Origin of the sequence: Nitrospirillum amazonense (assembly GCF_007828045.1) — a bacterium.
GTDB lineage: Bacteria > Pseudomonadota > Alphaproteobacteria > Azospirillales > Azospirillaceae > Nitrospirillum > Nitrospirillum amazonense_C.
The window spans coordinates 115,344-173,014 of the sequence record NZ_VITN01000007.1 but is presented as its reverse complement, the minus strand read 5'-3'; the positions used below and the strand labels follow the sequence as shown (position 1 = coordinate 173,014).

The window sequence follows — 57,671 nt, the reverse complement described above, 5'->3', positions numbered from 1 at the left end:
CCTCGTCGATGGCGCAGTGGAAGGTCAGGCTGTTGTCCGGGTTCACCTTCTGGATGGCGCGGACGTGGTACTGGCCGCCCACCCGCACCACCACGGGGTGGGCGGCGAAAATCTTGGGCGTCAGCGGCTCGTTCGACAGGCCCACCAGGCGGGCATATTCCAGGGCCGCCGGCTCGGCGTTGATCTCGAACACCCGGCGGCTCTCAAGGTCGGCGCCGGTCACCACCATCTTGTGTTCCGTAGGCACGAAATGCTCCGTCTTGAAGACGGAGAAGCGCCGGCGGGTGGTGACCAGCAGCAGGATGGCGGCGTCGCTGACGCAGCGGCCCTCATGCAGGACGACGGTGGATTTGAAATCCAGCCCGTCGCCGGCCGACCCGCCGATCAGCGGCAGGCCCGCCAGCGCGTTGCCGATGGCGCTGACCAGCTGTTCCTCGCGCGTCGACAGGCCATCGACCAGCAGCAGGCCGAAGCCGGGCCGCCCCTGGGCCTGGGCATGACGTTGGGACACCAGTTGATGCGTCCGCTCGATGGTGTTGGCGATCTGGAATTGGCTCAACCCCTCGAACAGGGCGGAATGGACCATGAAGTCCGCCGCCGGGAAGCTGATGCCGGTGAGGCCGTTGCTGATGTAGCCGAAGGGCGTGATCTCCCCCGCCGTGGTGCAGCCGAAGACGGGCGTGGAACCGAACGCCTTCTTCAGTGCCGACAGCATCTCCTCCCGGTCATAGGCGGGGGAGAAGAAGACCAGGATGCCGGCCGCGTCGCCGCCGTTCCCGATCTGTTGACGCAGCTCCGCCACCGCCGCATGGGCGTCCGTCTTGTCGGACCCGCCGCGGCGCAAGGGTACGGTGGGCCCGCCATCGCCGCGGGCGCGCGTCCGCGCAGGCGCCACGGGGAAGGGGGGCAGGGGCGGCAGGGAAGCGGCCGGGGGCACGGGGGCGGTACCGTTCATCCGCGGCGGGGTGCTGCGGGACCGCGCCGCGACCTTGGGCTTGGTTGGGGATGTGGCGCCGGGCCCGTCAACGGGGCGGGTCTTGGCACCGGGGGGCTGTCCACTATGGGATTGGCCGCTGTCGCCAGGCTTGGTTTTCATGGGTCCATCCGGGTGCGGTGCGGCGGCCGAAGGGCCGCATGCGAACCGCCCCCATGATTTCATAGGCTTGTCCCAGCGTGCGCAACCGGCCGGCAACCCGCAACGGTTCTTTAGTTCTATTGCGCGGACAAGGCAAACGACTTCAAGTTTCAAATTAAGGTGGGGCCCAGAAAGACCCCGCCAAACAGCAGGGAAATGATCGGCGCGCGGAAACTTCCGCCGAATGGCGTTTTATTGCCATGGCCACCGGGCCGACACCCTGCAAATATAAGCCGGGAGGAAACAAGAATGAAATCCAAGCGGATGGCATTGTTTCTGGGCGTGACCGCGATCAGCGGCCTGGCATGTCTGCCGGGATCCATGGCGAAAGCCGACACCACCGACGATCTTCTGGCCAAATTGTTGGCCAAAGGCATCCTGTCCCAGCAGGAATACGACCAACTGAAACAGCGCAAGGCGGTCGAGACGCCGCCACCCCCGCCGCCGGCCGCCGTGGCCAGCGCCAGCGCCGCGGCGGTGGCCGCCGCCCCGCCGCCCGATCCTTTCGCCGTGCGCATGACGGAAAAGGGCATCGGCGTGCATGTCGGCCCCGTCGACGTCACCCTGTCGGGCGAGATCAACGGCTATTATGTCCATGACAGCCCGGACAGCGTGGCGCCCAACCATGTGGTGGCGGGCGGCCTGGCGGCAGTGGGCAGCAGCGAGAACTCCTCCATCCGCAACGGCCTGCTGCCGGGCAACTTCGCCGTGGAGCTGAAGACCCAGCAGGAAGGCTTCGACATCGTCGCCCATTTCGGCCTGTACCCCGGCTTGAACAGCGTGTCGGGCGCGGGCGGTGCCAACTCCGCCGGTGCCGCGCATGCCCTGGCGACGTCGGGCATCGACTTCCGCCAGCAGTACCTGACGGTGGGCACGCCCAGCATGGGCACGGTCAAGGTGGGCCGCGACATCGGCCTGTTCGGCCAGCAGGCCATCCTGAACGACTTCACCCTGTTCGGCGTGGGGTCCACCGGCGGCAATGTGGCGCCGTCCAACACCTCGCTGGGGCGCATCGGCATCGGTTACGTCTATACCGACTTCATGCCCCAGATCACCTACACCACGCCCAAGTTCAGCGGCTTCACCGCGTCGGTCGGCATCTTCCAACCGCTGGACGCCTTCAACTTCTCCGGCCAGTCGGGCACCCTGTCCGCCCATGACGATCCGCAGATCCAGGCCGGCGTCAACTATGAGCTGCCAACCGACGCCAGCAGCCTGCTGAAGGCCCAGCTATGGGCCAACGTTGTCACTCAGGATTTGAAAAGCGTGTCGGCCGCCGAGGCGCTGCCCCAGGGACGCAGCGTGCGGGGCACCGGCTGGGACTTCGGCGCCAAGGTCGACATCGCGGATGCCGAGCTGGTGGCCTATGGCTACACCGGCGACGCGCTGGGAACCACCGGCCTGTTCTTCGACGGCGTCAGTGCCGCCGGCCAGGCGCGCAGTTCGGACGGCTACTACGTCCAGGGCAGCTACACCTTCTTCAAGAGGTTCACCCTGTCCGGCAGTTATGGGCTGAGCCGCCTGGGCCTGGCCTCGGGCGAGGTCAACCCCCTGCTGGTGAAGACCAACGAATCCTGGGCCGCCGGCTGCAAATATAAGCTGACCAGTTGGGTCAACCTGATCTGTGAGTATGCCCATACCACCGCCACGGCCCACGGCGGCAACAAGGCGCAAGAGGACACGATCGCCGCCGGCGCCATCGCGTTCTTCTAACAGGTCCCTATGCCTCTTACGGCGCCCTCCCCCATGTGCATGGTCACCATGGACCGGGCAGGGCGCCACTTCACCGGAACAGTGGAAGGCGTGCAACGCTTGATACCTTGGGTGCCGTGACTCGCCTGTCTGCGCCCAAGGGATGAGGCGGCGCGGGGTCGCAGCACCGGCAGCCGCCTTGACGGAAAGACGATTTAGAATTATTTTAAATATAGGAACGGACATGTGGCCGCTCCTCAAAACCGGAGGAAATGTTATGAGCTGGAAGACTCCGAAGATCGTTGAAATCGCGCTGGGCATGGAAATCAACTGCTACGCTTGCGCGGAAGTGAAGTAAGCAATTCAACGACTTGGGGCCGCCGCTGGTCTTCCGGGCGTTGGATCCGGTCGGCCGCGACGGCCCCCAGTGCTTTGGCTTGGCACCTAAGGACCCATGCATATCCTTGTTCTCGGCGCGGCGGCCGGCGGCGGGTTTCCCCAATGGAATTCGCATGCCGAGGCTTGCCGGCGGGCGCGCGCCGGCGATCCGGCGGCGCGGCCCCGCACCCAGGCCTCGCTGGCGGTCAGCCGCGACGGCCGGGACTGGTTTCTGCTGAACGCATCACCCGACCTGCGGCAGCAGATCGCCGCCAACCCGGCGCTGCACCCCAACCACGGCTTGCGCTCCTCCCCCATTGCGGGTGTGGTGCTGAGCGGCGGCGACGTCGATGTCATCGCCGGTTTGCTGAATTTGCGGGAGCGCCAACCCTTCACCCTGCACGGCACCGCCCGCACCCTGGGCATCCTGGACGCCAACCCGGTCTTCGAGGTGCTGGCCCGTGACGTGGTGGCGCGAAGCGCGCTGCCGCTGAACCAGCGGGTGCCTCTCACCGGGGGCGGCACTGGCGGCGCGGAAAGTGGGCTGTGGGTAGAGCTGTTCCCCGTGCCCGGCAAGGTGCCGCTATACCTGGAGGGCCACGACGGTCCACCCCCCATCGTGGAGGGGGAGGACACGGTGGGCGTGGCGGTGGATGACGGCGACCGTCGCTTCTTCTTCATTCCCGGCTGCGCCGCCATGACGGCGGCGCTGGCGGACCGCCTGCGCGGCGCCGAGTTGGTGTTCTTCGATGGCACACTTTATACCGACACCGAAATGATCGACGCCGGGCTTGGAAAGAAGACCGGTCTGCGCATGGGACACATGAGCGTGGACGCTACCCTTGCCGCCTTCGCCGGCCTGGATGTTCGCCGCCGCGTCTTCATCCACATCAACAATTCCAATCCCATCCTCATGGACGACAGCCCGCAGCGCCGGGTGGTGGACCAAGCGGGATGGGAGGTGGCCTTCGACGGAATGGAAATCGCCTTATGACCGCAGCGCCGCAGGATCGCGTCCTATCGCCGGAAGAGTTGGAGGCGGCGTTGCGCGCCGTGGGGGCGGAGCGCTACCACAACCTGCATCCCTTCCATAAGCTGCTGCACAGCGGCGCCCTGAACCGGGGCCAAGTCCAGGCCTGGGCCCTGAACCGCTATTATTATCAGAGCCGTATCCCGGCCAAGGACGCGGTGTTGCTGTCCCGCCTGCCCACACCGGATCTGCGCCGGCTTTGGCGCAGCCGATTGGAGGACCACGACGGCTTCCCCGGAGCCGACACCCCCGCCAACGGCGGCATCGAGCGGTGGCTGCGCCTGGCCACGGGCGTGGGGCTGGACCGCGACTATGTCCAGTCCACCGTCGGCATCCTGCCGGCCACGCGCTTTGCGGTGGACGCCTATGTTTCCCTGGTGCGGGACCGCAGCGTGCTGGAGGCGGTGGCCTCCTCCCTCACCGAGATGTTTTCCCCCACCATCATCGCCGAGCGTGTGTCCGGCATGCTGGCCAATTACGATTTCATCACTCAGGAAACCCTGGCTTACTTCACCCCGCGCCTGACCCAGGCGCCGCGCGATGTGGATTTCGCCCTGGCCTATGTGAAGGCACATGCCCGCACGGCGGAGCAGCAGCGGGGCGCCATCGCCGCCCTGACGGAGAAGTGCAACATCCTGTGGGCCCAACTGGACGCCCTGCACTTCGCCTATGTCGAGCCCGGCTACATCCCGCCGGGCGCCTTCATACCGGAAGGACGCCGGCGATGACCGATGCCGCGACCACGGAAGCGGTGGGCGAGGCGTCGGTGCCACGCTTTGCCCGAGGCGTGAAGTTCCGCTTCGATGATACCCGGAAAAGCTGGATGGTTCTGGCACCGGAACGACTTTTCCTGCCGGATGAGGCGGCCACCGAGATCCTGAAGCTGGTGGACGGCCAGCGCAGCCTGGGGGCCATCATCGACGACTTGGCCACCCGCTTCGACGTGCCGCGGGACGAGATGGCGGGCGACGTGGGTGGCATGCTGCGCGACTTGGCCGAGAAGGGCGTTGTCCTGCTATGAGCCATGCTTCCTCCCCTATGGCCGGCCCTATGACCGGCCCTGTGGCTGGATCGCCTCCGGTGGCGGCGACCCAAGTAGAGGCACCGATGGGTCTGCTGATGGAGCTGACCCACCGCTGCCCGCTGCGCTGCCCCTATTGCTCCAACCCCGTGGAGCTGCAGCGGGCGAGGGAGGAGATGGACACGGCCACGTGGAAGCGTGTGCTGGGCGAGGCGGCCGCCCTGGGCATCCTGCAGGTGCACTTCTCGGGCGGGGAGCCTACGGCGCGCAAGGATTTGCCGGATCTGGTGCGCCATGCCGCCGGCCTGGGCCTCTACACCAACCTCATCACCTCCGGCGTGTTGCTGGACCGGGCATCGCTGGCCGTGCTGGCCGACGCCGGCTTGGACCATGTGCAGCTGAGCTTCCAGGATGTGGAGGTGGAAAGCGCGGAGCGGATCGGCGGCATGCCGGGCGCCCAGGCGCGCAAGCTGGCGCTGGCCGGGCAAGTGACAGCGGCCGGCTTGCCCCTGACCCTGAATTTCGTCGTCCACCGCCAAAACCTGGACCGGCTGCCGCAGATGATAGATCTGGGGCTGGAGCTGGGGGCGGGCCGCATCGAAGTCGCCCATGTCCAGTATTACGGCTGGAGCCTGATGAACCGGGACGCCCTGCTGCCCAGCCGGGCGCAGCTGGACGCGGCCACGGCGACGGTGCAGGCGGCGCGGGCGCGGCTGAAGGGCCGCATGGTCATCGACTATGTGCCGCCGGACTATTACGCCGCCCGCCCCAAGGCCTGCATGGGCGGCTGGGCCCGGCGGTTCATGAACATCTCCCCCGCCGGCCTCGCCTTGCCCTGCCATGCGGCGGAAACACTGCCCGGTTTCGATTGGCCCTCGGTTGCCACCGGCTCGCTCGCGGCGGCCTGGTACGACAGCGAGGCCTTCAACCGTTATCGCGGCACCGCCTGGATGCCGGAACCTTGCCAGGGCTGCGAGCGGCGGGAGGTGGACTGGGGCGGCTGCCGCTGCCAGGCCTTCGCCCTGACCGGCGATGCCGGCCGCACCGATCCCGCCTGCGCCCTGTCGCCAGACCATGGTGTCATGCTGGCGGCCGTCGAAGCGCGGGGCGACGCGCCGGCCGAGTTCATCTATCGCCAATACGGCCCGTCGCCGGCAGCGGCCAGGTCCGTCGAGGCTCCTGTGGGGGAGGCATGGCCCGCCGAACCTTGATCCGGGCCTGTGTTCTATTTTGCATGGCGGCCGGCTGGGGGCTGCCGGTGTCCGTGTGGGCAAAGGGGGGCGGCCCGCTCGCCCAAGTCGCTCCCGGCGTTTATGTGCGCCCCGGCGCGGTGCAGGACGCTACCGCCACCAACGACGACGCCATCGCCAATATCGGCTTCATCATCGGCCATGACGCCGTGGCCGTCATCGATCCGGGCGGCAGCGCCGGGGACGGCGCCTGGCTGCGGGCGCGCATCAAGGCCACCACCGGGCTGCCCATCCGCTATCTCATCTACACCCACGTCCATCCAGACCATGTGCTGGGCGCCGTCGCCTTCGCGGACGATCATCCGGTGGTGGTGGCCCATGCCCGCTTCGCCGCCGCGTGGGGGGAACGCGGAGCCTTCTACCGCCAGGGCCTGGCCCGCATCCTGGGTGGCGACCTGGCCCAAGCGGGGGCCAAGGCTGGCGACGCCCTGCCGCCCACCGAAGCCGTCGATACCGCCGCCGACGTCGACTTGGGCGGCCGTATCCTGCACGTGGCGGCTTATGGCGCCGCGCATACCGACAGCGACCTGACGGTGTATGATGGGCAGACCCGCACCCTATGGGCCGGCGACCTGCTGTTCCAGGGCCGCATCCCGGCGCTGGACGGCAGCCTGACCGGCTGGCTGGCGGTGTTGGGCCAATTGATGGCCCTGCCGGCGGTACGCGTGGTGCCGGGCCATGGTCCCGCCCAGCTGCCCTGGCCGGCCGGGGCGGCGGATGAGGAACGCTATCTCACCACGCTGGCCCGCGACATCCGGACCCTGCTGAAAAACGGCGGGGACATCGATGCCGCCGCCGCCACGGTGGCGCGGTCGGAACGGGGCCGCTGGAAACTGTTCGACGCCTATAACGGCCGCAACGCCATCACCGCCTTCAAGCAGCTGGAGTGGGAGGATCCATCATGAAGTCCCGCCTGTTCGCTTTGGTCCTGCTGTCAATCCTGACCGCTCCGCTTTTCGCCCGGGCCGAGGACCCGGCGGCCGACGCCGCCCGATGGCAGGATCTGCGCCAGACCCTGTTCGCCGCCCACACCCTGACACCCGCCAAGGGGCAAATCGCGCTGGACGCGCCGGACCGGGCCTTGGACGCGGCCCTGGTGCCGGTGACCTTGACCCTGGACCCCAAGCTGGCGCTGAAGGCCCTCTACCTGGTGGTGGACAACAACCCCGCTCCCCTGGTCGGCACCTTTCATTTCGGCCCTGCGGCCGTGCCGGCGCAGGTGAAGACCCGCATCCGGGTGGATGCCTATACCCATATGCACGCCGTGGCGGAAACGACGGACGGGCGTTGGTTCGTGACCGAGCGCTACATCAAGGCCGCCGGCGGCTGCTCCGCCCCCGCCACCAAGGATGCCGCCCTGGCCATGGAACGTCTGGGGCAGATGCGGCTGAAGATGGTGGCCGACGGCCCGGCCGGCCTGCCCAAGGGGGCGGTCACCGCCCAGTTGCTGATCAGCCACCCCAATTACAACGGCATGCAGATGGACCAGGTGACCCGCAACTACACGCCCGCGCGCTTCGTCCGCGACATCACGGTGAAAAGCGGCGCTGCCCTGGTCTTCCAGCTGGAGGCCGACATTTCCTTGAGCGAGGATCCGGCCATCACCTTCAGCTACCGCCCCCAGGGGCCCCTGGCGATCACCGTGCGCGACAGCACCGACGCCACCTTCAGCCATACCTTCCCGGGTGACGACAAGGGCTAAGGGTGATCTTGAGGTCGTAATCCGGTTACGTTAGACTGGCGCTGTCAGGAGATGTCATGACCGCCAGGCCCAAACGGGACGCCACCGCCGCTGATCGCGTCCGCCGCTATCGCCAATCCACCCTCGGGCCTCGTGGCATCGCCCGGGTGGAGGTGCAAGCTCCCGTCGCCGCTGCCGATGCGCTGAAGGCTGTCGCCGCCCGGTGGCGTCAGCAATTCAAACTGTTGCCGGCGGCGGAACCGGTGCTGGATCGCGCCCTGTCCACCATCAACGCACCCCGTCCCGTGCCGGTGGATGGGCCAGGCCTGGTCGCCTTGTTATTGGCTCCTGCGCCCATTGAAGATTGGCGTCCCCATGTGGAAGCCTTCTTCGATGAGGTATCCATGGGCACGCTGCACGATCTGGTGCTCAGCGGTGTGCTGACTTTCGAAGATTTGTATCGCGCTCTGCGGACTTGGAGATTGCCCGATGCCAGCAACGCCGCCTGGATCACCGAAATGGCGGCCCTCAGCCTGGGACGTGCTGCTGCGACGCACCTTGGCGCTGATAGGCACACTGCCTGATGGGACGGTTTGGAGCTTCGGAGGCGGGACTGCCCTGGCAGTCCACTATGGGCATCGGATCAGCTACGATATTGATGCCTTCGTTGGCTCTTCAGATATTGTCCGGGCGCTGACACCCCAACGAAACGCGGCGACCAAAATCCTGCTGGATGGTCGGACGTATGAATATCCAGGCAACTATCTGAAGCTGACCTTTGCCGAAGGCGAAATTGATTTTATCGTGGCGGGGCGTCGGACGGACAACCCGGTGATGAATTGGCTTTTCGAAGGTCATCAAGTTCCTTTGGAAACGCCTTGGGAAATCGCGACCAAGAAGATGTTCCACCGGCCATCCAACTTCAAAGTGCGGGATATTTTTGATATGGCGGCGGTCATCGACCATCATGCCAATGAGCTGCGTACGGTATTGCCGGAAGTTGCGGATCGGGCTGATCGTCTCATGGACCGCATAAACTTGCTGCGGCCAGTCTATGAGGCGCAGGTTCGCAACGACGTGAACCCCACCCCCGCCGGTGAGCGCTATGGCACCGCAGCGGCGGCGGACCGGGTATTTGCCTTCCTGCGATCCGAATTCGCGAGCCTTTGATGCCTTACGCCTGCACCCATCGGCTCATATGCGGGAAGGGGGGCAGGCCGTTGTCGCCCATCAGGGTGAAGATGCCGGCGAAGCCGGTCATGCCGGCGTGCGCCAATGCCCCCATCCCGTGATGGGTGCCGGCCTCCAGCCACCGCTGCATGGGATGCGGGCCTTCATACGCGTCGATGTGGTAGGAACCGGGGAAGAAGATGCATTCCAGCGGCACGCCCAGATGCAGGGCCGCCGCATAGGACCAGGCCTGGGCCATCATCTCGCCCTGCTGCAGGGGGACGGACAGCCGAGGATCGGCCGGCAGGCCGGGTCCGGCCTCGGCGGCTATGGCGGCGCGCATGTCGGCCTCCAGATCCCGTCCCAACTGGGCGTGTAGGCGGCGGGGCAGGATGGCCATATGCCCGGCCTCGTGCAGCAGGTCGCCGGGGCCCACCAGGGTCTCGGGATCCACATGGATGGCGCCGGCCGCGATGTTGACGCCGGGCAGGAAGCCGCCCCGCGCCCCGGCACCGAAATGCACCGTGAAGCCGATGCCGCGCAGGAAGCCGACGATGGGGTCCAGCGCCTCCGGATGGTATTTCACCGTCTATTTTCCCCCGCAATCGCCGGCCGGATTGTGGCGCGGGCCGGGGGGCGGCGCAAGACGGATGGGACGCCGGCCCTCATGTGCAGCGCAGGTTGACCTCGGCCTGGGCGCGGCGCAGCTTTTCCACCTCATCCTTGGCGATGGGGGTGTCGCGGAACATGGCGCCCCGGTCGCCCAGGCCGCCCTGTTGCATGCGCAGAATCGTGTCCGCCTTCTCATAATCGTCGTAGGGCATCATGTCGGCGATGGTGTCGATGCCACAGGCGCACTTGCCCAGCAGCTCGTGCTTGAAACCATTGGACGCCAGGCAGCCGATGACATAATCGGCGCGCACGGCGGTGGGATAATCGTAACGGGGATGATGCTCCCCCTTGGCTTTGGGTTCCGCGGCACCAGCCGACGCCGGCGCCATTCCCAGCCCCACCAGGGCCGCCATCGCCAGCAGGGACCGCGTTACGCGCATCATGGACTCCTCCCGATCTTATTATCGGAAAAGCCTAGCGCAGGGACCCGTCCGCGACCATGACCGATTGGTAGTACGAGGGGCGGGGGCGGCGGCTTTCACAGCCGTTTGATGCTCAACAGGTCCAGGACCAGGCGGTCCCGCCACGCATTGTCCGCCCGCATGTCCCGAGCCCGTCGGCAGGCGGCGACGGCCAAGTCCCGGCCGCTGTCGGGGGTGACATGACGTATGGTTTCGGGACATAGGCTGCGCAACTCTTCCACCACCTCGGGCGGTGGCGGCGGGGCGGCGGCCAGGAAGGCTTCCGGCCCGCGGAACTCGTCGCGGCGGAACAGGTCGATCATGTAGTCGCACCCCATCTGCGGCCGGACGGACTGGTGGGGAATGCGGCTGATCATGGGGAACAAGGGGGCAAGGTCGGGGACCACCAGGTTGGGGTAGATCTCCCCACCCCAATACGTGCCGGCGATCTCGATGAAATGGGCGATGTCCCGTATGGGCACCAGCCCGCACTCCAGCACCGGCAGAATTTCGACCTTGGGCTTGGTGATGACGACCGTGTCGTTGGCCACGTCGGCGTACAGGCTGCCGATCTGGAAGGCGTTCTGGAAATAGGTGCCGCGCAACGCGCCCCAGATGGTGCGGATGCGGCCGCCCTGGCGCAGGAAGGAGGCGAGGGCGTGCTCCACCGGATGGGCAGGCTCGCGCAAGCGCCGGCCCAGGATGGCCATGGCCGCCCGCGTGATCTCCTCACAGCGGCCCAGGGGATACGGTTTGACCGGGCTGACCGGCTGCAGCGCGGGCTGTAGCTCCGCGTCCACCTGCGCACGCACCTCGGCGAGATAGACCATCAGCCGCGGCTGGATGGGCAGCACCATCCGTGCGGTCAGCCTTTCCATCTCCGGCGTTGGTGTTTCGATTTCCTGCGGCAGCAATCGGTTCATCACCGTTCCATCACCCGGCCCGCCGGATCAGCGCCGACCAGTCGTTGAGGGAGATGAGGTGGGCGTAAGCCGCGGCCAGCCAACCCTTGTCGCGCCACTGCGCCAACGTTTCCGCCGGCAGCCGGTTCAGCTTTTCCTCATCGATGACGCGAAAGCCGGACAGGCTGGGCGTCTCGCCGGAGGGCAGGGTGATGTCCGCCCGCCGCTCGGTCAGCAGATCGCCGTCAAGCAGGGCGGCGACGAAGCCGGTGGTCAGCGCGTGGAACGCCTGATACTCCCGCGCGAAATCCAGGGCCTGGAGCGTCAGGTCGGTGGGCGCGCCGTTCACGAAGAAGGGGTTTTCCGTTCCCGCCACCACGGCATCCGCCGCCTCGTCCACGCACAAGGTCAGTTGGTCCGCTTCCGTGTCCTCCAGGAAGATGAAGGGGTAGCGGCGGACGTAGGCCGGGATGTAGGCGCCCTCGTCCCAGCGGCCATCGGCGTGCACGAACAGGTTCTGCCCCTCGCGCAGGCCCAGCAGGGCGATGGGGGCCGCGGCTTCGCCGGCGAACAGGATGGGGATGGACCGGCAGGCGGCGGCGAACTCGCCCATCACCAGGGGAACCGCGTGCGCCCCGGCGGCGAAGCCGTAGCTGACGGGCTGCCGCAGGGACATGGCCTCGTCCGTGGTGGCCTGCATCAGGCGCGGCTGCTTGTAGAAGAGGGGAAGCGTGGGGTGGTCTGTCATCGCATACGCCTTTTCATAAGGGGCGGAGTCGGCGGTTGGCGTTCAGAAGCTGCCTTCGCGCAGCAGGATGGCCACGGTCCGGCGCCACAGGCTGCCCAGCAGGCTTTCGCGCACGCCTTCCAGCGTCACGCGGCCCCGCTCCAGGCTGGCCGGGGCGGTGTCCTTGGCCGGTGCGATCAGCACGCGGTACAGCGACTCCTCGGGCACCAGCTGGTGCTGGCTGTCTTCGCGCGCGGCGATGTCGCCGCCATAGGTGCTGGCCAGATAGCGCCGGCTCAGCACGCGGGTGCTGGTGTCGTCGATGTCCTGGATGCGGCCGTCCACGGCGCTGGTCACGGTCTGGTCGGGGCGGAAGCGGCCCCGGTCTCCCAGGGCCACCCGATGCAGGTCGGCCTCGCGCACATAGGCCTCGATCATGGGATGCGCCGGGTCCAGCAGCAGGCCCAGCCGCTCCTTCGCCGGCAGCCATTCGCCGGGCGACAGCGGCTCGGCCACCTCGGCCATGATGCCGGCGAAGGGGGCGGTCACGGTCAGCTTGGCCTTTTCCGCCTCCAGCCCGCGCAGCTCGGCCTGCGCGGTCTCCAACTCCTGCGCCGCGATGCGTTGGCGTTTGGGGTCGACGGCGGCACTGCCGCGGTAGGCCGATTCCCATTGCAGAGTCTGGATCTTCTGGCGCTGGCTGGCCAGCTTGTAGTCCAGGTCGGGGGAACTCAGGCGGAACAGCACCTGGCCCGCCGCCACACTCTGGCCCGCCTTGACCAGCACGGCGTCCATCCGCCCTGGCTGGTCCAGGAAAATCTCCGTCTCCTGCGCGGCGCGCAGGACGGCCGGCGCCGTCACCGTGCTGCGCCAGGGGATGACGGCCAGGGCCAGCAGGCCCAGCGCCACGGCCGCCGTGGTGGCGGAGCGGCGGTTCCAAGTCATGGTTCCCCGCCGCCGTATCCATTCCCGCACCTCGTTCAGGGGTGGGCGCAGAATGAACCACCACACCTCCACCAGGAACAGGATGATGCCCAGCACCTTGAAGAACAGGTGGTAGACCAGGGCGGCAATGCCGACGAACAGGGTAAAGCGGTAAATCCAGGTGGCGAAGGCCAGCGCGATCAACAGATTGCGGCGCTTGACCGGCAACTCCTCCGGCACCGGTTCCCCCAGGTGGAATAGTCGCTCGCGCACCCACCAGCGGCCCAACGCGAAGGCGCGGTCATGCAGGTTGGGCACGTCCAGCAGGTCCGACAGCAGGAAATATCCGTCGAAGCGCATGAAGGGGCTGGTGTTGACCAGCACGGTCATGATCCAGCTGGTGGTGGCCAGCAGGAAGGCGGCGGCCTTCACCGGCCCTTCCGGCAGGAAGGACCAGGCCAGCGTGGCATAGGCGGCCAGCGTCAGTTCCGCGCCCATGCCGGCCACGCCGATGGCAAGGCGCTGGCGCCGGTTGGGCAGCCGCCAGGCGTCGCTGACATCGGTGTAGAGCAGCGGGTACATGACCATGAAGGCGATGCCCATGGTCTGTACCCGGCAGCCATAGCGCTTGGCGGTCAGGGCGTGTCCCAACTCATGCACCACCTTGGCCACGGCCAGGCCGACGGCGCCGGTGATGAGGCCGGAGGGGGAGAGGAAGCTGACGAAGGTGGTGCGGAACTGGTCCCACTGCCGCGTCACCAGGTAGATGCCCAACAAGGCGGCGGCCAGCGTGACCAGCAAGAAACCGCGGGTGAAGATCCAGGATACATAAGGCAGGGCCTGGGTCAGGAAACGGTCGGGCTTCACCAGCGGCACACGGAAGAACAGGTAGTTCTTCAGCAGCCATTGCCAAAAGCCGGGCTTGCGCATCTCCGCCTGGCGCATGAGGGTCGATACCGCCTGCGGCCCATGGCGCTGCAACAGGTTGTTCAGCGCCAGGAACTGCGAGACGGCCATGACATCATCGACGGTGACGCGCAACGTGGTGTTGGACGCGACATCGGTGGCGATGGCCTGCGGCACCTCCAGATGCCATCGACGCAGGATCTCGAACTCCAGCCAGCCCAGCCGATAGAAGCGTCCGGCCACCTGGTCATGCAGCGTCCAGCTGGGCGACCCGTCTGCCAGGGCCGGCCCGGCCAGCAGTGTCAGTTCCTCCCGCAAGGGGGCAAAGCGCACGGGCGGGGCGTCCACCGACGCGGGCGCGGCGTCCGGAACCTCACCGCTCATCAGACACCCAACCGCTGACGCAGCGCCGCCAGGGGGCGGCGGAACAGGTAATAGAACAGGGTGGTACGCTGGCCGTAGATCTTGGCCGTACCCTGCAGGCCGATGCGCACGGGGGCCTGGCCATCGTTGAACCGCGCCTTCAGACGATAGGCCGCGACACCGTCCGTGCCCACCTCGGGCTGATAGGCCGCCAGCCGCACGGTGGCGTCCAGTGGATGCTGCGGGTCGATGTTCAGGAACAGCGACACAGGGTCGCCCGCGTCCATGGCGATGGCGTCGGCCACCGGCAGCTTGATCTCCAGCTCCACATCCTTGGGTTCCGCCACCATCAGGATGCGCTCGCCCTGGGTGACCGGCCGTCCGATCCAGTCGTTGACGTCGGTGAACACGGCCAGGCCGGCGCGGGGCGTATGCACGACGATGCGCTTCAGCAGATCCTGGACGTAGGTGACCTCCGCCATGGCCTGGTCGCGCTTGCCTTGCAGAACCACCAACTGGCCCTTGGCCTTCTCATCGAAAACGGCCTGCTGCGCGGTCTGGCGGTACTCCGCCTCCGCCGCTTCCAGGGTGGCCTGGGCCACGTCCAGACGGTTCTGCAGCCGCACCGGATCCAGCTGGAACAGGGGCTGGTCCTCGGTCACCGGCTGGTTGGGCGTCACCAGGAACTTGTCGACCACGCCGTCGAACGGGGCCCGCACCACGGTCGGGGCCTGGGGAATGACCTCCGCCGGCGCCAGGGCCGACAGGCGCACGGGGAACAGGGACAGGGCCACCAGGCCCGCCGCGACATAGCCCAGGGTGCGCAGGGACTTCAGCCGGGCGGCGTCCCGATGCCAGCGCCGCTGCTGCCGGACCAAACCGCCCCAGGCATGGGCGTAGGCATCACCCAGATTCTCCAGCAGCACGCGCTCGCCATCCGTCCACGGTTCTTCCCGGGCCAGCAGCAGGCCGCCCAAGGACCGCTCATCCGGCGCCGTCAGCGGCAGCCACAGGCCGTGGGCCGGCAGGTATTCCGGCCACTCCTCGGCCAAATCCTGGGCCAGATCGGCCGTGGTCAGTTCCTTGATCGCGGCGGGATCACCATGGGCCGCCAGAAGACGGCAGGCGTAGCGGGCATAGGGGCTGTCGGCATCCACGGAGGACAAGCCCGACACGGCCAGCACCGCGCCGTCGCCCCGCTCCGTCCGCTGCCAGGCCAGCGCCTGGCGATAGCGCACCAGGCTGAAGGTGTCATTCACCATCAGGAAGCCCAGCTCCTGCTCGGTGCGGGTATGCCGCGCCCGTTTCTGCAACTGCAGCAGGGTGGTCAGGCCGAACAGCTGCCGGCCGGCCAGTTCGGCCGCGTCCGGGCGCTGGGGCGGTTCCTCCGGGGTGGGGGGCACGACGCGCATCACCCCGTCCTCAATTCGGAGCCGCGACGATGGCGCGGCCGCTCATGCCCGGCAGCAATTCGGGGAATTTGCCGTCGATGACGGCGAAGACCCGGATGCTTTGCGAGACGGGATCGATGCGCGGTGACAGGCGGGCCACCTTGGCCGGGTACTTGCGGCCCGTTTCCTCAATGCCGATTTCCAGTGCGAAACCGGGCTTCAGCCACTTCAGCCACGACGACGGCACCAGCATTTCCGCCTCCAGTTCCGTCGGGTCCAGGATCTCCAGCAGTTTCTGCCCTTCCGCCACGGATTGGAAGCGTTTCACGTCCACCGGTCCCATGCGGCCGGCGAAGGGGGCGGTGACCACGCAATGCGATGCGACCTCACGCGCCATCTGCTGTTCGGCTTCGGCCATGGCGTGCTCCGCCGCCGCCGTTTCCACTTCCAATACGCCGATGGAATTCAGCGTGTTCAGCTTGCTCTTGACCTCATAGGTCTTGCGGGTCGCGGCCTCCTGGGCGTTGGCCTTGGCCTGGCGCGCCCTCTGGATGCCGCAGTCGAAGGCCACCAGCTTCTGCCCCTCGCCGAAACTGTCGCCCTCGCGCAACGGCAGTTCCGAAATCTGGGCGGCGATTTGCGACGACAGCACCGTGCTGCGCTTGGGCACCAACTGGGCGCGGATCTCCGGCATGGTGTCGGCGCCGTGGGCCGTGGCGGACAGGCCGAGAAGAAGCGCGGGCAGGATCAGGCTGAACCGGGGGCGGAACAAGGGGCAGACTCGCTGTTCGTTGCAAGGGGTTCGTTGCAAGGGGTTCGTTGCAACGGGGGCCGGCGCCAGATGGTCGCCGAAACAAGACGGGCCGGGAGGGAGGATCCCCGCCCGGCGCCGCTTTGGCTATCGCTCTCTGGAGTTACTGCGTCAAGGCCTTGCCGGGGTCGTCCAGTGTCGGCGTCTGGGCGGTGACCGACGCCTCGGCACCGAACATGCCGCTCTCGATACGACGGTTCACCGTGGACACCGCGGCGGTCAGGGTCTTCAACGTATAATCCGGCACGGACTGGGGCAGCGGATCGATGCCGACCGAGACGTACAGTGACGCCAGCGCGTTCTGCATGTCGGCGTAGGCCCGGGCGCGGGTCAGTTCCGCCACGATGCGCGACGCGGACGCGCGCACGCGATCGACCTTGCCGGCGGCGCTGTTTTCCTGCTGTGCCAGCACCTGGTCGTAGATACGGCCCTCGATGTTGTCCAGCTCGGATGCTTCCAGGTACTGGGTGCGGGCGCGGCCCAGCTGCTGCCAGGCCACGTTCACCTGGGTCAGCACGGCCATGGACAGGGCCAGGTTGCGCACCTCGGCCTGGTCGCGCTGCGTCTCCGCCAGGCCCATGAAGTCATTGCCGGCCAGCAGGTTCACCAGGCCCCAGGACAGGCGCAGGCCCCCCTCGGCCCACCGTTGGTTCACCAGGAAGGAGTTGCTGTCATAGTCCAGGCCGCCCTGGATGGACAGGTTGGGGAACAGCTTCAGGAAGGCCTTGTGCACTTCGTCCGTGGCGATGCGGCGGTTGTACGCCTGCTCGCGCAGTTCCGGGCGGTTGATCAGGGCCGTGTGTTCCAGCTCGGTGATGGCGGTTTTCATCTCCGGCAGGGCGGTCGGGTTGTCCGGCAACACCAGCTGGTAGGGCGTCCCGGGGGGCAGGCCCATCAAGGCCGCCAACTGGGTCTTGGCCAGCGCCAGGTCGGCCTGCAGGTTTTCCAGCTGGCGGATGATGTCGATGGTCGCCTTCTCGTCCCGCAGCACGTCCAGCATGGGCTTCAGACGCTGCTTCTCCACCTGGCGGGTGTCTTCCAGGGCCTGGCGGGCATCGGCCAGGATGGGGTTGATGCGGTCGCCGATCTTTTCCGCCGCCACGGCCTGCCAGTAGGCGGCGCGGACCTGCTGCACGATGCTGTTGACCGCCGACCGGCGCTTCTCGGCCGTGGCCAGGGCCCGGTCGCCGTTCTGCCGGGCCTGGTAATAGCTGATGCCGAAGTCCAGGACGCTCCAGCTCAGCTGCAGGTCGGCGGTGCCGGAACGGCGGTCGCTGGAGATTGAGGGTTCCAGCGACTGCTTGCCAGTCAGGATGGAGTAGGAGGACGACGCCAGTTCGTTGCTGCGCGCCGTCAGGCCGCCGTCCACCACCAGCTTGGGCAGCAGGTCCCAGCGCGACACGTCGATCTGGCGGTTGGCGATGGCCTGGTCCATCAGCGCCAGCCGGTGGTCCAGGTTGTACTTGACCGCCCGGGCGATGGCCTCGTCCAGGGAGACGGCGACCGTCACCGGATCAATGCGGTCGCGAACGAGCTTCAGCGCCTCGGTGGCGCGGGTCTGGTTCTCATCCGATGTCAAGGGGCGGGGGGTGACGGAACACCCCGCCAGCAAGGCCACCAAGGCTCCGGCGACAATGGGCGTCGCCACGGTACGCGGGCGGGTGCGCCGCGCCGGCGCGGAATAAGGCAAGGACGTCATGGAGCCTCAGGCGGTCGTGGTGGTGGAAGCGTGGTGGGCGGGGAGGGCCGGGCCGTGCTGCGGGGCGGTGCCGCCGAACACGTCCAGCAAGCTGGCGAGAAGGGACACGGTGTCGTCGACGATGCCGTGGTGCGGGGTGGCGCCGAAGGTGCCGGCACCGAAGCCGACGGCCTTCTGCGCCTGGGCGGCGGCCTGAAGCTGCGCCGTCAGCGACAGCTTACCCGCCGGTGCCTTGCCGGTGCCGTTGGCGATCTTGGCGGCCAGATCCTGGGCCGCCGCGTCACGGCCGGTATAGGCGGCCAACTGTACCGGGTTCAGATCGGCGGGAACGGCGGTCGCCGGGTCATTGGCGGCATGCTGCTGCGGGGCGCGGTTCCCCGGTCCCTGCGGGCCTTGCCCGCCGGGTCCGCCGGTGCCGTTCTGCTGCTGGCCCACCGCCATGTTGAACTTGGCCTCGGCGACGTTGCCGTTACTGTCGCGCGCCGTGACGGTGATGGCGACGGTGCTGGTCTCGCCCGCCGGCGGCTGGCCGCTGAAGGTGCCGTTGGCCGGGTTGAAGGTCAGCCACGCGGGCAGCGGCTCGCCGTTGGCCTGCCGCGCTTCCAGCGTCACCTGGGGGTCGCTGCTCTGGAAGGTGCCCTGCGGCAGCTGGAAGGTCACTTGCTGGCCGGCGATGACCACTTGGTTGCCGACCTGGCTGGCCAGGGTCAACGGGGTGGTGCCGCTGGTGGCGGAGGTGATGGCGACCACGCCGGTGCCGGCGCTGATGGCGGCGGCGGAGGTGGCCGTCGTGCCGGTCGTCGCGGCCCCGGTGGTCGTGGTCGCCGTCGTGGGGGTGGGCGTCGCACTGCCCCCCGTTGTGCCGGCAGCGGTTGTGCCAGAGGTGGTTGGGGTGACGGTCGTTGAGCCAGCGGCCGTTGTGGTGGTCGTCGGCCGGCTGGTGCTGGTCGACGTGCTGCTGTCGGTCGCCAACGCCGTGATGATGCTGGTGGTGGCGGTCGACGTTGTCGTTGTGCTGGTCGCGCTGGTGCCGATGACGCTGTTTCCGCTCAGGCCCGCGCTGGGTGTGCCGCTGACGCCGGCGTTGCCCGTGCCCACCGTTTGGGTCAGGACCACGGTGGTCGTCGCGGTGCTGGTCGCGGCCACCGTGGGCGTCACGATCAAGGTGCTGGTCGACGTGGTTGTCGGTGCCGTCGTGGTTGTGGTCGTCGTTGTGGTGGTGGTCGTCGTGGCCGGGGGCTGTGGCACCACCACCGGGTTGATGGTCACGCCGATGATGCCGCTGGCCGTCTTGGCGCCGCCCACCCGGGTCGTGCCACCGTCGCTGACGGTCACGGTAATGATGTCGTTGCCGGTGGTGGCGGGGGTCAGGTTCAGGGTGGACAGGGTGGCGTTCACGTCGGCCACACTGCCGCGGACGATGACCGTGCCCGTGCCGTTGCCGGTCAGGGTGGCGGCGCCCGAGGCCGCCATGACCAGTTGCCCGTCAAAGCCGTCCTTCACCAGGACGCTGATGGTGCCGCCGATCAGGGTGTCGCTGACGCTGATGCCGGTGATGGCCTGGTTGCCGGTGGCGGACAGGTTCTGGGCGCCTGGCAAGGTCAGGACGGGCGTGTCGTTGCCGGTCAGGCTGATGGCCACCGTGCGCACGGCGGACTTCACGCCGCCGATGCGGCTGGTGCCGCCATCACTGATGGCCACCGTGAGGGTGTCGGTGTCCGTGGTTGTGGCGGTGGTGGCGTAGGTCAGGCTGGCCAGGGTGGCGTTCACGTCCGCCACGTTGCCGGTGATGGAAACCACGCCGCTGCCGTTGCCCGACACCGTGGCGCCGCCGGAGGCGGTGACCGTGACGTTGCCCTTGCCGGCCAGTAGGGCCACCGTGACCGCGTTGCCCGACAGGGTGTCGCTGACGCTGATGCCGGTGATGGCGTGGGCGTCGGTGTCGTTGTAGCTCTGGCCGCCCGGCACGGTCACCACGGGCGTGTCGTTGCCGGTCAGGCTGACCGCGATGGTCTGGACGGTGGACTTCGCCCCGCCGATGCGGGCGGTGCCGCCGTCGTCGGCGGTGACGGTGATGGTGTCGCTGCCGGTGGCCGTCGCCGTGGTGGCATAGGTCAAGCTGGCCAGGGTGGCGTTCACGTCGGCCAGGCTGCCCGTGATGGTCAGGCTGCCCGTGCCGTTGCCGGCCAGGGTGGCGGCGCCCGACGCGATGGCGGCGACATTGCCTTTAGTGGCCGTCACCGTGGCCGTGACCGAGGTGCCGGTCAGGCTGTCGCTGATGCTGACGCCCGTGATGGCGTGGGCGTTGGTGTCGTTATAGCTCTGCGCCCCGGCCACGGTCAGGACCGGGGTGTCGTTGCCCGTCAGGTTGATGGTGATGGTCTGCACGGTTGATTTGGCGCCACCGATGCGGTTGCTGCCGCCATCGCTCAGCGCCACGGTCAGGACGTCCGCGCCCGTGGTTGTGGCGGTCGTGGCATAGCTCAGCGTGGCCAGGGTGGCATTCACGTCGGCCAGGCTGCCGGTGATGGAAACCACGCCGCTGCCGCTGCCCGACACCGTGGCGCCGCCGGAGGCGGTGACGGAAATGTTGCCCTGGGTGGCGATCAGGGCGGCGGTGACGGTGCTGCCCTGCAGGCTGTCGCTGACACTGACGCCGGTGATGGCGTGGACGTTGGTGTCGGTATAGGTCTGCGTCCCGGCCACGGTCAGGACCGGCGTGTCGTTGCCGGTCAGGTTGACCGCGATGGTCTGGACGGTGGATTTGGCGCCGCCGATGCGGGCGGTGCCGCCGTCATTGACGCTGACGGTGATGGTGTCGCCGCCGGTGGCCGTCGCCGTGGTGGCGTAGGTCAGGGTGGCCAAGGTGGCGTTCACGTCGGCCAGGCTGCCGGTGATGGTGACGCTGCCCGTGCCGGCGCCGGTGACGCTGGCGGCACCGGAAGCGGTGAAGCCCAGATTGCCGCGCAGGTCCGACACGGTGGCGGTGACGGTGTTGCCTTGCAGGGTGTCGCTGATGCTCACGCCGGTGATGGCGTGGGCGCTGGTGTCGCTGTAGCTCTGCGCCCCCGCCACGGTCAGGACCGGGGTGTCGTTGCCGGTCAGGTTGACCGCGATGGTTTGGGTGGCGGACTTGGCGCCGCCGATCAGGCTGCCGCCGCCGTCATTGACGGTGACGGTGATGGTGTCGCTGCCGGTGGTGGTCGCCGTGGTGGCATAGGTCAGGCTGGCCAGGGTGGCGTTCACGTCGGCCAGACTGCCGGTGATCGTGACGCTGCCCGTGCCAGCACCGGTGACGCTGGCGGCACCCGCGGCGGTGAAGCCCAGATTGCCATGCAGATCGGAAACGGTGGCGGTGATGGTGCCGCTGTAGGTGTCGGCGACGCTGACACCGGTGATGGCATGGGCGTTGGTGTCGGTGTAGGCCTGCGCCCCGGCCACGGTCAGGACCGGCGTGTCGTTGGTGGCGATGGCCACGGCGATGGTGCCGCTGGTGGACTTCGCCCCGCCGATGCGGGCCGTGCCACCATCGTTGACGGCGACGGTGATGGTATCGCTGCCGATGGTTGACAGGGTGGTGGCGTAGGTCAAGGTGGCCAGGGTGGCGTTCACGTCGGCCAGGCTGCCGGTGATGGTGACGCTGCCCGTACCGCCGCCGGTGACGGTGGCGGACCCCGCGGCGGTGAAGCTGAGGTTGCCGTGCAGGTCGGACACGGTGGCCGTGACGGTGCCGCCCGGCAGCACGTCGGTGATGGCCACACCGGTGATGGCGTGGCCGGCCTGATCGACATAGCTCTGACCACCCGGCAGGGCCAGGGACGGCGTGTCGTTGCCGGTCAGGTTCACCGCGATGGTCTGCGTGGCCGACTTGGCCCCGCCGATCAGGCTGCCGCCGCCGTCATTGATGGTAACGGTGATGGTATCCGTTCCCGTGGCCGTCGCGGTGGTGGCGTAGCTCAGGGTGGCCAGGGTGGCGTTCACGTCGGCCAGGCTGCCGGTGATGGTGACGCTGCCCGTGCCGGCGCCAGTGACGCTGGCGGAGCCTGCGGCGGTGAAGCCCAGGTTGCCGTGCAGGTCGGACACGGTGGCGGTGACGGTGTTGCCCGCCAGGCTGTCGGTCACGCCCACGCCGGTGATGGCGTGGCTGTTGGTGTCGGTGATGCTCTGCGTGCCAGCCACGCTGATGGTGGGCGCGGCATTGCCGGTCAGGGTGACGGCGATGGTCTTGCTGTCCGACAGCGCGCCGCCGGTACCGGTGTTGCCGCCATCGTTGACACCGATGGTGATGGTGTCGCTGTCGCTGGCCGTCACCGTGGTGGTGTAGGTCAGGGTGGCCAGGGTGGCGTTCACGTCCGACAGGGTGCCGGTGATGGTGATGCTGCCCGTGCCGCTGCCGACGACGTTGGCGGAACCCGAGGCGGTGACCGCCAGGGTGCCCTTGCCGGCGCCCAGGGTCACGGTCTCGATGCCGGTTCCGGCATCGGGGTCGGCCACGCTGACGCTCAGGCCATGGCCCAAGGTGTCGGTGATGGTCTGGGCGCCCGGCACGGTCAGCACGGGCGCGTCGTTGACGGCGGTGATGGTGACCGTGCTGGTGACGGTGGCCGAGGGGGCGATGCCGTCGTTCACCTGCCAGCTGACGGTGCGGCTGGTGCGGGTGCCGCCCAGGGTCGGGTCCTGGCTGGTGGAGCTGAAGGTGACGCTGCGCAGGGCCGCCTGATAGTCGGCGACGCTGGCGCTGCCGGTCAGGGTCAGCACGCCGGTGCTGGCGTCGTAGCTGCCGCTGATGCCGTTCTGGTTGACGAAGGTCAGGACGTCGCCAGCCACCACCGTGCCGATGGTCACCGTGGCGCTGGTCAGGTTGGCGCTGGCGCTGTCGGTCAGGGTGACGGTCGTGTCGATGGCGGCGCCGGCGCCGGGCTCGGTATAGCCGCTGGTGCCGCCGGCCGTGGCCGTGGCGCCTTGGGCATCGATGCTGAGCGTGCCGTTGTTGGTGGAATAGGCGGTGGTGCCGCCGGTGGTCGTGGTGTCGGCCGTCCGCCGGGTTCCGCCGCTGGTGGCGGTGCCGGTGGTCTCATCCCAGGCCTTGAAGGTGACGGCGGCGGTTTCCACCGTGCTGCCGTTGGGGAGGTAGCGCAGCTTGGCGCTGCTGTCCAGCAGCAGGGCCCGGGTGGTGGAGACCTGGCTGGCGATGGTGTCGACATCGTTCCAGGTGGTGCCGCCGTCGGTGGAATACTGCCAGGTGCCGTTGCCGGTGAGGCCGGTGATGGCGATGCCGGACACGCCGTGCGCGTCGGGGTCGGCATAGCCGGCGCTGCTCAGGATGCCGGACACGGCGACGGCGCTGCTGGCCGCGTTGATGGGCGTGGCCGGGATGCTCGCGGTCGCCCCGCTGCCGGGCAGGGTGGGGGCGTCGTTGACCGGGGTGATGGTGACGGTGGTGCTGGCGGTCAGGGTGGCGCTGTCCGCGCCGCCGTTGGCCGTGCCGCCATTGTCCTGGACGCTGGTCAGGGTGACGGTGCGGCCGCTGCCGGCCGTGGGATCGTCGCTGAGGTTCTTGTAGGCCAGGCCATCGACCAGGGTCTGGGCGGCGGCGGTGGAGAAGTCGCCCGACTTGGTGATGGTGACGGTGGCGGTGCCGCTGGTCACCGAGACGCTGACCGAATAGCCGTTGGCCGTGGTGGTGGCGCTGTTGCCGTTGGTCAGCGCCACGCTCTGGCCGTCGATGCTCAGGGTTTCCGAGGCGCCGTCGGCCAAGCCACCCACCGTCAGGGTGATGGCGTGGACGCTCTGGCTCGCCTCACTGGTGCTGACGGTCGTGCCGCTGAACAGCGCGATGGCGTTGGCGCCCTCGACATAGTTGGGGCTGGTCGCCGGCGTGGTGGACAGGCTGGGCGCCTGGTTGACCGGGTGCAGCGTGACGGTGGTGCCGGCGGTCAGGGTGGTGGTGTCATGGCCGCTGTTCGCCGTGCCGCCGTCGTCCTGGATGGCGGTCAGGGTGACGGTGCGCCCGCTGCCGGCCGTCGGGTCGCTGCTGGTATCCTTGTAGGTCAGGCCATCGACCAGGGTCTGGGCCGCGGCGGCGGTGGCGCCGCCCGACTTGGTAATGGTGACGGTGGCGGTGCCGGAGGTCACCGAGATCGCGACGCCATAGCCGTTGGCGGTGGTGGTGATGCTGGTGCCGTCGGTCAGGGCGATGTCCTGGCCGTCGATGGACAGGACCTCTGACGTGCCATCGGCCAAGCCGCCGACGGTCAGCGTCAGGCCGCTGATCTTCTGGCCGGCCTCGATCGCGCTGATGGTGGTGCCGCTGAACAGGCTCACGGCACTGCCGCCCTCGGTGAAGACCGGGCTGCTGGCGGGGGAGGTGCTCAGGGTCGGCGCGTCGTTGACGGCGGTGATGGTGACGGTGCTGGTGACGGTGGCTGACGGGGCGATGCCGTCGTTCACCGACCAGCTGACGGTGCGGCTGGTGCGGGTGCCGCCCAGGGTCGGGTCCTGGCTGGTGGAACTGAAGGTGATGCTGCGCAGGGCCGCCTGGTAGTTGGCCAGAGTGTCGCTGCCCGTCAGGGTCAGCACGCCGGTGCTGCTGTCATAGCTGCCGGTGATGTTGGCCGTGTTGGTGAAGGACAGCACGTCGCCCGCCACCACGCTGCCGATGGTCACCGTGGCGCTGGATAGGGTGTTGGTGACGGAATCGCTGACGGTGATGGTGGTGTCGATGACGCCGGCGGTACCGGCCTCGACATAGGTGACGGACCCGCCGGCCGTCATCACCGCGCCCTGCGTTTCGACGCTGAGCGTACCGTTGTTGGCCGAGTAGGCGGTGGCGTCGCCGTTGGTGGTGGTGTCGGCTGTATGGCGCGTGCTGCCGCTGCTGGCCGTGCCGGTGGTCTCGTCCCAGGCCTTGAAGGTCAGCGTGGCGGTTTCCGCCGTGCTGCCGTCGGGCACATAGCGCAGCTGGGCGGTGCTGTTCAGCAACAGGCCGCCGCTGGTGGAAATGGTGCCGACGCCGAACCAGTTCGTGCCGTCGGTGGAATACTGCCAGGTGCCGGCGCCGGACAGCCCGGTGATGGCGATACCCGAGACGCCATGGCCGTCGACGTCGGCGTAGCCGGCGTCGCCCAAGATGCTGGAAACGGTGACCGCGGTACTGGTCGTGTTGATGGGCGTAGCCGGGATGGTGGCGGCCGCGCCGCTGCTGGGCAGGGTGGGGGCGTCATTGACCGGGGTGATGGTAACGGTGGTGCTGGCGGTCAGCGTGGTGGTGTCCGCGCCGCCATTGGCGGTGCCGCCGTTGTCCTGGATGCTGGTCAGGGTGACGGTGCGACCGCTGCCGGCGGTGGGATCCTGGCTGGTGTTCTGGTAGGTGAGGCCGTTGACCAGGGTCTGGGCGGCGGCGGCGGAGAAGTCGCCGGCCTTGGTGATGGTGACGGTGGCGGTCGTGCCGGTGACCGAGACGCTGACGGCATAGCCGTTGGCGCTGGTGGTCACGCTGGCGCCGTTGGTCAGGGTCACGGCGGTGCCGTCGATGGTCAGCACCTCCGACGTGCTGTCGGCCAGGCCGCCGACGGTCAGCGTCAGCGCGTGGATGCTCTGGCCGGCCTCCACCGTGCTGATGGTGGTGCCACTGAACAGGGATACCGCACTGCCGCCCTCGGTGAACCCGGGGGCGCTGGCCGGCGTGGTGCTCAGGGTCGGGGCGGCGTTGAGGACGCTGGCCACGATATCGTTGCCGGTGCCGCCGCTGTTGATGATCAGCGCCTTGCCGCCGCTAAGGTCCGCACGCCCGTTGCTGTCCAGATTGCCGAAGGCGGTGGTGTCGGTGGTGCCGCTGCCGGTGTTGTTGACGATGGTGAAGCTGTCGCCCAGTGCCGCCGTGTAGCCGCCAACGGCGCTCAGCGTCAGGGTACCGGTATGGCCCGAGCCGTCGTTCAGCACGACGTTGCCGCCCACGCTCAACACGTCATTGTTGCCGGAGACGCCGGCGACCTGGATTTGCAGGGCGCCGCCCAGGTTCACGTCGCCCGTGACGGTCAGGGTGCCGATGCCGTTGTTCACGCCGTCGACGCCGGGGGCCAGGGTGCCGCCGCCATAGACCCGCAGGTTGCCGCCAACGGTACCGGTGCCGGCCAGGGTGGCGCCGCTCTGAACGCTGACATCGCCGCCAACCGAACCTGTCAGCGCCAGGGCGCCCGCCTGAACGGAGGTGGTGCTGGTATAGCCGCTGCTGGTGCCCGACAGGGTGACGGTACCGGTTCCGCTTTTGAACAGGCTGCCGGAACCGCTGATGACACCGCTCAGGGTCAGGGTGTTGGCGGTGCTGATGGTGCCATCGTTGACGCCGAGGGTGAGTGCTTGGCTCAGGCTGACGTTGGTTCCGGTGACCGTGAGGGTGCCGCCATTCAGCGTCAGGGTGCTGCCGCCCAGGTTGGCGGCGGCGGCGATGCTCAGGGTGGCGTCGCGCACCGTCGTGTCGCCGGTATAGGTGTTGGTGCCGGACAGCGTGAAGGCGCCGCCGCCGTTCAGGGTCAAGTCACCCGATCCGCTGACCACGCCCGACAGGGTCAGGGCGTTGGCGGTGCTGACCGTGCCGCCGTTGGTGCTCAGGGTGACGGCGTTGGCCAGGGTAACGGTGGCGCCGGTCACGGTGAGGGTGCCGCCGTCGAGGGTCAGGGCGGCGCTGCTGATGTTGGCGGCGGCGGCGATGCTGAGGGTGCCGTTGGTGACGGTGGTGGTGCCGGTGTAGGTGTTGGCGCCGCTGAGGGCCAGCGTGCCCACGCCGTTCAGGGTCAGGTTGCGGGAACCGGAGATGACGCCGGACAGCGTGGCGCTGTTGGTGGCGCTGATGGTGCCGTTGGCGTTGAGGACGATGGCGTTGGGCAGGGTGACACTACTGCCCGTCACCTCCAGCGCGCCGCCGTTCAGGATGACGGCGCCGTTGGTGCTGCCCAGGTTGGTGCTGTTGGTGACGCTGAGGGTGCCGGCGGACACCATGGTGGCGCCCAAGGCACCGGTGGAACTGGTATAGGTGTTGGCGCCGGACAGGGTCAGCGTGCCGGCGCCGACCTTGGTCAGGCTGATGACGTGGCTGGCGTTGCTGCTGACGCCGCCGGTGATGTTGCCGGACAGGGTCAGGGCGTTGGCGTTGCTGATGATGCCGCCGCTGGCGCCCAGGATGATGTTCTTGGAAATCGTGACGTTGCTGCCGGTGACCAGCAGGCCGCCGACGCCGGTGTTGCCCATGTTCAGGGTCAGCGTGCCGGTGGTCAGGTTGGTCTGATCGGTGATGGACAGCGTGCCGTTCTGGATATTCAGGTTGGTGCTGCCGCTGCTGTTGTTGGCGGTCAGCACCAGGGCGCCGTTGCCGAAGCTGCGGGTGAGGCTGAAGGCGCCGGCCAGCGTGCCGCCCACGGTCAGGGTGGAGGCGTCGGCCACGGTGACGGTGGCGGCCGCCGACAGGGTCAGGTTGCCGGACAGGGTGGCGTTGCCGGTGGACAGGATCAGCGCGCCGCCGGAGGAGATGCCGGAGCCGGCGATGGTCAGGGCGTCGGCGATGGTCACGCCGCTGCCCAGCGACAGGGCGGCACCGCTGGCGACGGTGGTGGCGCCGCTGCTGCTGCCCAGGGCGCCGCTGCTGGCGGCCTCCAGCGTGCCGGCGCTGACCGTGGTGGTGCCGGTGTAGGTGTTGGTGCCCGACAGGGTCAGGGTGCCCGTGCCGGCCTTGGTGATGCCACCGGCGAGGCCGCCGTCCTCAAGGACGCCAGAGAAGGTGCCGCTGGTGTTGTCCCCACCCACGGTCAACGTGCCGCCGTTCAGCGTAACCGTGCCGGCGCCACTGAGCGATCCCACGGTTTCATTGCTGGCGTACAGCAACAGGGTGGCGCCCGAGGCGACCGATACGGCGCTGCTGTCGCTGATGGCGCTGCCGCTGGACACCGTGACCTGGCCGGCGTTGATGGTGGTGGCGCCGGTATAGGTGTTGGTGCCCGACAATTCCAAGGTACCGGTGCCAGCCTTGGTCAGGCCGCCGGTGCCGGTGATGGCGCCGGAGAAGATGGTGCTGGTGTTGTTGCCGCCCGCCGTCAGGATGCTGGTGCCCAGCGCGACGGTGCCGGCACCGGCCAGCGAGCCGATGGTTTCGCTGGCGGCCAGGGTCAGCGTGGCGCCGCTGGCGACGGTGACCGCGGCGGTATCGCCGATGGCGCTACCACCGCTGGCGGTTACCTTGCCGGCGCTGATGCTGAGGGCGCCGGTATAGGTGTTGGCGCCGGACAGGGTCAGGCCATCGGTGGCGCCGGTGCCGCTGCTCAGCGTCAAGGTGCCGGTGCTGCCGGAGATGACGCCCGACAGGGTGGCGGCGTTGCCGCTGGCCACCTGGATGGCGGAGCTGGCGGTGACGGCGATGTTCTTGGTGATGCTGGCGGCGCCGTTGATCAGCAGGGTGCCGCCGGCCATGGTGACGGTGCCGCTGCCCAGGCTGCCGGCACCGGCGATGCTGAGGGTGCCCGTGGTGACGGTGACGTTGGTGTAGGTGTTGGCAGTGTTGGTCAGCACCACCGAGGCGTAGGTGCCGCTGTTGACCTGGGAGGCGATGTTCAGGCTGCCGTTGCTGACCACACCGGAGAAGGTAAGGTTTTGTGAACTGCCTAGCTGGTCGTTAATGATGCGGGTGCCGCCGCCCAGGTCGACCGTGCCGGCGAAGGCCAGGGCATAGCTGCCGGCCATCACCAGATCGGCGTTCAGCACCAGGTTGTTGGCCAGGTTGTATGTACTGGGGCTCGGGTCCGTCGTGCTGCGGATCTTGCCGCCGTTGACGGTCAGGGTGCCGGTGCCCAGGGCGGTGTTGCTGGAGATGTCGAGGACGCCGCCATCCAGCGTGACGCCGCCGCTGAAGGTGTTATTGCCCGACAGCTTCAGGGCGTTGCCCGGGGTGGTGCTCTTGATATCCAGCGCGCCGGTGCCGCTGACGCCGCCGCTCAGGGTGATCTGGCCGTTGGTGACATTGATGGTACCGCCGCCGGCGTTGATGGTGACGGCGGTGGAACTGGAGACGGTGGCCGTGGATGCCAGCGTGCCACCGTTGAAGATCAGGGACGAGCTGCTGCCCAGGCTGGCCACGGCCAACGTGCCGGCCATGATCGTCGTCGTGCCGCTGTAGGTGTTGGCGGCCGACAGGGTCAGCGTGCCGGCGCCCGTTTTGGTCAGGCCGCCCGTGCTGCTGATGATGCCCGACAGGGTCAGGGCGTTGGCGTTGCTGATGGTGCCGCCATCGGCGCCCAGGGTGATGGCCTTGCTGATGGTCACGGCGGACCCGGTCACCGCCATCGTGCCGCCGTTCAGGGTCAGGGTGCCATTGGTCAAATTGGACTGACCGGCGATCGACAGGGTGCCGGTGGCGATGTTCAGGTTGGTGGCGGCGGCGCTGTTGGTGCCGCTCAGCACCAGGGTGCCGGTGCCGCTGTCCTTGTAGAGCGTAAAGGCGCCGCCCAGGGTGCCGCTAAGGGTCAAGGTGGCGTTGCTGGCCACCACGTTCATGTGCGCATCGGCCGTCAGCGTCACGTTGCCGGACACCGTGGCGCTGCCGCTATTGACGGTCACGCCGCCGTTGCCCGCGACGGACAGGTTGCCGGCGATGGTCACGCCATCGTCAAGGACCAGGGTGCCGGTGGACGTGATCGTCGTGCCGCCGCTGCCTAGGACGCCGCTGCTGGCGGCCTCCAGCGTGCCGGCGCTGATGGTGGTGGTACCGGCGTAGGTGTTGGTTCCCGACAGGATCAGGGTGCCGCTGCCCGCCGAGGTCAGATTGCCGGAACCGCTGATGACGCCGGACAGGGTCAGGGTGTTGGCGGTGCTGATGGTGCCATCGTTGACGCCGAGGGTGAGAGCCTGGCTCAGGCTGACGTTGGATCCGGTGACCGTGAGGGTGCCGCCGTTCAGCGTCAGGGTGCTGCCGCCCAGGTTGGCGGCGGCGGCGATGCTCAGGGTGGCGTCGCGCACCGTCGTGTCGCCGGTGTAGGTATTGGTGCCCGACAGCGTGATGGTGCCGCCGCCGTTCAGGGTCAGATCACCCGACCCGCTGACCACGCCCGACAGGGTCAGGGCGTTGGCGGTGCTGACCGTGCCGCCGTTGGTGCTCAGGGTGACGGCGTTGGCCAGGGTAACGGTGGCGCCGGTCACGGTGAGGGTGCCGCCGTCCAGGGTCAGCGCGGCGCTGCTGATGTTGGCTGCGGCGGCGATGCTGAGCGTACCGGCCGACACGGTGGTGGTACCGGTGTAGGTATTGGCGCCGCTGAGGGCCAGCGTGCCCGCGCCGTTCAGGGTCAGATTACGCGAGCCGGAGATGACGCCGGATAGGGTGGCGCTGTCGTCCGCGGTGATGGTGCCGTTGGCGTTGAGGACGATGGCGTTGGGCAGGGTGACACTGCTGCCCGTCACCTCCAGCGCGCCGCCGTTCAGGATGACGGCGCCCTTGATGGTGGTGCTGCCCAGGTTGGTGCTGTTGGTGACGCTGAGGGTGCCGGCGGACACCATGGTGGCGCCCAAGGCACCGGTGGAACTGGTGTAGGTGTTGGCGCCGGACAGGGTCAGCGTGCCGGCGCCGACCTTGGTCAGGCTGATGACGTGGCTGGCGTTGCTGCTGACGCCGCCGGTGATGTTGCCGGACAGGGTCAGGGCGTTTGCGTTGCTGATGATGCCGCCGCTGGCGCCCAGGATGATGTTCTTGGAAATCGTGACGTTGCTGCCGGTGACCAGCAGGCCGCCGACGCCGGTGTTGCCCATGTTCAGGGTCAGCGTGCCGGTGGTCAGGTTGGTCTGGTCGGTGATGGACAGCGTGCCGTTCTGGATATTCAGGTTGGTGCTGCCGCTGCTGTTGTTGGCGGTCAGCACCAGGGCGCCGTTGCCGAAGCTGCGGGTGAGGCTGAAGGCGCCGCTAACCGTGCCGCCCACGGTCAGGGTGGAGGCGTCGGCCACGGTGACGGTGGCAGCCGCCGACAGGGTCAGGTTGCCGGACAGGGTGGCGTTGCCGGTGGACAGGATCAGCGCGCCGCCGGAGGAGATGCCGGAGCCGGCGATGGTCAGGGCGTCGGCGATGGTCACGCCGCTGCCCAGCGACAGGGCGGCACCGCTGGCGACGGTGGTGGCGCCGCTGCTGCTGCCCAGGGCGCCGTCGCTGCTGGCCACCAGGGTGCCGGCGCTGACCGTGGTCACGCCGGTATAGGTGTTGGTGCCCGACAGGGTGAAGGTGCCCGTGCCGGCCTTGGTGATGCCACCGGGGTTGGCGCCGTCCTGGATGATACCGGAGAAGGCGCCGCTGGTGTTGTCTCCACCCAAGGTGAGGGTGCCGCCGTTCAGCGTAACCGTGCCTGAACCGCTCAGCGACCCGACCGTCTCGTTGAAGTTCTGCAGCCGGAAGGTGCCGCTGGCGCCCACCGACACGGCGGTGCTGTCCGACAGGGCGGTGCCGTTGGTGACCTGCAGCGTCCCGCCGGTGATGGTGGTGGCGCCGGTGTAGGTGCTGCTGCCCGACAGCGACAGCTGGCCCGAGCCGGTCTTGGTCAGGCCGCCGATGCCGCTGAGCACGCCGGTGAAGGTGCCGCCGGCCACCGTCAGGGTGTTGGCGCCCAGCGTGATGGACCCGGCGCCGGCGATGGAACCGACGGTCTCGTTGGCCGACAGGGCCAGGGTGGCGCCTGAGGCCACCGACACGGTATCGTTGTCGGCGATGGCGCTGCCGCCGCTGAGCGACAGGGTGCCGGCCGTGGCGGTGGCCGTGCCGGTGAAGGTGTTGGCGCCCGACAGGACCAGGGTGCCGGTACCGGCCTTGGTCAGGTTGCCGGTCAGGCCGTTGGCGGTGTCGAAATCCTGGATAATGCCGGAGAAGGTGGACGTGTTACTGCCGCCGACCGTCACCGTCAGGGTGCCGCTGTTCAGCGTCACCGTGCCGGCGCCACTCAGCGCGCCGATGGTCTCGTCGCTGCCGTTCAGGAACAGCTTGGCGCCCGTCGACACCGACACCGCACCGGCGTTGGCGATGCCGTTGCCGTTGGGCAGTTCCAGGGTGCCGGCGCTGACGGTCGTCAGGCCGGTGTAGGTGTTGGTGCCAGCCAGGCTCAGGGTCTGATCGCCGGCCTTGGTCAGGCTGCCCGAGCCGGAAATGGGGGCATTGAGCGTGAGGGAGGCGCCGGTGCCGGAAACGTTGACCGTGCCGGCCCCGGCCAGCACCATGCCGCCGGTGCTGGCTTCATCGATGGTGATGGTCTTGCCGGTGACGCTCAGCGTGTCGGTGTCGCCCAGGGTGACGTTGATGGTGCCCGTCAGGTGGATGTCGGCGTTGTCGGCCAGGTTGTCCAGATAGATGACATCGGCGCCGCTCTGGGCGGCGCCCCGCGCCAGCGCCTCACGCAGGCTGAAGCCATCGGCGGCGGCGCCGCTGCTCTGGTCGGCCGTGGTGGTGACGTAGATGGCGGAACTGGTCACCGTCACGTCGGCGTTGGTGGTGTTGCTGTTGCCGTCGTTCACAGCGAAGCGGATGGTCGTGTCGCCAAAGGGGGTGGCGTTGGCGTACTGGATCGCGTGGATCAGGGCCGCCACGTCCGCGCTGGTGGCGCTGGCCGTGAGGTTGATGGTCAGCACGCCGCCGGTGTTGGTGAAGCTCAGCGCATGGCCGTTGACCGTGACCGTGCCGCCGCTGACGCTCACGCTGTTGTCGAAGCTGAAGACGTCGTTGGCGGTGGCGTCGGCGGCCCCGGAAGTCACCCGCTTTACCACGAGGCTGCCGCCGGCCCAGCCGGCGGTGTCGTTTTCCGCGTCGCTGACGGTGACGGTGGTGCCGGCATCCAGCCGCACGGCGGTGCTGGCGTCCACCCAGGCGACGGTGTCGGTGTCCAGGTTGGTGATCACCGGGGCGGCGTTGGCTCCGGTGACGGTGATGCTGGCCGTGTCGGTGACGGAGGAGAACGCGGTGGTCCCGCCGCTGGTGGCGGTCGTCACCTTGCTGCCGGCGGTGCCGGTGGTCTGGTCCCAGGCGCGGAAGGTGACGGTTGCCGTGCCGGTGAAGCTGCTGCTGGGCGCGAAATAAAGACGGGTGCTGGCGTCCGCCTTCAACAGCAGGGCGCTGGTGCCGCTGACCGTGCCGACGCTGGTCCAGGTGCTGCCGTTGTTGGTGGTGTAATACCAGGTGCCGTTGGTCGTGTCCGTGGCGGTGATGGCCAAGCCCGTCGCCGCGCTGAAATCGGGATCAGTGACGTTGCTTATGCCGGTGCCGATGCCCACCAATGCCGACACCAGCGTGCCGACGGACCCCGTGGGGGTGCTGGCGACGGTATTCATTTCCGAGGTCAGGGCCGGTGACTTGCTGGCGTCCAGGGTCGGCGCGTCGTTGATCGAGGTGACGGTGATCTTGGACGTGCTGTCGGCCGTGCCGGTGGTGGTGTTGTCCTTCGGCGTCAAGGTGAAGGTCGTCACCTTGGTCGCCCCCGCCGCGACCTGATTGGCGGTGGGCGTGAAGACCAGGGCGCGCAGGTTCGTCTGCAGCGTCGCGGTACTGCTGGCGGTCAGGGTGTAGTGCGTGCCGTCCGTGCTGGTCAGGCCGGTGCCGGTCAGCGTGCCGTTGTTGGCGTCCAGCGTGATGTCGATGCTGTAGCTGGTGGCGCCGCTGCTGCTGTCGGTAAAGCTGACGCCGCTGAAGGGCGTGGCCGTGGCGGTGTCGTTCGCGGTGCTGGTATGCGTGCCGCTCAGCGTCGGAAGATCTTGGCACTGCGACACGTCCGTCCGCGCGAGGAAGGCCGCGAGGGAGGTAGTGTAATACTTCGTGCTGTTGGAATCCCATTGACCGGGCTGGCCGGGGGTCGACCAGAAATAGACGCCCTTGTGGGTGCTGTCGAAGTGCGCGTTATAAGCGCCGATGTTGACGCCGTTATGGTAGATGAAGGCGTAGCCTTGCGACGACAGCGTACCCGCGGTGCAGCCCAGGCAGTGGTCGATGTTCTCCATGCCGGTCACGGTGAAGGGCAGCACAGTGTCGATGGCGGCGCCCGTCGTGTACTCCAGCACCCAATCGCCGCCCAGCGCGGCGGGGCCGGTGCGGTCGGTGGAGGCGGCGACATCGATGTCGTTGCCCAGATAGCGGGCGAAATCATCAACGAACTGCTTACCGGTGTCCGTGGCGGCGACGGAACAACCCAGCAGCAGGAAGTCGCCGCCGGTTTTCATGGAGGCGCCGATGGCCGCCAGGTCGCTGGCGCGGCTGGCCAGGTCGCCATCGGTCAGCACGTGGTTGCCGCCCAGGATGAGGCCGCCGTCGCCGCCCTCGGTCACCAGGACGATGGTGTCCAGGTTCTTGTAGCCGGACAGCGCCTCGGCGATGCCATGGACCGTACGCTGGCCTTCGCCCAGCAGAATGACCGGCACGGACGGATCCATGCCGGCGATCAGGGTCTGGTAGTCCGCGACACTGGTGTCGACGATGACCACCTCATGCACGGTGGACGTGGTCGTCGTCGTGGGGGTGACCGTGGCGGCGGTGCTGGTGTCGGCGACCTTGGAGGTTTCCGTGGTGGCGGTCTTCGCGGTGTCGCCGGTCTTCGCCGTATCGGTGGTGGCGCCGGCCGTCGGGCTGGCCACCGAAGAGGTGGTGGCCGCCTTGGCGCCGCTGTCCGTGGCGCTTGTATCGATCGCCGTTGCCGCGGCGGCCTTGGCGGCCGCGTCCAGCAGGGCCGCATGTGCGACCGTATCGGCGTGCGTATCCACCGTGGCCGTCGTCGCCGTCTTGGTCACCGCCGCCGCCGTGGCGGCCGCGGCGGCGTCAAACATCATGCGCGGTTCGAGGGCCAGACGCAGGGCGCGCGGGGCGTTCTTGCGGGCCTGGGTCGTCTTGGCCGGGGGGCGTGAACCGTCGGGCATGGCGTGCACTCACCAATTGGAATAGGCGGTCTCGGGAGAATGTACCCGGAAGATAGGGTTTTTCTTTACAGAAAACCCGTCCATCGCTGCAACAGCTCCCCCATAGCGCTTAAATCACAAGTTGCCACAACTCGCCAGTCAAATCAGAAATTGGGATGCCTCTTCTGTAGAGGACTATCTTTTGTGACTGAATGTGAGAGTGCGCTACGCGGCCCTTCTGCAATCCATCTTCCCCGATCCCTCCTATTCAAAAGTATGGCGATTAAGAAATTCTTACCATCCAACGAACGTATTCGTCGCCTGTTCGGGGTAATCCCCGCACATCATATTTCTATGCGACGCAATATTAATAGGGATTTAACCAAGGCCCCATGGAACGGGTGGAATCCGAAGCTCAAATTTGATAAAGACATCCATGGGTAGTGACGCGGCATCAGAAATAGGGGGTGGCGTACCTGCCAAAAAGGTATAGAAAAAGGATGGCTATGGTGTCCGAAGTGGAAAACCCCGCGCACAAGACAACAGGTGCGGAAAATTCCATCCCCGTGGCCACGCAGGACAAGATGGAGCCGCCCCAGTTCCTGCCATCCCCCGGGTTTTCCGAATGGCTGGAGGGAACGGGCGGCAGCCTGATGCTGTCCACCTACCAGTCCGGACGCCTGATTTTCCTTTATATGGTGGAAGGCCGGTTGCATGTGCTGGACCGGGTGGTCGGTACCGCCATGGGCTTGGCCGTGGACGACGACAAGCTGTGGGTGGGCAACCGGGAGCAGATCTGGAAGTTTGCCAACACCGGTCCGGCCGTTGTCGACGGCAGGGGCTACGGTGCTGTCTACATGCCGCGCAAAGGCTATTTCGTCGGGCCGTGCGACGTCCATGACATCATTGCCGATGTGACGTTCATGGGCGAGCGCCACGACCTGGTTTTCGCCAGCACCAGCTTCAGCTGCATCGCCACGCTGGATGAGCAGCACAGCTTTCGTCCCCTGTGGATGCCGGACTTCGTGTCCGTGCTGAACGCGGAAGACCGCTGCCATCTGAACGGTATCGGTGCCCGCGACGGGCGGGTGGCCTACGCCACCCTGTGCGGGCGACAGGATGAGGCGCTGGGGTGGCAGGCCATTCGCAATGGGGGCGGCTTGGTGATCGACCTGGATTCGGGTGACGTGGTTGCCGACGGCCTCTCCATGCCCCATTCCCCCCGCTGGCATCACGATAGGCTCTGGCTGTTGAATTCCGCCGCCGGGGAGTTCGGGTACATCGACCCAAACCGGGGCGGTTTCGTCCCCGTGGCCGATTGCCTGGGCTTCGCCCGCGGCCTGACCTTCGTCGGCGATTACGCCGTCATCGGTTTGTCGCAACTGCGTCCCAATAGTTTCGGCAAGGGCATGGCCCTGCACGACAAGCTGGCGGTCGGCCACATACAGCAGCGTTGCGGCCTGCAGATCATCGATCTGCGCACCGGCCGCAACGTCCATTGGCTGACCATCGCCGGGCCGGTGACCGAACTGTACGACGTGGCGTTCAAGCCCGGGATCCAGCGGCCTTACTGCCCGGGGTTCCGTGAGCCCTATATGCATCAGCAGCGGGTGCACCTGCCGGAGACGCGTTTCGAACATCCCTATCGCGGCAAATTGCAGATGCTGCGGACGCGGCCGCCAGAGCCGGCCCAGCAGGTGCCGGCCGGGACCGAAGGAAACGGCGCGGCTCCGCCATTGGATGAATAAGAAACCTAGCCTTTTGCGCGTTTATCGGCGTGGTGTTTGCCGGTAGGCGCGTGTATCTTCGCAAGCGACTTACCTAAGAATGTAAGAATCCTTCGCATATTCCCTCAATCATAGCTAAGGGGAGGTGGACGATGGACCCATTTGTCGGTGAAATCCGCATTTTCACCTGGAACTGGGCGCCCAAGGGCTGGGCTGCGTGCAACGGCGCCACAATGAATTTGCAGCAGAACGTGGCGCTGTACTCGTTGATCGGCGTTCTGTACGGCGGCAACGGCACCACCAACTTCAACTTGCCGGATCTGCGGGGCCGTAGCCCCCGCCACGTTAGCCAGCAACAGCCGCAGGTCGGCGTGTCCGCCGGCTCGGAAAACGTGACGCTGCTGGCGTCCAACCTGCCGCTGCACACCCATTCCACCAATGTCGTGAATGCTACCGGTACCGGGCCGGGGACGGCGCTGGCGGGCCGGTTGCCGAGTAATACCAATGGCACTACGCCCATCTACATTCCGGCCGCCCAGGCGGGAACGCTGGTTGCGCTGAATGCCGCCAGTGTCGCCGCCGGTGGCGCCAGCGCGCCGGTTGCGAATATGCAGCCCTGGGTCACGGCGAATTACTGCATCGCCATGTCCGGCATTTTCCCGCCGCGCAACTGACCATTCCCACTGTTCGAAGTAGGGGAGGACTCGCATGTCCGAATGCTTCCTGGGCGAAATCCGCATTTTCGCCGGCACGTATGTTCCGAAGGACTGGGCTGCGTGTGATGGCACGGCTCTGGCCATCAGTCAGAATCAGGCGCTGTTCGCGTTGATCGTCACCACCTACGGCGGCAATGGCGTCACTACCTTTAACCTGCCTGACTACCGGGGGCGCACGCCCATCGGCCAAGGGCAGGGTACGGGCCTGAGCAATCGGGTTCTGGGGCAGAATGGCGGCACCGAAACCGTGACGCTGACCCAGAACAACATTCCCGCCCACACCCACCCCTTCTACGCCAGCACCATCGCTGCCACCGCGACGACCGTCTCGGGCAATATGATCGCCCAGAATACCGGGGCGAGCGTGAATGGGCCTTACACGGCTGACCCGGCAGGCACCATCGGGCAACTTTACACGACCTTCATCCAGGACGCCCTGGGCACCACCGGCGGCGCGGCCTTGCCGCACGCGAACATGATGCCTTTCATCGCCCTGGAGTACATCATCGCCATTCAGGGCATTTATCCCAGCCGCAACTGAACGGTATCCGCCGGACCCGGTCCGGACCGTCATCTTCGTCCATCCATGCCCCGCGAGGAATCCCACCATGGCTGATCCGTTCACCGGTGAAATCCGCGCTTTCGCTTTCACCTTCCCACCCGCCAACTGGTCCCAGTGCAATGGCCAGCAGGTGGGCATTCCGCAGAACAACGTCCTCTATGCCATCATCGGCAACACCTACGGCGGCGATCTGCAAACCTACTTCAACCTGCCCAACATGCTGGGCCGTATTCCGGTGGCCACGGGTACCGGCGTCGGGCTTACGCCGCGCACGCTGGGACAGACTGGCGGGGCGGACACGGTGGTTCTGACGTCCAGCAATTTCCCGGCGCACAATCACGCGATGAATGTCGAGGCCCCCAGCAATAACACGCTGCTGGTGAAGGCGCCGACGGCCGCGACCTACCTGTCGCGCACGCAGGGTGAATTCATGTATGCGACGCCGACGTCCACGGCGCCGACAGGCTTTTCCCTGGCCGCCAACAGCATCGGTGCGGCCGGCTCGGCATCGACAGCGCCGCGTGCCAATGACCAGCCCTACCTGGTGGTCAACTTCTGCATCTGCCAGTACGGTGACTTCCCCGTCCGTCCGTGATGCGCAGCAAGAGGGACGGTTTGACTGCTGGGTGCCTTGGCCATGGATAACGCCGTCGCTGAATTGCCGGCATTGGTGCTTCCCGAGCCTTTGGCCGCGCAGGGCTTGTCCCTGCGGACCAAGTGGGAGGAGGACACCGACTTCGTACGCGACCTTTACATCTCCCACCGGTGGGAAGAGATGCGGGCCGCGCCCTGGTCGGATGAAGAACGCCTGGCTTTCCTGCGGGACCAGGCGCGTCTTCAGGCCGCGCATTACGACATGCACTACCACGATGCCGATTTCCTGATCGTGGAAATGGCGGGCCTGCCCATCGGCCGTCTTTATCTGTTCCGCCACAATCGGTCGGACCTGCGTATCGTGGAGATCGGCCTGATGCCGGACTGGCGTGGCCGGGGGCTGGGCGGCGCGCTGCTACGCTGGGTGCAGGATGTGGCACGCGAGGGTGGATACGCCCTCTGCTCCATTCATGTGGAGCAAAGCAACCCCGCCCTCCGCCTGTATCGGCGCCTGGGCTTCATCGACATTGAGCCGGTCGGCCCCTACATCCTGTTGCACTGGAAGACGCCGGCGTCCTGACGGCCGCCGGCGTTTCCCGTCGGTTCAATGCCGCGTCCGCCCCAGCCGGGGCGGCACCTGGATCAGCCGACGACGGGTCAGCCGAAGACGGCTTGGTAGTAGAAAGTGCCGTCCTCATTGCGTCCTAGAGGCACCAGGAAAATTTCCAGCGTGCCCAGGGTGGGGTGCGTTAGCGGGTGGTTCTGCTGATGCAGCACCGTATTGGCGTCGGTGCCATTGAAGAAAAGAGAGAACGGTTCGCGGAAGCGGCCCGGTGACGGGCTCTTTTTGCCATGCTCGACCTTGTATAATAGCAAGGACGTCTGGTAATCAGGATACATAACCGTGAATTCCTGATCGACCAGCGGCAGGAAATGTTCGGCCTTCAGTTCGCCCAGCATGATGTAACCGCCCACTCAACTTGAAGGAGGCGGCACTATACCATGGCGGTGAGGGTGGGGAATGAAAAAAGGGTGTGGCGGCGTTACGACGGCAGGCGGTTTGTCAGCACCCGCGCGTAAGCGCCCAGCCGCGCCTCCAAATCCACCGGCACCTCGCAGGTGTAGCGCAGCGTGCGCTCCACCTCCTCGAAAGTGCGGATGAGATAGCCGCGGCGCTGCACGATCTCCGCCCGCTGCTGCTGCTTGTCCGGGTCGGCGGTCTCGGCCGGGATGGCCTGCAGCTCGGTGGTGGCTTTGGACACCAGGTCGCCCATGTCGCGCTGGCGGTGCGCCAGCTCCTGGATGCGGGTGATGACGCCGCCACGCTGGCTGTTGATCTCTTCGACGATGCCGGCGAAGACCTTGGGATAGAGGGCCGTACGCTGGCCCTTGGGCACCCTGTCGGCAAAGCGGGTCAGGGCCTTTTCGCCCTCATCGGCCGGGATCTCACGCGGTGCCGTGGCCTGCACCACCGCCGCCACCCGCTTGTCGGTGCGCCAGTCCACATGCTCCGGCAGGGGTGGCCCGCCCCAGTAGGTGGCGGCTGTCAGCTGCGGCACCAGCCGCTGGTGGCAGGGCCAGTCGGGGTCGGTCTGACCGGCGGGCGGGGGCGGGGCGGCCAGGGCGGTGCCGGCCGCCAGGATCAGGGTGAGGCTCAACAGGACGCGCATGGGCAAACCCTCTTCACTCGCCGCCGCCGCCCCGTCGGGCCAGCAGGCCGCGGCCAGGGTCATAGCCCCAGACCGCCAGGATCATGAACAGCAGCGTGGCCCCCGCCACCACCCCGGCCGACAGCGGCGCCATCTGGCCGTACAGCGCGAAGCGGATCAGCTCCGTCGCGTGGGTGAAGGGGTTGGCCTGGCAAATCCAATAGAGCGTGAGGCTGCTTTCCTTCACCCGCCACAGCGGATAGAGGGCGGAGGAGGCGAAGAACATGGGGAAGATGACGAAGTTCATCACCCCGGCGAAGTTTTCCAGCTGGCGGATGAAGGAGGACAGAACCAGGCCCAGCGCGCCCAGCATCAGGCCCGACAGGATCAGGGCCGGCAGCACCGACAGATAGCCCAGCGGCGGCGGATCGATCTCCCAGAACCAGGCGATGGCCAGGAAGATGTAGGCCTGCACCACCGACACCACCACGCTGGCCAGCAGCTTGGCCGTCAGCAGGAACCAACGGGGGAAGGGGCTGACCAGCAGGGTCTTCATGCTGCCCATTTCCCGGTCGTAAACCATGGAAAGGGAGCTTTGCATGCCGTTGAACAGCTGGATCATGGCCAGCAAGCCCGGGGCGATATAGACCTCGTACGGGATGTAGGTTTCATAGGGCGGGATGATGGAGACGCCCAGGACGAAGTGGAATCCAGCCGCGAAGATGGCCAGCCACACCAGCGGCCGCACCAGGGCGGAAAAGAAGCGGCCGCGCTGTTGCGTCCAGCGCAGCGCCTCGCGCTTCACGATGCCGCCCAGGCAGCGGGCGTAGTGGATGGGGGTCATCGCGCGGCCCCCCCTTGATGCTGACGTGTCAGGGTGTCGAAGGCGGCGCGCAGGGTGGGCACGCCGGCGCGGGACGCGACCTGGGGCACGGGCCCCTGGTCCAGCACTTGCCCCTGGTGCAGGACGATGACCTTGGCGGTGTCGTCGGCCTCATCGATCAGGTGGGTGGCCCACAGCACGGCCATATCCCGGCTGCGGCACAGGTGGCGGACATGGTCGATCAGGAATCGACGGCTTTCGATGTCCAGGCCCACGGTGGGCTCATCCAACAGCAGCAGGGCCGGGTCATGCACCAGGGCGCGGGCCAGTTCCACCCGCCGCCGCTGGCCGCCGGACAACTGGCGCACCCGCGTGTTTTGCCGGTCGGCCAGGCCCACGCGCTCCAGCTCCTCGTCGATGCGGATGCGGGCGCGGGATCCGGCCAGGCCGTGCAGGCTGGCGTGATAGGCCAGGTTCTGCCGCACCGTCAGGTCCAGGTCCAGGGTGGGCTGCTGGAACACCACGCCCATGGCGGCCAGGGCGGAGGAAGGCTGGCGGCGGATGTCGTGGCCGAAGACGGTGATGCGCCCCTGCCGGCTGTGGTACAGGCGGGTGACCAAGGCGAACAGCGTGGTCTTGCCCGCCCCGTTCAGGCCCAGCAGCACGGTGAAGTCGCCGGGGGCCAGGCTGAAGCCCACGTCGCGCAGGACCTGGCGGGGACCGAAGGCATGGCTGAGGCCCGATACATCCAAGGCCGCGGTGGCAAGCTGCGGGGCTGGCGTCACGGCGCCACCACCACGCCCCAGGGCAGGCGGCCCACCGGCACCGACTTCACCACCTTCAGCGCGTCGACGTCGATGACCGACAAATCGTTGCTGACGCCGTTGGTGGTGTACAACCGTTTGCCGTCGCCGGAGAAGGCCAGGTTCCACACCCGCTGGCCCACCAGCAGGTACTTCTTGACCTGGTAGCTATGGGTATCGATGACGGCGACGCGGTTGGCGGGGCCCAGCGCAACGAAGGCGGTGGTGCCGTCGGCGGTCAACTGAATGCCCACCGGCTGGATGGATTCCTTCGGCACCCCGGGGATCTCGAAATGGATGGTCTGGATGACCTTGCGCTGGGTGGCGTCGATGATGCTGACGGTGCCGCCCACCTCGGCCGACACCCACACCAGCGACCCGTCCTTGGTCCACTGCGCCACGCGCGGCCGGCTGCCCACCAGCACGTTGGCCAGCACCTCGTGGGTTTGGGTGTCGATGAAATGGGCCATGCTGGTGGTTTCCGACGTGTTCACCAGGATCTTGCCGTCCGGGCTGATGCCCATGCCCTCCGGCTCCACCCCCACGGGGATCTCGGTGACGATGCGGCCGGTGGCGATGTCCAGCACCGACACCATGTTGTCGTTCTCGTTGGAGACGTACAGCGTCTTGCCGTCGGGGCTGAGGGTGAACAGCTCCGGGTCCGGGCCGCTGGGCAGGGTGCGGCTGACCGTCAGGCTGGCCAGATCCAGCACCTCGATATGGTCGGCGTCGCTGGTGCAGATATAGAGCGACTTGCCGTCCTTGGACAGGGCGATGCCGCGCGGCCGGGCGCCCACCTTCACCGTCTTGACGACGGCCAGCGTCCCGGCGTCCACCACCGTGATGGTGTTGTCCTTTTCATTGGACACCAGCAGCCGTTCGGCCAGGGCGGGGGTGGTGGTCAGCAGGGCGGCCAACACCGCTAAGCATTTCACTTTGGATGACATGTCGTCTCCGGCTGGTCGGGACCCAGCGTATCCAGTTCCGATGTCTCGTGCAGGAAGCCCGGCTGGGGCGAGACGGACACCAGTGAGCGCGCGTCGGCCAGCAGCACCGGCTGGCGCAGCTGCCCGTCCCAGGCGCGGAAGCTGAGCCGCGCGCCCTTGAAGGCCGCCAACTCGAACTCGGGCTTGCGCAGGTAGGCGGTCATGGCCGCCCCCTCCACGCTGCCGCCCCGGGTGGCGGCCTCGCCCAGGGCCCGCACCGCCATCCAGGCGCCGTAGTCCCGCTCCGTCATCCAGCGGCCGGCCTGCTTCAGGAAGCGCGCCTGCAGTTGCGTGGCGCCCCACTGCTCAAAGGGGCGGGCCCAGGCGGCGGGCATCAGGCCCTGGGTGCCGGCCACGGGCCGGGGGTCGGTGGCGCGATAGCCCAGCTCATCGCCGAAATTGTCGCCCTCATCCGCCACCACCAGCACGTCGTACTTGATGCCTTGGGTGAAGCGCGCCACCTCGGCCCCGATGGCGTAGTGGCCGGTGTCGGTGCGCCGGGCACCGGGGTCATAGGTCCAGGGCTTGTCCGCCACGATCTTCAGGCGGAATTTGCGCGCCGATTTGCGCAGCGCGTCGGCATACAGCGTGTCCTCGGGGTTGGGCCCCGCCACCAGCAGAATGTCGCGCCAGTTCTTGATGGTCAGGTACTGCATCAGGGCGTCGGCCAGCATGGCGCGGCTGGGCAGCAGGTGCAGGACGTTGCGCCGGCACTGCTCGCCGCGCAGGGCATCGTCGGTGCTGGTGGCGTCCAGCAGCGTGGCGTCCTTGGCTTCGGCCAAGTCGGCCAGGCGCAGCAGCAGGTCGGCCGGCACGTCGGTGACGAAGGCGCGATAACCTTGGGCCACCAGTTTCCTGAAGGCCGCAACCACGGCGTCGGCGTCTGGTTCCAGCGCCTCTTCCAGATGATAGGCCTGGTGGATGAAGCGGCCGGTGGTGATGTTGTCGGCCAGGCCCAGGCGGGCGCCCTGCACGCCGTCGTCCTCCGGCGGTTGGTCCAGGAAGCTTTGCGGCAGCACCCGCTTCTGCACCAGCGCCAGATAGGCGATGTTGGCGACAGGATCGGGCTTGGCATCCGGCTTGGGTGTGGCGGCGGGGGTCTTTGCGGCGGCGGGTGGTGCGGCATGCGCCGCCTGTCCGGCCAGCAGCAGGCCGGACAGGATCACGCCTATGGGATACACGCCGATCAGGCCATGGCGGCGGTTGGGCATTTCCGCCGTCTCCTTGAGTGTCAGACCAGGAACCACCGATCAATAATGGCCCGTGGCATCCGGGGCCGCCATAGGAAATCAGGGCCATAAATCAGCGTGCTGTCTCATTCTATAGTCGTAGAGGGCCCGGGTTGACAGGGGTGAAGCCGGCGGCCCGATAATGACCACCGAAACCAGGAACAACCCCAGAGACCACTCTGGGTCCGGCGCCCTGGCCGGGCGCGGAGGATGCCCCCATGACCATGACACGCCGCCGCCTGCTGGGCCACCTGACGGCCACGGGTCTCGCGGCTGGGTTGGCGCCCCTTCGGACCAAAGCCGCCGGTGCGCCGGCCTTGCGTGTGGGCGTGCTGCGCTACGGCACCGTGTCGTGGGAACTGGACGTCATCCGTCGCCACGGGCTGGACGCCGCCCACGGCCTGACCGTCGCCCCCCAGGAATTTGCCACCGGCCAGGCGACGCAGGTGGCGCTGCAGGCGGGCCAGGTGGACACCATCGCCGTGGATTGGCTGTGGGTGGCGCGGCAGCGGGCGGCCCAGGGAGGGTCGGGCGGTGGCGACTGGACCTTCATCCCCTTTTCCAATTCCGCCGGCGCGTTGATGGCCCCGGCGCAGGGGCCCGTGGCCACGGTGCCCGACCTGCCCGGCCGCCGCCTGGGCATCGCCGGCGGGGCGTTGGACAAGAACTGGCTGATCCTGCGTGCCTATGCCCAGCGCCAGGCCGGCATCGACCTGGACCGGACGGCGGAGAAGACCTTCGGCGCCCCGCCCCTGCTGGCCAACGCGCTGGCGGCCGGCCGGCTGGACGCCCTGCTGACCTATTGGCCCTTCGCCGCCAAGGGTCAGGCGGCCGGGCAACGCCGCCTGCTGACGGTTGAGGACGCGGTGACCGGGCTGGGCGTCCAGGGCACGCCGCCCATGGTGGGCTACGTCTTCTCCGAACGCTGGGCCAAGGCCAATGGCGCCGTGCTGGAGGGCTTCATCGCCGCCAGCCGCCAGGCGCGCGACCTGCTGGTCAAGGACGAGGCGGAATGGCCCACGCTGCGCGCCCTGGCCGACGCCGGCAGCGATGCGGAGTTCGACGCCTTGCGCGACTGGTACCGGCGCGGCATTCCCCGCCATTGGGGGCCAGCGGAACAAGAGGCCGCCGCCCAGCTGTACCAGGTGCTGGCCTCGGTGGGCGGACCGGCGCTGGTGGGCGGCGGTGGCGACACGCTGCCGGCCGGCACCTTCTGGCAGGCGGCGCAATCTTGGTGAGTCGGGAGGCGGCGGACCGGGGCCGGGCCTGGCTGATCCGTGCGCTGTCGGTCCTGGTCCTGCTGCTGGCGTGGGAGGCGGCGGGGCGCCTGGCGGCCAGCCCCCTGGCGCCGCCGGCCTCCACCGTGCTGGCCGTCATGGCGCGTGAGACGGCGTCGGGCGTCTTGCCCCACCATGTCGGCATCACCCTGGCCCGGGTGGCGGCGTCCTTCCTGCTGGCCATGGGGGCGGGCACGGCGCTGGGCCTGGCCATGGGCTGGTGGCGCACGGTGGATTTGTGGCTGGACAGCGCGCTGCTGTTGCTGCTGAACCTGCCGGCCCTGGTGCTGATCGTCCTGCTCTATGTCTGGTTTGGCCTGACGGAGGCGGCGGCCATCGCGGCCGTGGCGCTGAACAAGCTGCCCACCACCGCCGTCACCGTGCGCGAGGGCGTGCGGGCCCTGGACGCGGAGTTGCTGGAGATGGGGCGGGTCTTCCGCTACGGCCGCGCGGCCACCCTGCGCCATATCGTGCTGCCGCAGTTGCTGCCCTACCTGTTCGCCGCCACCCGCTCCGGCCTGGCGCTGATCTGGAAGATCGTGCTGGTGGTGGAGCTGCTGGGCCGCAGCGACGGCGTCGGCTTCCAGATCCAGGTCTATTTCCAGCTGTTCGACGTGGCCCACATCCTGGCCTACGCCCTGGCCTTCATCCTCATCGTCCAGGTCATCGAATGGGCGGCCCTGCAACCGCTGGAGCGCCGGGCGGCGCGGTGGAGGGCGTCGTGACCCGGCTTATCGTCGACATCCGTGAGAAACGCCTGGCCGGCCGGCCGGTACTGGGCAGCCTGGCGTTCAGCCTGGACGAGGGTGAGGTGATGGCCGTGGTCGGCCCCTCCGGTTGCGGCAAGAGCACCCTGCTGCGTCTGGTGGCCGGGCTGGATCGCGGGGTCACGGGCACCGTGCGGTGGAGCGGGGAGGGTGCGCGCCCGGTTCCCAACCTGGGCGTCGTTTTCCAGCAGCCGCGCCTGCTGCCCTGGCGCACCGTGCGGCAGAACCTGGCCCTGGCCGGCGCCGACCCGGCGGAGGGCGAGCGGCTGTTGGAGCGCCTGGGCCTGGCGGCCCAGGCGGACGTCTGGGCCTCGCAGCTGTCCCTGGGCATGGCGCGGCGGCTGGCGCTGGCCCGCGCCCTGGCGGTGGATGCCCAGGCCCTGCTGTTGGACGAGCCCTTCGCCTCCCTGGATGAGGGCAACCAGCGCCTGGCCCGCGCCGTCCTGGCGGAGCAACTCCTGCGCCGGCCGGTGCCCACGCTGCTGATCACCCATGACCTGATGGAGGCGGTGGCCCTGGCCCATCGCGTGCTGGTGCTCTCACCCGGCCCCGCACGCCTGCTGTTCGATCAGGCGGTGCCGCCCGGGGTCCGCACCGACCCGGCCCTGGCGGCGGCGACCGTGGCCGCCTTGCGCGACCTGGCCCGTTAGGGCACGACCATGCTGGAAAGCAGGTCGCCCAGCTGTCCCAGCTGCTCCGGCAGCGCCGCCGCCGAGCCCTGCAGCGCTTCCTCAAGCGCCTCCTTGGATGGATAGGCTTCGTGGAAAGTCAGCAGCGTCTTCCCGCCCAGGTCCTCGAAGGTCACGGTGGTGATCGCGCCCTCTTCGCCCTCGTCATTGGTCCAGACGATGCGCTCGTTAGGCACCACCTCGATATATTTGCCGTAGAAGGCCATGGTGTCCGAGCCGCCGGCGGCGAATTCCAGGCGATACTTTCCGCCGGTACGGATGTCCAGGTCGCACGATACGAGAGAAATGCCGGGTACCGATTTCGGCACCCACCAGCGCTGGAACAGCTCTGGCTGGCCCCACGCCCTGTAAACCGTGCTCGGCGGCGCGTCGAATGTCCGTGTGATGACGAGTTCGCGATCGCCCCTGCGCCCGACCGACGTGGGGTTCCGCGCACCACCGGCACCGTCAATGTGCTGAGCCATCGCTTTCCTCCCGTTCCGTTTCACTGATGATTTCACCCAATACGCGCGGCAGGTCCTAGCCCGCCTTCCTGGCGCGGCGGCGCGCCGGGCTCTGCGCTTTTGGCCGGGCGGTGGAGGCGCGCACCACCAGGTCATGCGACACGAGGCGGTGGGGCACGGTGGCGTCGCCGCGCGGGCGCTCCATAAGGCGGGAGATCAGCAGGTCCGCCGCCTCCTCCCCCAGCTTGCGCATGGGCTGGCGCACGGTGGTCAAGGGCGGCCAGGTCATGCTGGCGATGGGGCAGTCGTCGAAGCCGGCCACCGACAAGTCGTCGGGCAAGCTCAGGCCCCGCGCCTGGGCCACGACGATGACGGCGGCCGCCATCTCGTCATTGCAGGCGAAGATGGCGGTGGGGGGCTCCGGCAAACTCAGCAGCCGCTCGGCGCAGGGCAGGGCGGAGGGGAAGGTGAAGGCGCCTTGCTCGATCAGGTCCGGATCCTCGGCGATGCCCAGCTCCGCTAGCGCGTCGCGATAGCCCCGGTGGCGGCGCTCGGTGGCGCCGTGGTTGGCGGGGCCCTTGATCAGGCCGATGCGGCGGTGGCCCAGCGACAGCAGGTGGCGGGTCAGGGCCGCCGCCGCCTGCCGCTCATCGATCCAGACGGAGGAGAAGGTGTCGCCGCCGCTTTCCGCCGTAACCCGCACCAGGGGTATGCCGCTTTCCGTCAGCACGGACAGCACGCGCGGTTCGTCGGTGATGGGGGCGGTCAGCACCACGCCGTCGGGGCGCAGCCAGTCCAGCACGGCGCGCACCCGCCGCTCCACATCCTGGCCACGATAGTCGATCTCCTCGATCAGCAGGTGATAGCCCCGCGCGCGGCAGCGGTTCAGCAGGCCCACCTGGATTTCCATGGTGTAGGGGCCGGCCGGATCGCCGTAGAGATGGCCCAGCAGATAGGATCGTTTGCCGGCCAGCGTGCGCGCCGACATGTTGGGGTGGTAGCCCAGGTCATGGATGGCCTTCATCACCTTGTCCAAGGTGGCGCGGTTGACGTAAGGCTCGCCGTTCAGCACGCGGGACACGGTCTTGATGGAAACCCCGGACACCCGGGCGACATCGATGATCGTCGGTTTCCGGGCGTCATTCCCCATGTGGCATCGCTCCCCTCGGTACCAGCTGTCACTACTCCTGTAATGGCACAAAAAAGAAAGGGCGGCACGATCGCAATCATGCCGCCCGGAGTGGGCGCATAGTCCCCGGGGAGAGGGTATGCGCAAAGAAGGGAGATCAAGAAGAAGGCCCGGGAAACGGCCAAACCCGGCCGCCCCCCGGCAACAAGGGCCCTTCGGAAAGCAGGTACTGGAAAGGCCCCCGGTTTCTGCAGGATCCGGCCCGGCGTCGCCGCCGGACCGGCCCCCGCAGCTCATGGGCATCAGCTGCCGAACTTGAACCGGCCGCCCAGCATGAAGCGGCGACCCGCGTTCACGTAGGTGAAGGGTTGGTTCTTGAACTGCAGGTAGGTCTCCTGAGACTCATCAGTCAGGTTGATGGCCTCGAAGGTGATGCCGAACTCAGGCGTGAACTGGTAGGCGATCTGGGCGTCCAGCTGGCCGTAGGGCCGGCTGAACACGCCGTAGGTCACCGACTTGTTGGTGGTGGCGTCCAGGATGGCGAAGGTGGAGCCGATGGCGTCGCCGTTCACGGCGCTGGACCGCCAGCTGTAGGACAGGCGGGCTTCCAGGCCACCCCTCTGATAGTAGGTCTGCGCCGTCAGGGCGTGCAGCGACACGCCGGGGATGGGCAGGTCCTGCGCGAAGTCGGTGTGGGTGGACGAGGTGGACAGCGAGTAGGTGTAGTTGGCGTTGAAGCCGACGCCGAAGTCGAAGGCATACTGCGCCCCGATTTCGAAACCCTTGATGCTGCCGCCGGCGCCGTTGCTGGGGGCGGTGAAGCCGGCGGTGCTGCCGCCGAAATCGTCCATCACGGTGATGGAGGTGGTCTGCGTCTGGATGAAGGTGTCGATGGACTTGTAGAAGCCGCCGAAGGTCAGCGCGCCCTGCTCACCGAAGTACCATTCATAGCCGATGTCGATCTGCGTGGCGCGGAAGGGATCCAGGTTGGGATTGCCGCCGCTGCCGCCCACGAAGGCGAAGCCCTGCTTGCCCGCCGTGTTGGTTTCGCGGGTGAAGTTGTACTGCGCACCGCGGCCCAGGTCATAGGGACTGGGCGGGGACATGACGCGGGCGGCGGAGAAGCGGACCTTCTGGTCCGGCGCCACGTCCAGCACCAGGTTCATGCTGGGCAGGATGTCCGTGTAGTGCCGTTCCGCCGTGACGACATCCGGGTTGGTGATGGCGTTGGAGCCGTCCCAGGATTCGTCGGAGATGTAGATGGGGTTGGCGGGCAGGGCGCCGGCCGTCACCTTCTGCACCGTATCGACGATGCGGGCGCCGATGTTCAGGTGGAAGCGATCCTCCTTGCTGCCCATGTCGGCCATGGCGTAGCCGGAGACGCGCTGGCTTTCGATGACGAAGGAGTTGATGGGGTCGCGCACCATCTTGCCCGGGAACTGCGGGAAGTTGCCCTGCAGCCACTGCACCGGGTTCTGCATCTGGGACAGGTTCTGCACCAGGATGCTGTTGCCCGCGTTGCCGGTGGGGAAGAAGTTGTTGACCAGCTGCGCCCGGTTGGGGGCCGTCAGCGCCGTCTGGGCGGGAATGACCGGCGGGGTCTGCGACGGGGCGCCGCTGGCGCCGACGAAGTTGCCGCCCGGGCTGGCGCCGGTGGCGGCGTTGGTCATGCCCTCGTTCAGGATGGCCGGGTCCATATAGTACCCGTAGGTGCCATAGCAGGTGCCGTTGCTGCAGTACCCGGTCTGGCCGGCCGAGGACTTGTCCAGCTCATAATGCGACAGGCTGTAGTTGATCTTGTCGTCGGTGTAGCGCACGCCGGCGGTGAAGGTGGTCTTGATCGCCTTGATGAAGTCGGCGTCGTACTCGCCATCCGCGTGGCCGGACCACAAATCGTCCTTGGAGTGGATGTTCCACGCCCAGGCCGACTTGAAGACGGCGTTGTTGGGGTTGCTGATCAGGTCGGCGTAGGGCGCGTTGTACGACACCGACGGCAGCGTGCCGTTGTTGACATAGTTGAAGGAATAGGCCGGGCCGTGGCTGACCGGGCTGCTGCCGCCGGGGGCCAGGGGGTTCAGCGGGGCATTGCAATAGCCGTTGGGGCTGGTGGCGCAGGGTTGGGCCGCGTTGTACTGTGAATACTCCACGTCCTGCTGCGCGCTGTCGGAATTGTATTCCGAGGTGGCGTAGGCGACCTTGAACTTGGCGCGGAACGGCCCGCCGTTGTCCCACTTGCCGCCGAAGTGGAAGTTGTCGGCCGTGAGGTGGACATTCTGCACGTCGCTGTCGCCCTCCGCGCCCAGGGCGCGGATGGTGGCCGACTTGATGACGCCGTTGCTGTCGATGCTGTAGGGCTGGCTGGGGTCGATGCCCAGGCCCAGGCCGTTCGAGTTGAACCACAGCTTGTTCGACGCTTCCTGGGTCAGGATGTCGTAGGTGGAATGCAGCCAGTCGGCGTTCAGGGTCAGGCTGTCGGTGACAGCGTAGTCGATGCCCAGCTGGCCGCTGATGCGGGTGCGGTCGGTGTCGCGGTCGGTGAAGTACAGCAGCTCGGGCGAGATGTACTTCTGCGGGATGGTCGCCATCGGGTTGGTGGAGGTGCCGGCCGCCGGCTCGATGGCCCAGCCGCTGCGGTTCTGGCCCTGCATCATGTCGGAATGGGTGTCGGTCTCGGAGTACGAGAACGCCGCCGTGATGCCGATCTTGTTGTTGAAGTTGTAGGTGCCGACGATGGCGCCGACCGGCGTCCAGTCCTCCATGCGGGCGTGCTCGCCCGTGGTCATGCGGAAGTTGCCGCCCACGGTCCAGCCCTGCGGGGTGTCCAGGGCGGAGCGGGTCTTCAGGTTGATGATGCCGCCCATGCCGCCTTCGACCAGGCTGGCCTGCGGCGATTTATAGACGTCCACGCCGGCGATCAGGTCGGACGGGATGGCTTCCAGCGAGTTGGTGGCGGTGTTGCCGCCGCCGCCGGAACCCTCACCGCTGGCGTAGGCTTCCAGGCCGGACAGGAAGGGCTCGTCGTTCAGCACCGTGACGTTCTGGCTCAGGCCGCGGATGCGCACGCGGGTGCCCTGACCGTTGTCGCGGTCGATCTGCACGCCCGACAGGCGCTGCAGCGATTCCGCGATGTCCTGGTCGGGCATCTTGCCCATGTCTTCGGCCGTGACGGATTCGATGATCAGGTTCGACTGGCGCTTGTTTTCCAGCGCGTCGGCCAGCGACTTGCGGAACCCGGTGACGATGATTTCCTCGACGCCGCCGCCCTGCCCGGCCGGGGTGGCCTGGGGGGCGGTCTCCTGAGGGGCGGCTTGCGGATCGGGCGCTGCCGGCTGCGTGCTCTGGGCGAAGGCGGTGGGCGCGGCCAGGGTGGCAGCCAAGGCGGCGCAGGAGGCGGCACCCATCAACAGCCGCCGTAACATCTTCAACTCTCCGTACATGCGAGTTCCCTCCCTGGGGGTATTCGTGGATGCGCGGGCCCGGCCGCTGGCCACGGTTCCCGCCCGCAACCCATGGTTTAGGGTGCGCGCCAGGGAACGGCACAGCGCTGCTGTCCGGTCGCGACGGATCTACCTGATACTGGAATAGGGGCGTGCCGATCTGACAGTCGGCTAAACCCTTCCCTTCCCGTTACCGGGAAAGGTCAACCAGTCCTAACTGTAGTGAGTATGTCCATGACAGGGTCGGCAGATTGCTTGCACGCTCATGTCTCTATCCTCCCGAGATATATTTATTTTTTACTTAGATTTAGGCTCAACCTTACTGAGTGCCGGCGGTTTGCTTCTGCAAAGTGCTTCCCATATGCTGCCGGCGATTGGATCACAGGCGGCATCCGGGTATCTGCCGGGTGTCAGCTCTGTTATTAATAGTTGCGTTGACAGCGTTGTCAAATCATTTCTATTTTTTGCTTTTCTTAATCACAGTGTCCCCCAACACATTAAGTGGCCAAATCGCGCTGAAAGTGGCCAAACCTCGGTCCCGCAAAGCAGTATATTATTGAAATATATATAATTTCTGGTTATTCGGCCGAGAGCTGAGGATAATTTATGCACGGCCGCGGGGCCCATGGATCTGATAGGTCGAGCCTGCCGCCATACATTTGATCTTCCGGCTGCCGGAGACCTGACAGGGGTGCCGGGACGATGGCTTCATAGGCTCCCTTACAACCGGAATCGGGCCCGTTTGGTTTGGAGTGGATAGGGGGCCCGCGCGGGCGGCTCGGCTTCAAGGAAGTCGGTTCCCTGATCGGTCGCCACGAGGTTCACGCCTGCGAGGATAAGCGGGGCCGTCGCGCCCGGGGCCGCCTGCCCACGAGTCACGGTCATTGCAGGTTTGGAACGAGGCCGGTGGCGCGAATGCCGCCGGCCTCGCGCGTTGCCGGCTGCCTAACGCCGTAGCGAAATCGCGCCCCGCGCCACCCATTCCCCGATCTCATTTTGATACGGCTGGACGCAGAAAAGCCGTTGCATGGAATTTCATAACGTGGCACTGATATTTCAAACAACGGGCACTGGCATCTCGCTGCCATAAGCCCATCGATCAGGGAGAGGACGTTCATAATGAAGCGTACGTTGATGGGGCTCGCCCAAGGTGTCGCCTGCTGCGCCCTGCTGCATGCCACGGTAGGCACGGCCTTCGCCCAGCAGGCGGCGACGCCGGCCACCGACGACCAGGGCCTGGAAGAGATCGTGGTCACGGGCATCAAGCGCTCCCTGCAGGTGGCCACCGAGATCAAGCGCAATTCGGTCAACGTCGTCGACAGCATCGCCAGTGAAGACCTGGGCAAGATGCCGGACCAGAACGTGGCCGAATCCCTGCAGCGCATCACCGGTGTCGCCATCGACCGCAACCGCGGCGACGGCCAGTTCATCTCGGTCCGCGGCCTGGGCCCCCAGTTCAACACCGTCACCCTGAACGGCCGCACCCTGGCCACGGAAAACGTGGGCCGCGAGTTCAGCTTCGACGTCCTGCCCTCCGAACTGATTTCCGGCGCCGACGTCTACAAGAGCCCCAGCGCCAACATCAACGGCGCCTCCATCGGCGCCACGGTGAACATCCGCACGGTGCGCCCGCTGGAGCAGAAGCAGGACCTGGTGGTGGCCGGCAGCGCCCGCGCGCTGTATGGCGAGCTGGCGGACAGCACCAACCCGTCGCTGTCCGGCGTCGTCAGCTGGCACAACCCGGAATCGACCTTCGGCGTGGCGCTGGTGGCCTCTTACGAGAAGCGCGACAGCCGCGACGATGAATTCGACATCGGCGCCGGCCATGTGAAGCGCGGCAACGTCGATCCCACCGACTACTGGTACGGCCGCACCGCCCCCGGCGTGGGCAGCTTCACCGGCGTGGACATGCCGTCCAACCTGTCGCCCTTTTTTTATGAGACGTCGCGCAAGCGCACGGGCCTGAACGGCACCGTCCAGTACCAGCCGAACGACAACCTGACCTTCACGCTGGACGGCTTCTATACCAAGATGGACCAGATCGACCAGTCGCAGGGCCTGGCCTACGACTTCTCCTCCGGCACGCTGGTCGACCAGGTGGTCAAGAACGGCTCCGCCGTCTATCAGAAGATCGTCGGCGGCACGGTGGACCAGATCGTTACCTATACCCCGCGCCTGACCGAAACCTATCTGGTGGGCCTGAACACCGCCTGGCACAAGGACGCCTTCAAGCTGGTGTTCGACGCCTCCACCTCGCAGGCGACGCGCAACGGCAAGGAAGACAGCATCTTCTCCACCATCCGCCGCCGCGACATGACCATGACGTTCGACCGGCGCAACGGCAGCCCGATCTACGACTATAACTTCACCTCACCCACCATTCCCAACGTCGCGACCGACGTGAACCACGTCGGGGCCCACTACAACCTGTGGGGCGGCACCGACTACAAGGATGAGGTCAACGAGGCGAAGCTGGACGGCACCTGGGATCCGGGCGGCGGCATCTCCATCTCCGTCGGCGCGTCGCACCAGGAACGCACCAAGACGGCGGACGCCATCAGCCAGCCGGGCTCCGTGTCCTGCGCCTATTGCGGCGGCTCGGTGCTGTTGCCGTCGTCGCTGTTCACGCCGACGACCATGGACTTCTTCTCGAAGTATCAGAGCGACAACATCATCCGCAACTGGATCACCTATGATCCCAAGGCGATGGTGAACTACCTGATGTCCCGGCCGGAGGGCATCTACACCGCGCCCGTGGCCGACCCGGCCGCCAGCTCCCGCGTGAAGGAGAAGGTGAACCTGGGTTACATCATGTTCGACCTGAAGACGGAGATCGGCGGCCTGCCCCTGTCCGTCAACACCGGCGTGCGTATCGAGGACACGACCTACACCAGCGCCGGTGCCGCGCAGACCGTGCTGAGCGCCAGGCCCAACGGCCTGGGCCAGAACCTTATCGTCCTGTCGGATGTCCAGCCCATCAGCTTCAGCGGCCACTACACCGACGTCCTGCCGTCGCTGAACGTCAAGCTGGACCTGACCGACGACCTGGTGGCCCGCTTCGCCACCTCCCGCGTCATGACGCGCCCGACCCTGTCCGACCTGTCGCCGGCCCAGACCATCCTGTCCAACCCGGGCAACGAGCAGATCACCAAGGGCAACCCCGACCTGAACCCCTTCCGCGCCTCACAGGCGGAATTCGGCCTGGAATGGTACTTCCAGCCTCTCTCCATGCTGTCGGCCGCACTGTTCTACAAGAACATCGACAGCTTCGTGGCCCAGGCCACGACGCCGCAAAAGGTGGATCAGGTGGTGTTCCAGGTGACCCAGCCCACCAACGGCAAGGGCGCCACGGTGAAGGGGCTGGAGGTCGGCTACCGCCAGGTGTTCGACAGGCTGCCGGGGCCGTTCGACGGCCTGGGCGGGCAGGCCAGCTTCACCTACGTGGAAAGCGACGCCCAGTACGCCAACGTGGTCAGCGGCGCCAGCTATGGCCTGCAGGGCTTGTCCAAATACTCCTACAGCCTGGTCGCCTTCTATGAGAAGCACGGCATCCAGGCCCGCTTGGCCTACACCTGGCGTGACAAGTTCCTGCAGGTGGCCAGCGGCCGCAACGGCGATCCGGAATATTTCGACGCCTACGGCCAGCTGGACGCCAGCCTGTCCTACGACCTGACGCAGAACATCTCCCTCACTCTGGAAGGTCTGAACCTGACGGACGAGAACGAGTTCATCTATTCCACCACGCCCGACCGCACCAAAGAGTACCGCACCACCGGCCGCCGCTTCGCCGCCGGCGTGCGCGTGAAGTTCTAAGGTCCCGATCTCTCATCCGGTCTTCTGCGGATCGGGGGGCCTTTCCCCCACCTCCCACCCCCCATCCCGGAAACGGGATGGGGTTCTTTTTGGGGGGAGGGCCGGCGTCGATATCACGCACGCTGCTTGAACGGGACGGTTCAATCCGGACCGCCCCGTTCCGTGATGGAAAAAGGAATCCTGTCACGCCAGGATCGACCGGTCGATCTCCCCCACGCCGCGCACGCCGGTCAGCGCCATGGCGACCTTCATTTCCTTGGCGTAGATCTCCAGCAACTGGGTGACGCCGGCCTCGCCGCGCGCGGCCATGGCGTAGAGCCAGGCGCGGCCCAGCAGGACGCCCTTGGCGCCCAGGGCCAGCATGCGCACCACGTCCAGGCCGGAGCGGACGCCGCCGTCGGCCAGCACGGTCAGGCGGTCGCCCACCGCATCGGCGATGGCGGGCAGGGCCTTGGCCGAGGACAGCACACCGTCCAGTTGCCGGCCGCCGTGGTTGGAGACGACGATGCCGTCGGCGCCGATGTCGGCGGCCGCGCGGGCGTCGTCGGGATCCAGGATGCCCTTGATGATCAGGGGGCCGTCCCAGCCCTGGCGGATCCACTCCAGGTCCTGCCAGCAGATGGACGGGTCGAAGTTGGAGCCCAGCCAGCCCATATAGTCGTTCAGGCCGCTCTTGTCGCCCAGCACCGGTTCCAGGTTGCCCAGCCGATGGGGGCGGCCATGTACGCCCACGTCCCAGGCCCAGGCGGGCTTGGCCACAGCCTGGAGCATGCGGCGCAGCGGCGCGTTGGGGCCGGACATGCCGGAATGGGCGTCGCGGTAGCGGGTGCCGGGCACCGGCATGTCCACCGTGAACACCAGGGCCTTGGCCCCCAGCGCCTTGGCGTTGGCCAGCAACTCGCGCATGAAGCCGCGGTCGCGGATGACGTAGAGTTGGAACCACGGCGGCCCATCCGTGCCCGCCGCCACCTCCGCCAATGAGCAGATGGAGACGGTGGACAGGCAGAAGGGCAGGCCCGCCTGGTTGGCGGCGCGGGCCGCCTGCACCTCCCCCCGCCGGCGGAACATACCGGCGATGCCCACAGGCCCCAGGGCCACGGGCATGGCGAGGTCCTGTCCGAACAGGCGGGTGCCCAGCGTGATGTCGGCCACGTTCTTCAGCACGCGCTGGCGCAGCGCCAGGTCGGCGAGGTCGTCGACGTTGCGGCGCATCGTCTGCTCCGTCCCGGCACCGCCGTCGGCATAGTCGAACAGAAACCGTGGAAGGCGGCGCTCGGCCGCCTTCCGGAAATCCCGTGGAGACGAGATGATCATGCCGCGCGTTCCTATTCCCCTGGTCCCATATCTCAGGCGTTCGACCAGCCGCCGTCGATGACGTTGATCGTGCCGGTAGTGTAAGAGGAAAGGTCGGACGCGAGATAGAGCGCCAGTTCCGCGATCTCCTCCGGCCGGCCGATGCGTCCCATGGGCTGGCGGGCGACGAAGGCGGCCCGGGCGGCGTCGGCATCGCCCGTCGCGGCCAGCCGCTCATCCAGCGAGGGCGACTGCACCGTGCCGGGGCAGATGGCGTTGCAGCGGATGTTCCAGCCCACGAAGTCCACGGCGACCGATTTGGTCAGGCCGATGACGGCGGCCTTGGTCACGCCGTAGGCGAAGCGGTTGGCCACGCCCAGGACCGAGCCCGCCACCGACGACATGTTGACGATGGAGCCGCCGCCGCGCGCGATCATGCCGGGCAGGAAGGCTTGGATCATGCGGAAGGCCGCCTTGACGTTCAGGTCGTAGGAGAAGTCCAGGTCCTTTTCCGCCGTCGTGGCCAGCGTGCCGGCGTGGACATAGCCGGCGCAGTTGAACAGCACGTCGATGCCGCCGATATCTTCGGCCAGTGCCTGGATGGCCGCGCCGTCCAGCAGGTTCAGGGTGCGGGTCTCTACGCCTGTCATGCTGGCCAGCGTTTCGGGGTTGATGTCCAGCGCGATGACCCGCGCGC

Annotated in this window: 40 protein-coding genes (2 of these 40 cut by a window edge); 19 read left to right on the top strand and 21 right to left on the bottom strand. The window is 67.5% G+C overall.

What is annotated here, in order from left to right; genetic code table 11:
* Nucleotides 1–1,096 carry the 5' portion of a nitric oxide-sensing protein NosP gene (gene nosP / locus FBZ89_RS13720; protein WP_246172186.1) on the bottom strand. It extends 272 nt beyond the left edge of the window, so only the first 1,096 of its 1,368 coding nucleotides appear in the window; the start codon lies at nt 1,094–1,096; the stop codon falls past the left edge of the window.
* 288 nt (nt 1,097–1,384) lie between these two features.
* On the opposite strand from nosP, the gene FBZ89_RS13715 reads away from it, so the two are divergent.
* The 10 genes from FBZ89_RS13715 (at nt 1,385) to FBZ89_RS13670 (ending at nt 9,357) form a co-directional block, all read left to right on the top strand.
* Nucleotides 1,385–2,848: a porin gene (locus FBZ89_RS13715; protein WP_211115223.1), complete on the top strand. Its 1,464-nt coding sequence runs from the start codon at nt 1,385–1,387 to the stop codon at nt 2,846–2,848.
* 142 nt (nt 2,849–2,990) lie between these two features.
* Nucleotides 2,991–3,185, top strand: a complete 195-nt coding sequence (gene pqqA / locus FBZ89_RS32040; protein ID WP_425465957.1) for a pyrroloquinoline quinone precursor peptide PqqA — start codon at nt 2,991–2,993, stop codon at nt 3,183–3,185.
* Between the two features lie 96 nt (nt 3,186–3,281).
* Nucleotides 3,282–4,199, top strand: coding sequence for a pyrroloquinoline quinone biosynthesis protein PqqB (gene pqqB / locus FBZ89_RS13705; RefSeq protein ID WP_145750529.1), 918 nt, complete (start codon nt 3,282–3,284; stop codon nt 4,197–4,199).
* Nucleotides 4,196–4,963, top strand: a complete 768-nt coding sequence (pqqC, locus tag FBZ89_RS13700; RefSeq protein ID WP_145750528.1) for a pyrroloquinoline-quinone synthase PqqC — start codon at nt 4,196–4,198, stop codon at nt 4,961–4,963. Before pqqB ends, pqqC begins: the two co-directional genes overlap by 4 nt.
* On the top strand, nt 4,960–5,256 hold the full coding sequence (gene pqqD, locus FBZ89_RS13695; protein WP_145750527.1) for a pyrroloquinoline quinone biosynthesis peptide chaperone PqqD: 297 nt from the start codon (nt 4,960–4,962) through the stop codon (nt 5,254–5,256). Before pqqC ends, pqqD begins: the two co-directional genes overlap by 4 nt.
* A 17-nt stretch (nt 5,257–5,273) precedes the next feature.
* The gene (pqqE, locus tag FBZ89_RS13690; protein WP_425465956.1) at nt 5,274–6,467 is read left to right on the top strand and encodes a pyrroloquinoline quinone biosynthesis protein PqqE; all 1,194 of its coding nucleotides are present in this window, start codon (nt 5,274–5,276) and stop codon (nt 6,465–6,467) included.
* A 47-nt stretch (nt 6,468–6,514) separates the two neighbouring features.
* Complete coding sequence (locus tag FBZ89_RS13685) at nt 6,515–7,411, top strand: quinoprotein relay system zinc metallohydrolase 2 (RefSeq protein WP_246172185.1); 897 nt, start codon at nt 6,515–6,517, stop codon at nt 7,409–7,411.
* Nucleotides 7,408–8,208, top strand: coding sequence for a quinoprotein dehydrogenase-associated SoxYZ-like carrier (locus FBZ89_RS13680; RefSeq protein WP_145750524.1), 801 nt, complete (start codon nt 7,408–7,410; stop codon nt 8,206–8,208). Before FBZ89_RS13685 ends, FBZ89_RS13680 begins: the two co-directional genes overlap by 4 nt.
* Before the next feature lie 56 nt (nt 8,209–8,264).
* Entirely contained in the window at nt 8,265–8,771 is a 507-nt protein-coding gene (locus FBZ89_RS13675) for a hypothetical protein (RefSeq protein WP_145750523.1), read from the top strand.
* On the top strand, nt 8,728–9,357 hold the full coding sequence (locus FBZ89_RS13670; RefSeq protein WP_186457348.1) for a nucleotidyl transferase AbiEii/AbiGii toxin family protein: 630 nt from the start codon (nt 8,728–8,730) through the stop codon (nt 9,355–9,357). The genes FBZ89_RS13675 and FBZ89_RS13670 overlap by 44 nt, the downstream gene beginning before the upstream one ends.
* 4 nt (nt 9,358–9,361) lie before the next feature.
* Here the strand turns inward: FBZ89_RS13670 and FBZ89_RS13665 are convergent, their stop codons facing one another.
* The 9 genes from FBZ89_RS13665 to FBZ89_RS31930 all read right to left on the bottom strand — a co-directional run bounded on the left by FBZ89_RS13665 (nt 9,362) and on the right by FBZ89_RS31930 (nt 35,058).
* On the bottom strand, nt 9,362–9,943 hold the full coding sequence (locus FBZ89_RS13665) for a hypothetical protein (RefSeq protein WP_145750521.1): 582 nt from the start codon (nt 9,941–9,943) through the stop codon (nt 9,362–9,364).
* Nucleotides 9,944–10,022: 79 nt separating this feature from the next.
* Entirely contained in the window at nt 10,023–10,412 is a 390-nt protein-coding gene (locus FBZ89_RS13660; RefSeq protein ID WP_246172184.1) for a hypothetical protein, read from the bottom strand.
* A 95-nt stretch (nt 10,413–10,507) separates the two neighbouring features.
* Nucleotides 10,508–11,353, bottom strand: coding sequence for a hypothetical protein (locus FBZ89_RS13655; RefSeq protein WP_145750520.1), 846 nt, complete (start codon nt 11,351–11,353; stop codon nt 10,508–10,510).
* A gap of 10 nt (nt 11,354–11,363) precedes the next feature.
* On the bottom strand, nt 11,364–12,080 hold the full coding sequence (locus FBZ89_RS13650) for a SapC family protein (protein ID WP_145750519.1): 717 nt from the start codon (nt 12,078–12,080) through the stop codon (nt 11,364–11,366).
* Between the two features lie 42 nt (nt 12,081–12,122).
* The gene (locus FBZ89_RS13645; protein WP_145750518.1) at nt 12,123–14,273 is read right to left on the bottom strand and encodes a site-2 protease family protein; all 2,151 of its coding nucleotides are present in this window, start codon (nt 14,271–14,273) and stop codon (nt 12,123–12,125) included.
* Nucleotides 14,273–15,664, bottom strand: a complete 1,392-nt coding sequence (locus FBZ89_RS13640) for an efflux RND transporter periplasmic adaptor subunit (protein ID WP_145750517.1) — start codon at nt 15,662–15,664, stop codon at nt 14,273–14,275. Before FBZ89_RS13640 ends, FBZ89_RS13645 begins: the two co-directional genes overlap by 1 nt.
* 10 nt (nt 15,665–15,674) lie before the next feature.
* Complete coding sequence (locus FBZ89_RS13635) at nt 15,675–16,415, bottom strand: efflux RND transporter periplasmic adaptor subunit (protein WP_145750516.1); 741 nt, start codon at nt 16,413–16,415, stop codon at nt 15,675–15,677.
* A gap of 142 nt (nt 16,416–16,557) precedes the next feature.
* A complete protein-coding gene (locus FBZ89_RS13630) occupies nt 16,558–18,153 on the bottom strand; it encodes a TolC family protein (protein WP_145750515.1) in 1,596 nt (531 codons plus the stop codon).
* A gap of 6 nt (nt 18,154–18,159) precedes the next feature.
* Nucleotides 18,160–35,058: an autotransporter-associated beta strand repeat-containing protein gene (locus FBZ89_RS31930; protein WP_145750514.1), complete on the bottom strand. Its 16,899-nt coding sequence runs from the start codon at nt 35,056–35,058 to the stop codon at nt 18,160–18,162.
* A gap of 479 nt (nt 35,059–35,537) precedes the next feature.
* Here FBZ89_RS31930 and FBZ89_RS13620 point away from each other — a divergent pair, with 479 nt between their 5' ends.
* The 5 genes from FBZ89_RS13620 to FBZ89_RS13600 all read left to right on the top strand — a co-directional run bounded on the left by FBZ89_RS13620 (nt 35,538) and on the right by FBZ89_RS13600 (nt 39,216).
* Complete coding sequence (locus tag FBZ89_RS13620; RefSeq protein ID WP_145750513.1) at nt 35,538–36,785, top strand: TIGR03032 family protein; 1,248 nt, start codon at nt 35,538–35,540, stop codon at nt 36,783–36,785.
* Nucleotides 36,786–36,916: 131 nt separating this feature from the next.
* Entirely contained in the window at nt 36,917–37,438 is a 522-nt protein-coding gene (locus FBZ89_RS13615; RefSeq protein ID WP_145750512.1) for a phage tail protein, read from the top strand.
* Between the two features lie 34 nt (nt 37,439–37,472).
* Nucleotides 37,473–38,021, top strand: a complete 549-nt coding sequence (locus FBZ89_RS13610; RefSeq protein ID WP_145750511.1) for a phage tail protein — start codon at nt 37,473–37,475, stop codon at nt 38,019–38,021.
* A 67-nt stretch (nt 38,022–38,088) separates the two neighbouring features.
* Nucleotides 38,089–38,637, top strand: coding sequence for a phage tail protein (locus FBZ89_RS13605; protein WP_145750510.1), 549 nt, complete (start codon nt 38,089–38,091; stop codon nt 38,635–38,637).
* A gap of 42 nt (nt 38,638–38,679) precedes the next feature.
* On the top strand, nt 38,680–39,216 hold the full coding sequence (locus tag FBZ89_RS13600; protein WP_145750509.1) for a GNAT family N-acetyltransferase: 537 nt from the start codon (nt 38,680–38,682) through the stop codon (nt 39,214–39,216).
* A 77-nt stretch (nt 39,217–39,293) separates the two neighbouring features.
* Here the strand turns inward: FBZ89_RS13600 and FBZ89_RS13595 are convergent, their stop codons facing one another.
* The 6 genes from FBZ89_RS13595 to FBZ89_RS13570 all read right to left on the bottom strand — a co-directional run bounded on the left by FBZ89_RS13595 (nt 39,294) and on the right by FBZ89_RS13570 (nt 44,108).
* Nucleotides 39,294–39,596: a DUF6916 family protein gene (locus tag FBZ89_RS13595; protein WP_145750508.1), complete on the bottom strand. Its 303-nt coding sequence runs from the start codon at nt 39,594–39,596 to the stop codon at nt 39,294–39,296.
* A gap of 83 nt (nt 39,597–39,679) precedes the next feature.
* A complete protein-coding gene (locus FBZ89_RS13590; protein WP_145750507.1) occupies nt 39,680–40,306 on the bottom strand; it encodes a hypothetical protein in 627 nt (208 codons plus the stop codon).
* Nucleotides 40,307–40,319: 13 nt separating this feature from the next.
* Nucleotides 40,320–41,129, bottom strand: a complete 810-nt coding sequence (locus tag FBZ89_RS13585) for an ABC transporter permease (RefSeq protein WP_145750506.1) — start codon at nt 41,127–41,129, stop codon at nt 40,320–40,322.
* The gene (locus FBZ89_RS13580) at nt 41,126–41,893 is read right to left on the bottom strand and encodes an ABC transporter ATP-binding protein (protein WP_246172183.1); all 768 of its coding nucleotides are present in this window, start codon (nt 41,891–41,893) and stop codon (nt 41,126–41,128) included. Before FBZ89_RS13580 ends, FBZ89_RS13585 begins: the two co-directional genes overlap by 4 nt.
* Complete coding sequence (locus FBZ89_RS13575; RefSeq protein WP_186457347.1) at nt 41,890–42,858, bottom strand: PQQ-dependent catabolism-associated beta-propeller protein; 969 nt, start codon at nt 42,856–42,858, stop codon at nt 41,890–41,892. Before FBZ89_RS13575 ends, FBZ89_RS13580 begins: the two co-directional genes overlap by 4 nt.
* On the bottom strand, nt 42,843–44,108 hold the full coding sequence (locus FBZ89_RS13570; protein ID WP_145750505.1) for an ABC transporter substrate-binding protein: 1,266 nt from the start codon (nt 44,106–44,108) through the stop codon (nt 42,843–42,845). Before FBZ89_RS13570 ends, FBZ89_RS13575 begins: the two co-directional genes overlap by 16 nt.
* A 236-nt stretch (nt 44,109–44,344) precedes the next feature.
* Here FBZ89_RS13570 and FBZ89_RS13565 point away from each other — a divergent pair, with 236 nt between their 5' ends.
* Genes FBZ89_RS13565 through FBZ89_RS13555 form a run of 3 tightly spaced genes read left to right on the top strand, consistent with a single transcriptional unit; the run spans nt 44,345 to nt 46,820 of the window.
* On the top strand, nt 44,345–45,364 hold the full coding sequence (locus tag FBZ89_RS13565; RefSeq protein WP_145750504.1) for an ABC transporter substrate-binding protein: 1,020 nt from the start codon (nt 44,345–44,347) through the stop codon (nt 45,362–45,364).
* Nucleotides 45,361–46,128, top strand: coding sequence for an ABC transporter permease (locus FBZ89_RS13560; protein WP_145750614.1), 768 nt, complete (start codon nt 45,361–45,363; stop codon nt 46,126–46,128). Before FBZ89_RS13565 ends, FBZ89_RS13560 begins: the two co-directional genes overlap by 4 nt.
* On the top strand, nt 46,125–46,820 hold the full coding sequence (locus FBZ89_RS13555; protein WP_186457346.1) for an ATP-binding cassette domain-containing protein: 696 nt from the start codon (nt 46,125–46,127) through the stop codon (nt 46,818–46,820). The genes FBZ89_RS13560 and FBZ89_RS13555 overlap by 4 nt, the downstream gene beginning before the upstream one ends.
* Here the strand turns inward: FBZ89_RS13555 and FBZ89_RS13550 are convergent.
* The 3 genes from FBZ89_RS13550 to FBZ89_RS13540 all read right to left on the bottom strand — a co-directional run bounded on the left by FBZ89_RS13550 (nt 46,817) and on the right by FBZ89_RS13540 (nt 51,868).
* Complete coding sequence (locus FBZ89_RS13550; RefSeq protein ID WP_145750502.1) at nt 46,817–47,323, bottom strand: SRPBCC family protein; 507 nt, start codon at nt 47,321–47,323, stop codon at nt 46,817–46,819. The two genes, FBZ89_RS13555 and FBZ89_RS13550, sit on opposite strands and share 4 nt — an antisense overlap.
* 55 nt (nt 47,324–47,378) lie before the next feature.
* Entirely contained in the window at nt 47,379–48,452 is a 1,074-nt protein-coding gene (locus FBZ89_RS13545; protein WP_145750501.1) for a LacI family DNA-binding transcriptional regulator, read from the bottom strand.
* A 281-nt stretch (nt 48,453–48,733) separates the two neighbouring features.
* A complete protein-coding gene (locus tag FBZ89_RS13540) occupies nt 48,734–51,868 on the bottom strand; it encodes a TonB-dependent receptor (RefSeq protein ID WP_145750500.1) in 3,135 nt (1,044 codons plus the stop codon).
* Nucleotides 51,869–52,987: 1,119 nt separating this feature from the next.
* Between FBZ89_RS13540 and FBZ89_RS13535 the strand changes: the two genes are divergently transcribed.
* Complete coding sequence (locus tag FBZ89_RS13535) at nt 52,988–55,681, top strand: TonB-dependent receptor (RefSeq protein ID WP_246172182.1); 2,694 nt, start codon at nt 52,988–52,990, stop codon at nt 55,679–55,681.
* 183 nt (nt 55,682–55,864) lie between these two features.
* Here FBZ89_RS13535 and lldD read toward each other — a convergent pair whose 3' ends face one another.
* Nucleotides 55,865–56,995 (bottom strand): FMN-dependent L-lactate dehydrogenase LldD, encoded by a 1,131-nt coding sequence (gene lldD / locus FBZ89_RS13530; RefSeq protein WP_145750498.1) that lies wholly within the window; start codon nt 56,993–56,995, stop codon nt 55,865–55,867.
* A gap of 32 nt (nt 56,996–57,027) precedes the next feature.
* Nucleotides 57,028–57,671: the 3' portion of an SDR family oxidoreductase gene (locus tag FBZ89_RS13525; protein WP_211115221.1), read on the bottom strand. Its footprint extends 88 nt past the window's final position; only the last 644 of its 732 coding nucleotides appear in the window; its start codon lies beyond the right edge, outside the window; the stop codon is at nt 57,028–57,030.

What these genes read in the sequence shown, in the direction of transcription:
- FBZ89_RS13655 (WP_145750520.1), bottom strand. Translation starts at nt 11,353, where the DNA reads ATGAACCGATTGCTGCCGCAGGAAATCGAAACACCAACGCCGGAGATG.
- FBZ89_RS13535 (WP_246172182.1), top strand. Translation starts at nt 52,988, where the DNA reads ATGAAGCGTACGTTGATGGGGCTCGCCCAAGGTGTCGCCTGCTGCGCC.
- FBZ89_RS13595 (WP_145750508.1), bottom strand. Translation starts at nt 39,596, where the DNA reads ATGCTGGGCGAACTGAAGGCCGAACATTTCCTGCCGCTGGTCGATCAG.
- FBZ89_RS13675 (WP_145750523.1), top strand. Translation starts at nt 8,265, where the DNA reads ATGACCGCCAGGCCCAAACGGGACGCCACCGCCGCTGATCGCGTCCGC.
- FBZ89_RS13590 (WP_145750507.1), bottom strand. Translation starts at nt 40,306, where the DNA reads ATGCGCGTCCTGTTGAGCCTCACCCTGATCCTGGCGGCCGGCACCGCC.
- FBZ89_RS13550 (WP_145750502.1), bottom strand. Translation starts at nt 47,323, where the DNA reads ATGGCTCAGCACATTGACGGTGCCGGTGGTGCGCGGAACCCCACGTCG.
- FBZ89_RS13545 (WP_145750501.1), bottom strand. Translation starts at nt 48,452, where the DNA reads ATGGGGAATGACGCCCGGAAACCGACGATCATCGATGTCGCCCGGGTG.
- FBZ89_RS13575 (WP_186457347.1), bottom strand. Translation starts at nt 42,858, where the DNA reads ATGTCATCCAAAGTGAAATGCTTAGCGGTGTTGGCCGCCCTGCTGACC.
- FBZ89_RS13660 (WP_246172184.1), bottom strand. Translation starts at nt 10,412, where the DNA reads ATGATGCGCGTAACGCGGTCCCTGCTGGCGATGGCGGCCCTGGTGGGG.
- FBZ89_RS13600 (WP_145750509.1), top strand. Translation starts at nt 38,680, where the DNA reads ATGGATAACGCCGTCGCTGAATTGCCGGCATTGGTGCTTCCCGAGCCT.
- FBZ89_RS13640 (WP_145750517.1), bottom strand. Translation starts at nt 15,664, where the DNA reads ATGCGCGTCGTGCCCCCCACCCCGGAGGAACCGCCCCAGCGCCCGGAC.
- FBZ89_RS31930 (WP_145750514.1), bottom strand. Translation starts at nt 35,058, where the DNA reads ATGCCCGACGGTTCACGCCCCCCGGCCAAGACGACCCAGGCCCGCAAG.
- pqqC (WP_145750528.1), top strand. Translation starts at nt 4,196, where the DNA reads ATGACCGCAGCGCCGCAGGATCGCGTCCTATCGCCGGAAGAGTTGGAG.
- pqqD (WP_145750527.1), top strand. Translation starts at nt 4,960, where the DNA reads ATGACCGATGCCGCGACCACGGAAGCGGTGGGCGAGGCGTCGGTGCCA.
- pqqB (WP_145750529.1), top strand. Translation starts at nt 3,282, where the DNA reads ATGCATATCCTTGTTCTCGGCGCGGCGGCCGGCGGCGGGTTTCCCCAA.
- FBZ89_RS13610 (WP_145750511.1), top strand. Translation starts at nt 37,473, where the DNA reads ATGTCCGAATGCTTCCTGGGCGAAATCCGCATTTTCGCCGGCACGTAT.
- FBZ89_RS13585 (WP_145750506.1), bottom strand. Translation starts at nt 41,129, where the DNA reads ATGACCCCCATCCACTACGCCCGCTGCCTGGGCGGCATCGTGAAGCGC.
- FBZ89_RS13615 (WP_145750512.1), top strand. Translation starts at nt 36,917, where the DNA reads ATGGACCCATTTGTCGGTGAAATCCGCATTTTCACCTGGAACTGGGCG.
- FBZ89_RS13540 (WP_145750500.1), bottom strand. Translation starts at nt 51,868, where the DNA reads ATGTACGGAGAGTTGAAGATGTTACGGCGGCTGTTGATGGGTGCCGCC.
- lldD (WP_145750498.1), bottom strand. Translation starts at nt 56,995, where the DNA reads ATGATCATCTCGTCTCCACGGGATTTCCGGAAGGCGGCCGAGCGCCGC.
- pqqE (WP_425465956.1), top strand. Translation starts at nt 5,274, where the DNA reads ATGGCCGGCCCTATGACCGGCCCTGTGGCTGGATCGCCTCCGGTGGCG.
- FBZ89_RS13620 (WP_145750513.1), top strand. Translation starts at nt 35,538, where the DNA reads ATGGCTATGGTGTCCGAAGTGGAAAACCCCGCGCACAAGACAACAGGT.
- FBZ89_RS13570 (WP_145750505.1), bottom strand. Translation starts at nt 44,108, where the DNA reads ATGCCCAACCGCCGCCATGGCCTGATCGGCGTGTATCCCATAGGCGTG.
- FBZ89_RS13715 (WP_211115223.1), top strand. Translation starts at nt 1,385, where the DNA reads ATGAAATCCAAGCGGATGGCATTGTTTCTGGGCGTGACCGCGATCAGC.
- FBZ89_RS13650 (WP_145750519.1), bottom strand. Translation starts at nt 12,080, where the DNA reads ATGACAGACCACCCCACGCTTCCCCTCTTCTACAAGCAGCCGCGCCTG.
- FBZ89_RS13630 (WP_145750515.1), bottom strand. Translation starts at nt 18,153, where the DNA reads ATGACGTCCTTGCCTTATTCCGCGCCGGCGCGGCGCACCCGCCCGCGT.
- FBZ89_RS13645 (WP_145750518.1), bottom strand. Translation starts at nt 14,273, where the DNA reads ATGAGCGGTGAGGTTCCGGACGCCGCGCCCGCGTCGGTGGACGCCCCG.
- FBZ89_RS13680 (WP_145750524.1), top strand. Translation starts at nt 7,408, where the DNA reads ATGAAGTCCCGCCTGTTCGCTTTGGTCCTGCTGTCAATCCTGACCGCT.
- FBZ89_RS13605 (WP_145750510.1), top strand. Translation starts at nt 38,089, where the DNA reads ATGGCTGATCCGTTCACCGGTGAAATCCGCGCTTTCGCTTTCACCTTC.
- pqqA (WP_425465957.1), top strand. Translation starts at nt 2,991, where the DNA reads ATGAGGCGGCGCGGGGTCGCAGCACCGGCAGCCGCCTTGACGGAAAGA.
- FBZ89_RS13565 (WP_145750504.1), top strand. Translation starts at nt 44,345, where the DNA reads ATGACCATGACACGCCGCCGCCTGCTGGGCCACCTGACGGCCACGGGT.